General features: G+C 71.3%; 43 protein-coding genes and 1 riboswitch (1 of these 44 running past the window's edge). Of the genes, 19 read left to right on the top strand and 24 right to left on the bottom strand.

Going from position 1 to position 57,671, the window contains the following annotated elements; genetic code table 11:
* The 7 genes from asnB to ACFV6V_RS18040 all read right to left on the bottom strand — a co-directional run.
* Positions 1-1,219 carry the 5' portion of an asparagine synthase (glutamine-hydrolyzing) gene (gene asnB / locus ACFV6V_RS18070; RefSeq protein WP_385565782.1) on the bottom strand. It extends 614 nt beyond the left edge of the window, so the window shows 1,219 of its 1,833 coding nt (coding positions 1-1,219); it begins with the start codon at positions 1,217-1,219; the stop codon falls past the left edge of the window.
* Between the two features lie 56 nt (positions 1,220-1,275).
* Positions 1,276-2,715, bottom strand: a complete 1,440-nt coding sequence (locus tag ACFV6V_RS18065) for an MFS transporter (protein WP_385565780.1) — start codon at positions 2,713-2,715, stop codon at positions 1,276-1,278.
* 113 nt (positions 2,716-2,828) lie between these two features.
* Entirely contained in the window at positions 2,829-3,659 is an 831-nt protein-coding gene (locus ACFV6V_RS18060) for an ABC transporter ATP-binding protein (RefSeq protein ID WP_385565777.1), read from the bottom strand.
* Positions 3,656-4,744, bottom strand: a complete 1,089-nt coding sequence (locus ACFV6V_RS18055; protein ID WP_385565774.1) for a FecCD family ABC transporter permease — start codon at positions 4,742-4,744, stop codon at positions 3,656-3,658. The genes ACFV6V_RS18060 and ACFV6V_RS18055 overlap by 4 nt, the downstream gene beginning before the upstream one ends.
* Before the next feature lie 2 nt (positions 4,745-4,746).
* Positions 4,747-5,811, bottom strand: a complete 1,065-nt coding sequence (locus ACFV6V_RS18050; RefSeq protein WP_385565772.1) for an ABC transporter substrate-binding protein — start codon at positions 5,809-5,811, stop codon at positions 4,747-4,749.
* A gap of 146 nt (positions 5,812-5,957) precedes the next feature.
* The gene (locus ACFV6V_RS18045; protein ID WP_385565769.1) at positions 5,958-6,581 is read right to left on the bottom strand and encodes a sigma-70 family RNA polymerase sigma factor; all 624 of its coding nucleotides are present in this window, start codon (positions 6,579-6,581) and stop codon (positions 5,958-5,960) included.
* 161 nt (positions 6,582-6,742) lie between these two features.
* On the bottom strand, positions 6,743-7,402 hold the full coding sequence (locus ACFV6V_RS18040; RefSeq protein WP_385565767.1) for a hypothetical protein: 660 nt from the start codon (positions 7,400-7,402) through the stop codon (positions 6,743-6,745).
* Between the two features lie 376 nt (positions 7,403-7,778).
* Positions 7,779-7,926: riboswitch (cobalamin riboswitch) on the top strand.
* A gap of 193 nt (positions 7,927-8,119) precedes the next feature.
* Between ACFV6V_RS18040 and metE the strand changes: the two genes are divergently transcribed.
* The 7 genes from metE (at position 8,120) to ACFV6V_RS18005 (ending at position 17,240) form a co-directional block, all read left to right on the top strand.
* On the top strand, positions 8,120-10,432 hold the full coding sequence (gene metE, locus ACFV6V_RS18035; RefSeq protein ID WP_385565764.1) for a 5-methyltetrahydropteroyltriglutamate--homocysteine S-methyltransferase: 2,313 nt from the start codon (positions 8,120-8,122) through the stop codon (positions 10,430-10,432).
* 193 nt (positions 10,433-10,625) lie between these two features.
* Positions 10,626-12,644: an ABC transporter ATP-binding protein gene (locus tag ACFV6V_RS18030; RefSeq protein WP_385565869.1), complete on the top strand. Its 2,019-nt coding sequence runs from the start codon at positions 10,626-10,628 to the stop codon at positions 12,642-12,644.
* A gap of 123 nt (positions 12,645-12,767) precedes the next feature.
* Positions 12,768-14,492 carry a methionine--tRNA ligase gene (gene metG, locus ACFV6V_RS18025; protein ID WP_385565761.1) on the top strand — a complete coding sequence of 575 codons (1,725 nt, stop codon included), beginning with the start codon at positions 12,768-12,770 and terminating at the stop codon, positions 14,490-14,492.
* A gap of 2 nt (positions 14,493-14,494) precedes the next feature.
* Positions 14,495-15,064: a GNAT family N-acetyltransferase gene (locus ACFV6V_RS18020; protein WP_385565866.1), complete on the top strand. Its 570-nt coding sequence runs from the start codon at positions 14,495-14,497 to the stop codon at positions 15,062-15,064.
* Positions 15,065-15,180: 116 nt separating this feature from the next.
* Entirely contained in the window at positions 15,181-15,582 is a 402-nt protein-coding gene (locus ACFV6V_RS18015; RefSeq protein WP_385565759.1) for a hypothetical protein, read from the top strand.
* Positions 15,583-16,004: 422 nt separating this feature from the next.
* Entirely contained in the window at positions 16,005-16,388 is a 384-nt protein-coding gene (locus ACFV6V_RS18010) for a cupin domain-containing protein (RefSeq protein WP_385565756.1), read from the top strand.
* A gap of 219 nt (positions 16,389-16,607) precedes the next feature.
* Positions 16,608-17,240 (top strand): NADPH-dependent FMN reductase, encoded by a 633-nt coding sequence (locus tag ACFV6V_RS18005; protein WP_385565863.1) that lies wholly within the window; start codon positions 16,608-16,610, stop codon positions 17,238-17,240.
* Positions 17,241-17,257: 17 nt separating this feature from the next.
* Here ACFV6V_RS18005 and ACFV6V_RS18000 read toward each other — a convergent pair whose 3' ends face one another.
* Positions 17,258-18,496: an FAD-dependent oxidoreductase gene (locus tag ACFV6V_RS18000; RefSeq protein ID WP_385565753.1), complete on the bottom strand. Its 1,239-nt coding sequence runs from the start codon at positions 18,494-18,496 to the stop codon at positions 17,258-17,260.
* A 187-nt stretch (positions 18,497-18,683) separates the two neighbouring features.
* Here ACFV6V_RS18000 and ACFV6V_RS17995 point away from each other — a divergent pair, with 187 nt between their 5' ends.
* Both ACFV6V_RS17995 and ACFV6V_RS17990 read left to right on the top strand, forming a co-directional pair.
* The gene (locus ACFV6V_RS17995; protein WP_385565751.1) at positions 18,684-19,910 is read left to right on the top strand and encodes a cytochrome P450; all 1,227 of its coding nucleotides are present in this window, start codon (positions 18,684-18,686) and stop codon (positions 19,908-19,910) included.
* Between the two features lie 213 nt (positions 19,911-20,123).
* Positions 20,124-21,068 carry a MerR family transcriptional regulator gene (locus ACFV6V_RS17990; protein WP_385565748.1) on the top strand — a complete coding sequence of 315 codons (945 nt, stop codon included), beginning with the start codon at positions 20,124-20,126 and terminating at the stop codon, positions 21,066-21,068.
* 37 nt (positions 21,069-21,105) lie between these two features.
* On the opposite strand, the gene glgX is transcribed toward ACFV6V_RS17990, so the two are convergent.
* Complete coding sequence (gene glgX / locus ACFV6V_RS17985; protein ID WP_385565745.1) at positions 21,106-23,256, bottom strand: glycogen debranching protein GlgX; 2,151 nt, start codon at positions 23,254-23,256, stop codon at positions 21,106-21,108.
* 298 nt (positions 23,257-23,554) lie between these two features.
* Positions 23,555-24,517, bottom strand: coding sequence for a MurR/RpiR family transcriptional regulator (locus ACFV6V_RS17980; RefSeq protein ID WP_385565743.1), 963 nt, complete (start codon positions 24,515-24,517; stop codon positions 23,555-23,557).
* Positions 24,518-24,773: 256 nt separating this feature from the next.
* Here ACFV6V_RS17980 and ACFV6V_RS17975 point away from each other — a divergent pair, with 256 nt between their 5' ends.
* Positions 24,774-26,855, top strand: a complete 2,082-nt coding sequence (locus ACFV6V_RS17975) for a SpoIIE family protein phosphatase (RefSeq protein WP_385565741.1) — start codon at positions 24,774-24,776, stop codon at positions 26,853-26,855.
* Between the two features lie 124 nt (positions 26,856-26,979).
* Here the strand turns inward: ACFV6V_RS17975 and ACFV6V_RS17970 are convergent, their stop codons facing one another.
* Together ACFV6V_RS17970 and ACFV6V_RS17965 are read right to left on the bottom strand one after the other, a co-directional pair.
* Complete coding sequence (locus tag ACFV6V_RS17970) at positions 26,980-27,435, bottom strand: SPW repeat protein (protein ID WP_385565738.1); 456 nt, start codon at positions 27,433-27,435, stop codon at positions 26,980-26,982.
* A gap of 106 nt (positions 27,436-27,541) precedes the next feature.
* Positions 27,542-28,453 carry a DMT family transporter gene (locus ACFV6V_RS17965; protein ID WP_385565735.1) on the bottom strand — a complete coding sequence of 304 codons (912 nt, stop codon included), beginning with the start codon at positions 28,451-28,453 and terminating at the stop codon, positions 27,542-27,544.
* A 277-nt stretch (positions 28,454-28,730) separates the two neighbouring features.
* On the opposite strand from ACFV6V_RS17965, the gene ACFV6V_RS17960 reads away from it, so the two are divergent.
* Together ACFV6V_RS17960 and ACFV6V_RS17955 are read left to right on the top strand one after the other, a co-directional pair.
* Positions 28,731-30,926, top strand: coding sequence for an FUSC family protein (locus ACFV6V_RS17960; RefSeq protein WP_385565733.1), 2,196 nt, complete (start codon positions 28,731-28,733; stop codon positions 30,924-30,926).
* 188 nt (positions 30,927-31,114) lie between these two features.
* Positions 31,115-32,530, top strand: a complete 1,416-nt coding sequence (locus tag ACFV6V_RS17955) for a PP2C family protein-serine/threonine phosphatase (RefSeq protein WP_385565730.1) — start codon at positions 31,115-31,117, stop codon at positions 32,528-32,530.
* Positions 32,531-32,641: 111 nt separating this feature from the next.
* Here ACFV6V_RS17955 and ACFV6V_RS17950 read toward each other — a convergent pair whose 3' ends face one another.
* A complete protein-coding gene (locus ACFV6V_RS17950; protein ID WP_385565728.1) occupies positions 32,642-34,024 on the bottom strand; it encodes a DUF6777 domain-containing protein in 1,383 nt (460 codons plus the stop codon).
* Between the two features lie 99 nt (positions 34,025-34,123).
* Here ACFV6V_RS17950 and ACFV6V_RS17945 point away from each other — a divergent pair, with 99 nt between their 5' ends.
* Entirely contained in the window at positions 34,124-35,404 is a 1,281-nt protein-coding gene (locus ACFV6V_RS17945) for a streptophobe family protein (protein WP_385565725.1), read from the top strand.
* A gap of 1 nt (position 35,405) precedes the next feature.
* Here the strand turns inward: ACFV6V_RS17945 and ACFV6V_RS17940 are convergent, their stop codons facing one another.
* The 7 genes from ACFV6V_RS17940 to ACFV6V_RS17910 all read right to left on the bottom strand — a co-directional run bounded on the left by ACFV6V_RS17940 (position 35,406) and on the right by ACFV6V_RS17910 (position 45,486).
* Complete coding sequence (locus ACFV6V_RS17940; RefSeq protein WP_385565722.1) at positions 35,406-36,107, bottom strand: hypothetical protein; 702 nt, start codon at positions 36,105-36,107, stop codon at positions 35,406-35,408.
* Between the two features lie 17 nt (positions 36,108-36,124).
* A complete protein-coding gene (locus tag ACFV6V_RS17935; RefSeq protein WP_385565720.1) occupies positions 36,125-38,527 on the bottom strand; it encodes an FHA domain-containing protein in 2,403 nt (800 codons plus the stop codon).
* 84 nt (positions 38,528-38,611) lie between these two features.
* The gene (locus ACFV6V_RS17930; protein WP_385565717.1) at positions 38,612-39,775 is read right to left on the bottom strand and encodes an XdhC family protein; all 1,164 of its coding nucleotides are present in this window, start codon (positions 39,773-39,775) and stop codon (positions 38,612-38,614) included.
* A 49-nt stretch (positions 39,776-39,824) separates the two neighbouring features.
* Positions 39,825-41,288, bottom strand: coding sequence for an NCS2 family permease (locus tag ACFV6V_RS17925; protein ID WP_385565715.1), 1,464 nt, complete (start codon positions 41,286-41,288; stop codon positions 39,825-39,827).
* Positions 41,289-41,549: 261 nt separating this feature from the next.
* A complete protein-coding gene (locus ACFV6V_RS17920) occupies positions 41,550-43,973 on the bottom strand; it encodes a xanthine dehydrogenase family protein molybdopterin-binding subunit (RefSeq protein ID WP_385565712.1) in 2,424 nt (807 codons plus the stop codon).
* Between the two features lie 5 nt (positions 43,974-43,978).
* A complete protein-coding gene (locus tag ACFV6V_RS17915; RefSeq protein ID WP_385565710.1) occupies positions 43,979-44,593 on the bottom strand; it encodes a (2Fe-2S)-binding protein in 615 nt (204 codons plus the stop codon).
* 2 nt (positions 44,594-44,595) lie between these two features.
* Entirely contained in the window at positions 44,596-45,486 is an 891-nt protein-coding gene (locus ACFV6V_RS17910) for an FAD binding domain-containing protein (RefSeq protein WP_385565707.1), read from the bottom strand.
* A 286-nt stretch (positions 45,487-45,772) separates the two neighbouring features.
* Between ACFV6V_RS17910 and ACFV6V_RS17905 the strand changes: the two genes are divergently transcribed.
* Entirely contained in the window at positions 45,773-47,509 is a 1,737-nt protein-coding gene (locus ACFV6V_RS17905; protein ID WP_385565705.1) for a PucR family transcriptional regulator, read from the top strand.
* Positions 47,510-47,712: 203 nt separating this feature from the next.
* Complete coding sequence (locus ACFV6V_RS17900; RefSeq protein ID WP_385565702.1) at positions 47,713-48,486, top strand: hypothetical protein; 774 nt, start codon at positions 47,713-47,715, stop codon at positions 48,484-48,486.
* 314 nt (positions 48,487-48,800) lie between these two features.
* Here ACFV6V_RS17900 and ACFV6V_RS17895 read toward each other — a convergent pair whose 3' ends face one another.
* Positions 48,801-49,661 (bottom strand): GntR family transcriptional regulator, encoded by an 861-nt coding sequence (locus ACFV6V_RS17895; protein WP_385565700.1) that lies wholly within the window; start codon positions 49,659-49,661, stop codon positions 48,801-48,803.
* Positions 49,662-49,766: 105 nt separating this feature from the next.
* Here ACFV6V_RS17895 and ACFV6V_RS17890 point away from each other — a divergent pair, with 105 nt between their 5' ends.
* The gene (locus tag ACFV6V_RS17890) at positions 49,767-50,633 is read left to right on the top strand and encodes a (2Fe-2S)-binding protein (RefSeq protein ID WP_385565697.1); all 867 of its coding nucleotides are present in this window, start codon (positions 49,767-49,769) and stop codon (positions 50,631-50,633) included.
* A gap of 223 nt (positions 50,634-50,856) precedes the next feature.
* Positions 50,857-51,921, top strand: a complete 1,065-nt coding sequence (locus ACFV6V_RS17885) for a DUF2637 domain-containing protein (protein WP_385565694.1) — start codon at positions 50,857-50,859, stop codon at positions 51,919-51,921.
* Between the two features lie 63 nt (positions 51,922-51,984).
* On the opposite strand, the gene ACFV6V_RS17880 is transcribed toward ACFV6V_RS17885, so the two are convergent.
* The 3 genes from ACFV6V_RS17880 to ACFV6V_RS17870 form a co-directional block, all read right to left on the bottom strand.
* Entirely contained in the window at positions 51,985-52,416 is a 432-nt protein-coding gene (locus tag ACFV6V_RS17880) for an ATP-binding protein (protein WP_385565692.1), read from the bottom strand.
* A gap of 140 nt (positions 52,417-52,556) precedes the next feature.
* On the bottom strand, positions 52,557-54,299 hold the full coding sequence (locus ACFV6V_RS17875; RefSeq protein WP_385565691.1) for a pyruvate dehydrogenase: 1,743 nt from the start codon (positions 54,297-54,299) through the stop codon (positions 52,557-52,559).
* Positions 54,300-54,326: 27 nt separating this feature from the next.
* On the bottom strand, positions 54,327-55,703 hold the full coding sequence (locus tag ACFV6V_RS17870; protein ID WP_385565689.1) for a protein phosphatase 2C domain-containing protein: 1,377 nt from the start codon (positions 55,701-55,703) through the stop codon (positions 54,327-54,329).
* A gap of 282 nt (positions 55,704-55,985) precedes the next feature.
* Between ACFV6V_RS17870 and ACFV6V_RS17865 the strand changes: the two genes are divergently transcribed.
* Both ACFV6V_RS17865 and ACFV6V_RS17860 read left to right on the top strand, forming a co-directional pair.
* The gene (locus ACFV6V_RS17865) at positions 55,986-57,011 is read left to right on the top strand and encodes a helix-turn-helix domain-containing protein (RefSeq protein ID WP_385565686.1); all 1,026 of its coding nucleotides are present in this window, start codon (positions 55,986-55,988) and stop codon (positions 57,009-57,011) included.
* A 52-nt stretch (positions 57,012-57,063) separates the two neighbouring features.
* Positions 57,064-57,546, top strand: a complete 483-nt coding sequence (locus ACFV6V_RS17860; protein ID WP_385565684.1) for a DUF456 domain-containing protein — start codon at positions 57,064-57,066, stop codon at positions 57,544-57,546.
* Positions 57,547-57,671 lie beyond the last annotated feature (125 nt).

The following is a 57,671-nucleotide window of genomic DNA, read 5'->3' as shown; positions in this document are numbered from 1 at the left end:
AGGTGGGTGCGGCGAGCGCCTTGGGGTTGTGGAACCAGGGATAACCACCGAACACCTCGTCCGCCGCCTCACCCGACAGCGCGACGGTCGAGTGCCGCCGTATCTCGCCGAACAGCAGATACAGCGAGGTGTCCATGTCGCCCACGCCGATCGGCGAGTCCCGCGCCACCACGACCGCCCTGCGGTGCTCGAGGTCGAGCAGGGCGAGCGGATCGAGGACCACGGTGCTGTGGTCCGTGCCGATGTATGCCCCGGCCTCGGTGGCGTACGGGGTGTCGTGGCCGGTGCGCAGCACGTCGCCGGTGAACTGCTCGGCCTGGTCGCTGTAGTCGACCGCGTAGGACCGGATGCGCTCGCCCGGGCCCTCGCGCCTGCGCAGTTCACCGGCGAGCAGCGCGGTCAGCACCGTGGAGTCGATGCCACCGGAGAGCAGGCTGCACAGCGGGACATCGGCCTCCAACTGGCTGTGCGCCGCCGCTGCGACCAGATGGCGGACCCTGTCGACAGTGGTGTCCCGGTCGTCCTCGCGGGGGTGGGGCCTGGCCGCGAGCTGCCAGTAGCGGCGCTCACGGACACCGTCGCGGTCCAGGACGAGGGTCCCGCCCGGCTCGACCTCCCTGACCCCCGACCACACCGTGGGGCCGGTGTTGAACAGCAGGCTGTACGCCTCCCGCAGTCCGTCCGCGTCGACGCGGGGCCGGATCCCGGGGTGCGCGAAGAGGGCCTTGGGCTCGGACGCGAAGGCCAGGCCGCCGTCGACGGCGGCCCAGAAGAGGGGCTTGACGCCGAGCCGGTCGCGGACCAGGAGCAGGCGCCGGGCACGTACGTCCCAGACGGCGAAGGCGAACATCCCGTCCAGGTGCTCGGCGACGTCTTCACCCCACTGCTGGTAGGCGCGCAGCACCACCTCGGTGTCGCTGCGGGTGCCAAAGGCATGGCCGAGGTTCCTGAGCCGGGCGCGCAGCTCGTGGTGGTTGTAGACCTCGCCGCTGTAACTGAGCACCACAGCCGGGTCATCGGGCTGGTCGGGCATCGGCTGGACCCCGCCGGGCAGGTCGATGACGGCCAGCCTGCGGTGGCCGATCGCCGCGTGTTCGCCGAGCCAGACGCCGCCCGCGTCGGGGCCGCGCGGGGTGAGGGTGGAGGTCATGGCATCGATGACGGGGGCCTGGGTGCGGGGGTCGTGGCGAAAGGACACCCAGCCGGTGATTCCGCACATGGGCAAGCTCCTCGGTCGGTGCGGGACGGTCAGTGGGGGCGGTCGGCGCGAGCCGGTCAGCGCGGGGCGGGAGTGGGCGCGTCGGCAGCGGTCGCGGGCGCCCCGGTGGTACGGCTCGACGCGGGCAGGGCGAGCAGGGGTATGGAGAACGCGGCGGCGATGGCGGCCAGTACGAGTCCGGCCCGGGCACCCTGAGCGGCCCCGGCGAGGCCCCAGACCGCCGTGGCGAGCACCGGGCCGAGGGTGAATCCGAGGCTGCGGGCGAGCTGGACCGTCGAACCGGTGGTCGCGGCCCGCTCCGGTGGCGCCGCGCTCATGACCAGGGCCTGGGTGGGGCCGCCGTTCAGCCCCATGCCCGCACCGGCGAGCGCGAGGCGCCAGGCCACGTCGCCGGGTGACCAACCGCCGTCCAGCGGGACCAGCAGGAAGAGCCCCGTTGCCGTGACCACGGCTCCGCTGACAGCGACCGGTCTGGCACCATACCGGTCGGCCAGGCGTCCGCCGAGCGGTCCGGCGATGCCCATGCCGAGGGGGAAGGCGAGCACGGTCAGACCGGTGGCCGTCGCGCTGACACCGTCGTCACGCTGGAGGTGGAAGGCGATGACGTAGTGCACCGCGGCGAAGCCGGTCGCGAGTGCCAGTACGGCGCCGTGCGCCGATGCCAGTCCTGGCACCCGCAGCACCCCCGCAACGGGCTTGCCGCCCTGACCGCGCAGCCACAGCCACAGCGGCGGTACGGCGGCCACGGCGAGGGCCAGCCACGCGGTGTGACCCGCCGCCAGGGTCAGCGCGACCAGCAGAACCGTTACTCCTGCGGCGGCGAGCGAGGCGTCCAGCAGTGCCCTCGGACGCGGCAGCCGCAGCCTCGCCCCGTCGCCCGGCATCGCCTTCCACGCCACCACCAGCGCCAGCACGCAGAAGGGGATCTTGACGAGGAACACCGCACGCCAGCCCATCGCGTCCAGCAGCAGTCCGCCGACCGCGGGGCCGGTCACCGCGCCGAGCGGCCCCAGTGTCGCGGGCACACTCATCGCCCGGCCCCGCAGCGCGGGCCGTACCGAACCCATGGCCAGCACGGGCATCAGCACGAAGAGCACCGCGCCGAACACCCCCTGCGCCACCCGGGCGGCGATGAGCAGTCCGGCCCAGGGCGCCGCTGCGGCCAGGGCGCTGCACAGAGCGAACCCGGTGATCGCGACCAGCACGGCGGGCCGCCGGCCCGAGCCGTCCAGCCAACGGCCGACAGGCAGCAGCAGCGCCACGACGGGCAGCTGATAGCCGAGCACGACCCACTGGACCGTGGCGGCGGGCACCCGCAGGTCCCCGGAGATCGCGGCCAGCGCCACGTTGACGATGTTCATGTCGAGCATCGCCACGAACGCCAGCAGTCCCGCCACACCCACCAGGATCCAGCGGTCCTGGCCGTGGTCCTGACCGGTGGGTATGCCGTTGGGTATGCCACCGGGCCCTGCCGGGCCCTGGCCGTGGTGCGTCACCCTTCCGCCCCGCCCTTCGTCGCCGGACGGCTGCCGGACGGCAGCCTCGTCCCACATGTCGGCGGCAGGACGCGTTGAGTTCCCGGCCGATGACAAAACCCCGGCCACGCCGCTCATCCGGTGCGCGGCACTCCCACGGTGTGCGCCTCGACCACGGAAGACGCCACACCGTCAACCGGTGCCCTGTGGTCGAAGGCGATCAGCGGATCCCCCGTGAGCGGGTGCTCCACCACGGCCGCCCGGACCCCGAACACCTCCGCCAACAGCTCGGGCGTGATCACCTCACGCGGCGGCCCGGAAGCGACCACCGCCCCCGTATGCAGCACATGCAGCCGGTCGCACACCGACGCGGCGGCGTTGAGGTCGTGCAGGGACACCAGAGTGGTGCGACGCCGCACCCGGAGCAGGGCGAGCAGCTCCACCTGGTGCCGTACGTCCAGATGGTTGGTCGGCTCGTCCAGCACCATGACATCGGGATTCTGGGCGAACGCCCTGGCCAGCAGCACCCGTTGACGCTCACCACCCGACAGGGCCGTGAAGCGGCGGCCGGCCGCCCCGTGCATTCCGACATCCCGAAGCGCCCGTTCGACGAGGTCCCGGTCGGTGGCATCGTCGCCGGCGAACGCCCGCTTGTACGGCGTCCGCCCCATCGCCACCACCTCCCGCACCGTCAGCTCGAAATCGCTGCCTCGCTCCTGCGGCAGCGCCGCCACATGGCGGGCCGCACGGGCCGGGGACAGCTCCCGGATGTCCGTCCCCGCGAGCAGCACACGGCCCGCTACGGGGCGCAGGTGCCGGTAGACGGTGCGCAGGAGCGTGGACTTGCCGCTGCCGTTCGGGCCGACAAGGCCGGTGATCTCCCCCTCGGCGGCGATCAGCCCGGCCCCTGACACCACCGTGCGCCCCGCGTAGGCCACATGCAGGTCCTCGATATCGATCCTCAACTGCCGCTCCCCAGGCGTCGGTCCAGCAGATACAGCAGGGCCGGGGCTCCGATCAGGGAGGTGACCACGCCCACCGGCAGCTCCTGGGTGTCCATGGCCGTGCGGCACACGATGTCCACGACCACCATGAGCAGCGCCCCGAACAGCGCCGAGACCGGCAGCAGCCGGCGGTGGTCACCGCCGATGACCAGCCGGCAGACATGCGGCACCATGAGCGCGACGAAGGCGATCGCACCGGACACGGCGACCAGTACCCCGGTCAGCACACTGGTGACCGTGAACAGCTCCCGGCGCAGCCGGGTGACGTCCACACCGAGCCCGGCCGCCGTCTCGTCCCCCATCAGCAGCGCGTTCAGACCCCGGGCACGCGCCTGGAGCCACAGCAGCGCGACGGGCACGGCGACCGCCGGTACGGCCAGCATCGGCCAACTCGCCCCGCTCAGGCTGCCCATGAGCCAGAAGAGCACGCTGTGGGTCTGCTGCTCGTCGCCCGCCTGGAGCACCAGATAGCTGGTGAAGCCGGACAGGAACTGCCCGATCGCCACACCTGCGAGCACCAGCCGCAGCGGAGCGAAACCACCGCCGCGTCGTGCCACCGCCCACACCAGGGCGAACGTCCCCAGGGCCCCGGCGAACGCGGCACCGGACAGGCCAAGACCCAGCGCACCGCCCGCACCGGCGCCCAGCACGATCGCGGCGACCGCGCCCAAGGATGCTCCGTTGGAGATCCCCAGTAGATACGGGTCGGCGAGTGGGTTGCGTACCAGGGCCTGCACCGCCGTGCCGACCAGGCCGAGACCCGCGCCGATGAGCGCGGCGAGCAGGGCACGGGGCACCCGCAGCTGCCAGACGATCAGGTCACTCGTGCCGGGTCGCGGGGCCTCGCCGGTGAGGTGCCTGCCCACGGCACCCCACACTTCGGCGGGCGGGATGGATGTCGACCCCCAGGAGACCGCCGCCGTCAGCGCCGCCAGCAGTGCGACACCGATGCCGATCGCGAGCACCCGGGCGGGCACGCCGCGGGACTCCCCCGGAGCCGCGGAAACGGCCGCCTTTCTGCGGGACCTGGACAGCGTGTCCAGCACGGCTACCTGACCTTCCCGGGGTGGATGGTCCTGGCGATCTCCTGCACGACGGCGGCGTTCTCCACCCCCGCGATGGTGGTGCGCTCCGAGCCGATACGCAGGAAGCGGCCCTCCTTCACGGCCTTCAGACCGCCGGTGACGGGGTTGCCCTCCAGCCACTTCCGCGCCTCGTCGAAGGCCTTGGCGTTGGCCGCGTCGCTGCCCCGGTTCCGTACCCCGAGCTGGATCCAGTCCGGGTTCTTGGCCACCACGTCCTCCCAGCTCACCTGCTTGAAGTCGCCGTCGCAGTCGGCGAACACGTTGCGGGCCCCGGCCAGGGTGATCACGGCGTGGGCGACCTGGCGGTTGCACACGGCCATCGGCTGCTTGGTGCCCGCGTCGAAGTCGAAGAAGAAGTACGTCGGCCTGGCCGCCTCCGCCGTACCGCCGACCGCCTTCCGTACGCCGTCCACCTTCTCCCGCATGCCGGCGACGAGTTCCTTCGCCTTCGCGCTCGTACCGGTGACGGCCCCGAGTGCGGTGATGTCCTCCTCGACCGCGGCGAGGTCCTTCAGGGGGCCCTTGCTCTGCGCCGCGCACGCCGTGGACTTCAGGAAGACGTGCTTGATCCCGGCCGCCTTGAACTCCTCCGCGGTCGGCGCGTCGCCCATCCCGCCGCCGCCCATGTTGCCCATGGCGGCGAAGGTGTCGATGTACAGGTCGGCTCCGGAACCGAGGAGCTTCTCCTTCGGGATGACGGTCTCGCCGAGCACCGGAACCTCCTGCGCCATGGCGTCCAGCCCGGCCGGAAGAGTTCCCCTGCCGGGCGGGAATCCGGTGCCGGCCACCTTGTCGCCGGCGCCCAGACGGAGCAGCAGTTCCAGACTGGACGCGTTACTGGTGACGATCTTCTTCGGGGTGGCGTCGAAGGTGGTCTCGGCACCCATGCAGTCGGTGACGGTCACCGGCGCCCCGCCGGCGGAGGCGCCCGAGCCCTTGTCCCCCTTTTCGTCGGTTCCCCCGCCACATCCCGCCGCGAGGAGTCCGAGCAGGGCGACCGCCGTACCGCACCACACACGAGAACGCATTCAACTCTCCAGAACTGTTCGGCACAGGGGCAGCACATCGCCCCCGGTCCACAAGTCGGGTCGAGCACGGTGTGAGTTCCCGTACCGGTGTACGGATTCCGGCACGTGCCCGGGACACGCGCCGGAACCCGGCCCGGGCACGGCCTTCAGGCCACCAGCGCGGACGCGGTCACCGGCTCCTCGGCCTGCTCGATCAGCTCCATCAGCGTCGCCCGGGCACGCGCCACGCGGGACCGCACCGTGCCGATCGGACAGCCGCTCAGCTCCGCGGCCTCCGCATAAGGCAGCCCCAGCATCTGGGTGAGCACGAAAGCCTCCCTGCGTTCGGGCGGCAGTGCCGCCAGCAGTTCGAGCAGCGCCACCCCGTCGTCGAAGCCCGGCAGATCGCGGGGCTGGGCGAGTTCGACCGTGAGCTGCCAGTCCGGTACGTCGTGCAGCCGGGGCCTGGCGGCCGCGTACCGATAGCTGTCGATCACCGCGCGCCGGGCGATGGACAGCAGCCAGGCACGGGCCGACGACCGGCCCTCGAAACGGTGCAGACTGCCGAGCGCGCGCAGGAACGTGTCCTGGACGAGGTCGTCGGCCGACTGCGGATCACCGCACAAGTGGGCGACATAGCGCAGTACGTCGCGGTGCAGGGCACGGACGAACCGCTCCACGGCGTCGGCGTCACCGCCGCGGGCGGCGAGCGCCCAGGAGGTGATCGACTCGTCGGCCGGATTCACCTTGTCCGTCGTGTCCCATGAAGCGGGCAGGGCGGAAGAGATCACCTGGTGTCCTTCTCGGGTCGTCCGGAACCAGGACCGGGGTGCACAGCGGGCGCAGCAGAGCCCTGGTGCCGGCGTGTGGGGGCCGGCCGCTCCCCACGCGCTCGCGGGTCTGCGGCCGGTGCCCGAGGGGCACTTGGACCGCCTCGGGATTCCGGCTGTCGTCAGGCGACAGCGGACCCCACGGGCGGCCCTCGGGAGACGATGACGTGGACCAGGGGAAGCAGCCGCGACACAGGCGACGGGCGGCCGCGGCCACGCGGCCGCGGCCGGTGCTGAGGCGCCGGCAGCGCGAGCAGGAGCCGCAACGGCGCGGTCAGCCACCCGGCGACCGCGCGGAGGATCCGGAAGGCGGCTCGCTCTCCATGGGCGAGCCAGAGTCCGGTGAAGAGCGCCGCCAGCAGGTGCGCGGCGAGCATGCCGAGCGACCACGAGTCGCCGGCCATCACGTCCGGGAAGCCCGAGTGGCCCATGTCGTTGTAGCCGGGCCCCATGCCGGCGGACACCATGTGGTGCCCGGGGTGCTCCGGATGCGCGGAGTGATCGATGTGTTCCGCATGCTCAGGGTTCAGGGACTGCACGAGCGAGAATCCCGAGTGCAGCGCCGCCTGTGCGGCGACCACCACGGCCACCACAACGCCGCGTCCCCGCTCCCGGCCCGCCAGGCACCAGCCCAGCCCACCGGTCGCGCCGAGCCCTCCGACCAGCGTCCACCACGGGACGGACTCCCCGGACATCATGACGTGGCCGAGGGCGGCGAGCACCACGCATACGGCCGCGAACACCGCGGCCCGTAGCGTGCGTGAACACCACCCAGCAGTCATGGCGTCTCATCCTCGCATCCTGGGTCGGCGTCCCGGCAGACCGCCTTGCCGCACGCACGTGTCGGCTCCCCACCACCGTGACCGGCCCACACGTCCAACGGTGAGGGAATGCGGCGGAAGTGATGGAGAATCAGCGGTGGGACACCCCTGCCGCACCCTACGATGCGTCTGCCCCGGGCCATGCGCCGGGGCACACAACCGCATTGCATGCGCACCAGGGGGAAGCCGGTGCGAATCCGGCCCTGCCGTGCTCCGCCCCGCCGCCCGGATTCCCGTCGCGCATCCGAATTCCGGACAGAGCGCTCCGCAGCCGCCTGCCGCCCCGTAGGGTGGCCCCTGCAGCTGGTTCGCCCCGCCCTCCAGGCGGGAGGCGTCGTAAGAGGGAACCCGGTGGGAATCCGGGACTGCCCCGCAGCGGTGAGCGGGAACGACCGCCGTCATACGCACTGGACCCGCCAGGGTCTGGGAAGCGACGGCCAGTAGGTGTCCTCCCCATGAGGACGTGCCCGCGAGTCCGAAGACCTGCCCGCTGCCCGCGCGCGAACAGCCCGCACGCGGACATCCGGTGACCTCGTGGGTGGGTCGGCGCATATATCGGACGGCCGGACACCCGCGCGGCACCGCGCGCGGACCCGCACCCGTCCGGTTCTCCGCCCTTCGCACCTGCCCGCGTTCCGTCCCGGGACCTCAGGGAACCATCTCGCGAAGGAGATTTCCGTGACCACCGAATCCGCGGCAGCACGGGCCACCGTGCACGGATACCCGCGCCAGGGACAGCAGCGCGAACTCAAGAAGGCGATCGAGGGCTACTGGAGGGGCCGTGTCACCGCGGACTCCCTCAAGGCCACGGCAGGGGATCTGCGCCGGACGCACTGGCGCCAGCTCGCCGATGCCGGTGTCCATGAGGTCCCGACCGGGGACTTCTCGTACTACGACCACGTGCTCGACACCACCGTCATGGTCGGCGCGATCCCCGAACGCCACCGCGCGGCCGTCGCCGCCGACGCCCTGGACCGCTACTTCGCCATGGCCCGCGGCACCCAGGAGGTGGCGCCGCTGGAGATGACCAAGTGGTTCGACACCAACTACCACTACCTGGTGCCGGAGCTCGGACCCGACACCGTGTTCGCCGCCGACTCGACCAAGCAGGTCGCGGAGCTGAAGGAGGCGCTGGCGCTCGGGCTTTCCGCCCGTCCGGTGCTCGTCGGCCCCGTCACCTACCTGCTGCTCGCCAAGCCCGCACCCGGCGTCGCCGCGGGATTCGACCCGCTCACGCTGCTCGACCGGCTGCTGCCCGTGTACGCCGAGGTGCTCGCCGACCTGCGGGCGGCGGGTGCCGAGTGGGTGCAACTCGACGAGCCCGCCCTCGTCCAGGACCGGACGCCCGCCGAGCTGGGCGCCGCCGAGCGCGCCTGCCGCGCGCTCGGTGTGCTCACCGACCGGCCGAAGCTGCTCGTCGCCGGCTACTTCGACCGACTCGGCGACGCCCTGCCGGTGCTGGCCAAGGCCCCGGTCGAGGGCCTCGCCATCGACTTCACGGAGGCCGCCGCCGCCAACCTCGACGCCCTCGCGGCCGTCGGCGGGCTGCCGGGCAAGCGGCTGGTCGCCGGGGTCGTCAACGGCCGCAACATCTGGGTCAACGACCTGGAGAAGTCCCTGGCCACCCTCGGCACCCTGCTGGGGCTGGCGGACCGGGTCGACGTGGCCGCGTCGTGCTCCCTGCTGCATGTGCCGCTCGACGCGGCCTCCGAACACGACATCGAACCCCAGATCCTGCGCTGGCTGTCCTTCGCCAGGCAGAAGACCGCCGAAGTCGTCACACTCGCCCGGGGCCTGACCCACGGCACCGAGGCGATCGCCCCCAGCCTCGCCGCCAACCGGGCCGACCTGGCTTCCCGAGCCGCCTCCCCGCTCACTCACGACGCCGCCGTCCGGGCTCGTACCAGCACCGTCACGGACTCCGACGCCCGCCGCTCCCAGCCGTACGCCGAGCGGACCACCGCGCAACGTACCCGCCTCGCACTGCCGTTGCTCCCCACCACCACCGTCGGTTCGTTCCCCCAGACGACCGAACTGCGCACCGCGCGCGCCGATCTGAAGGCAGCCAGGATCGGCACGGCCGGATACGAGGAGCGCGTCAGGAACGAGATCCGGGAGGTGGTCGCCTTCCAGGAGAAGACCGGTCTTGACGTGCTGGTGCACGGCGAGGCCGAACGCAACGACATGGTCCAGTACTTCGCCGAGCAGCTCACCGGATATCTCGCCACCCAGCACGGCTGGGTCCAGTCCTACGGCACCCGGTACGTGCGCCCGCCGATCCTCGCCGGTGACATCTCACGCCCCGAACCGATGACGGTGCGCTGGACCGCGTACGCCCAGTCCCTGACCTCACGCCCCGTCAAGGGCATGCTCACCGGCCCGGTGACCATGCTCGCCTGGTCCTTCGTACGCGACGACCAGCCCCTCCCCGACACCGCCCGCCAGGTCGCCCTCGCCCTGCGCGACGAGGTCGCCGACCTGGAAGCCGCCGGAACCCCCGTGATCCAGGTGGACGAACCCGCCCTGCGGGAGACCCTGCCGCTGCGCGCGGCCGATCGCGCCGCGTACCTGGAGTGGGCCACGGAGGCCTTCCGGCTCACCACGTGCGGGGTGCGCCCCGACACGCAGATCCACACCCACATGTGCTACGCCGAGTTCGGGGACATCGTCGAGGCCATCGACGACCTCGACGCCGATGTGATCAGCCTCGAGGCGGCCCGCTCCCATATGCAGGTCGCCCGGGAGCTGGCCGCTCACGGCTACCCGCGCGACGCCGGCCCCGGTGTGTACGACATCCACTCGCCGCGTGTGCCGAGCGCGGCGGAGACCGCGGAGCTGCTGCGCACCGGGCTCGGAGCCATCCCGGCCGAGCGGCTGTGGGTCAACCCCGACTGCGGGCTGAAGACCCGCGGCTGGCCCGAGACCCGCTCCGCGCTGGAGAACATGGTCGCCGCCGCCCGCGCGGTTCGCCGGGAGGTGTCCGCGCCCTGACGGACTGACCGACGGACCGTCCCGGGCCGGGAGGGCTGGAACAGGCCCTCCCGGGACGGGAAACCCGGAAATTCCTCCCTGCACAGGCCGCCGAAGTGGGACATTCGACCCGGCACTGCCCACCTCGGCGCGTCGTCGTACGTGCCGCCGATGAAGGCGAGGCGATGTGAGGGGACTCTTCGGCCGCGTACGCATGACCGAGGCGAAGATCTCGGACGCCGAGCAGGAGTTGTTCGGCGGGCCACTGCGGTACGACACGGGGTGGGCCGAACACGAGCATTCCTGGCTGGACTTGACGATGGTCACGGCGCTCAAGGCCATGCCTCGTCTGGTGCTGGGCACCTTACGCAGGGCCTGGGGCGCTGACCGGGGCTCGTTACTGGGGGTGGGGGTGAGCGAGGTCGGGCAGGGCATCGTGGCGGCGGGGAACCTGCTCGCGGTGAACGTGGTCATGCATGCCCTGCTGGGGTCCGGGGAGCCCGTGGTGCGGCTGCGTGCCGCGCTGCCCGCACTGGTGGTGATCGCAGCTCTGGCGGTGCTCAACGCGGGTCTCGCGGGCTGGTCCACCTCGCGGGCCGGGCGACTTGAGCCGCTGGTGGAGCGGCTGGCGACCACCGAGTATCTCTCGGCGGCCACCGCGGTGGAGCTGGAGGCGATCGACGATCCGGCGTTCCGCCGCCTCATCGACGTCGCGCAGTACGGCGCGGCATCGGCCCGGCGCATGATCGGGGTCTGTGTCGCCGCGCTCAACGGGATCATCGCCCTGATCGCCACCGCCGGAGTCCTCACCGTGCTGCATCCGGCCCTGCTGCCGATGCTGCTGCTGATCGCCGCGCCACGGGGCTGGGGGGCGATGCGGGTGGCACAGGAGCGATACGTGTCCGTGATGACCTGGGTCGAGCACGTACGGGCCAGCCGGCTCATCGGCAATCTGCTCACCGAACGCACCGCCGCCCAGGAGGTCCGCATCCATGCCGTGGGCCCCTTCCTGCTCGACCGGTACCGGAACATGGCCGAGAACGCCGAGAACGAGCAGAAGCGCCTCGCCAACGACAAGGCGCTCACCGAGCTGGTGGCCGCCGCGCTGTCGGGTCTGGCCATGGCCTTCACATACGGCGTGATGGCCTGGCTGATCCTCGCCGGTCATATGGAACTCGCCGTCGCCGGCACGGCGGTGATCGCGGTCAGGTCGGGCTCGGCGAGCCTCGGGGCGCTGGTGATGAACGTCAACCAGATGCACGAGGAGTCGCTGTACGTCCAGGACCACGACCGGTTCCTCAGCGAGGCGGCCCGGCACACCATCCCCCGGGACGGGGCCGACGTGCCGGTCAGGGTCGGCGAGGTGACGCTGGACAAGGTCAGCTACCACTATCCCGACCGGCTCGAACCCGCGCTGGACGAGGTGTCGCTGACCGTACCGATGGGCTCCGTGATCGCGGTGGTCGGCGAGAACGGCTCCGGAAAGAGCACCCTGATGAAGGTGCTCGCCGGGCTGCTGCTGCCCCAGGCAGGCAGTGTCCGCTGGGGTGGCGAGGAGCTGAACGGACTGGACCGGTCCCAGGTGTTCGAGCGGGTCGCCCTGCTCACCCAGGACTTCCAGCGCTGGCCGATGACCGCCGCGATGAACATCCGGATCGGGCGGCCTCACCGGGCCGCTTCCCACGAGGAGCTCGAGCCCTCCGCCGACCACGCCGGGGCCGGCCCGGTCATCGCCAAGCTGCCGCAGGGACTCGCGACCCTGCTGGCCCGGATGTTCCGGGGGGCGTCCGAGATCTCGGGCGGCGAGTGGCAGAAGATCGGGCTGGCCCGTACCCACTGGCGGGCGTCCACCAGCCCGGCCGACAGCATCCTGATCGTGGACGAGCCCACCTCGGCACTGGACCCCGAGGCGGAGATCGAGGCTTTCGACCGCATCCGCCGGCTCGCCGGGCGGCACCGCGCCGTCGTCCTCGTCACTCATCGCATGTCCGGTGTGCGCTACGCGGACAGCATCCACGTCCTCAGTCAGGGGCGCCTGGTCGAGTCCGGCAGCCACGAGGAGCTGATCGCGGCGGACGGTCGCTACGCGGCGATGTTCCACACCCAGGCCGCCCAGTACGCGCCGGTCCCGGCGGCAGGCCCCGCCCCGGTGCCGAATCCGGCCTCAGTCCCCGCCCCGGTCCCGGCTCCGCCGCCGAAGCCGGCCTCCGCCCCTGCCGCCGAACCCTCGTGAGGCCGGGAAACCCGCAGGAAGGACGCACCCCCGGTTCGATACGATGACGGCGGCCCACCCACCCCATCCCGTCACCCAGCGTGACAGGAATGCACACAACATCACGAAATGGAGCATCCGAGGATGGCTCGACACCTGATCACCAGCGCGCTTCCCTATATCAACGGGATCAAGCACCTGGGCAACATGGTCGGGTCGATGCTTCCGGCGGATGTCTACTCCCGCTACCTCCGCCAGCGTGGTCACGACGTCCTCTACATCTGCGCCACCGACGAGCACGGCACCCCGGCCGAGCTCGCCGCCAAGGCGGCAGGGCTCTCCGTCGACGAGTTCTGCGCCCAGGCGCATGACGCGCAGAAGGCCGTGTACGACGGGTTCGAGCTGGCCTTCGACTACTTCGGGCGCAGTTCGTCGCAGCAGAACAGGGAGATCACCCAGCACTTCGCGCGCAAGCTCCACGAGAACGGGTTCATCGAGGAACGTGCGATCCGCCAGGTCTACTCCCCCGTCGACGGGCGCTTCCTGCCCGACCGTTATGTCGAGGGGACCTGCCCGCACTGCGGCTACGACAAGGCGCGCGGCGACCAGTGCGAGAACTGCACCAGGGTCCTGGACCCGACGGACCTGATCGACCCGCGCTCCGCGATCAGCGGCTCCACGGAGCTGGAGGTGCGTGAGACCAAGCATCTCTTCCTGCTCCAGTCCAAGCTCCAGCACGAGGTCGAGGAGTGGGTGGCCCGCCACGAGGCGCAGTGGCCGCAGCTTTCCTCGTCCATCGCCCGCAAGTGGCTGACCGAGGGCCTGCACGACCGCGCGATCACCCGTGACCTGGACTGGGGTGTCCCGGTACCGGCCGACACCTGGCCCGAACTGGCCGCCGAGGGCAAGGTCTTCTACGTCTGGTTCGACGCGCCGATCGAGTACATCGGCGCGACGAGGGAGTGGGCCGACTCCGCGCAGGACGGCGATGTCCGCGACTGGAAGTCATGGTGGTACGAGGCCGACGACACCGTCCGCTACACCCAGTTCATGGCGAAGGACAACGTCCCCTTCCACACGGTGATGTTCCCGGCCACCGAGCTCGGTGTACGCGAGCCGTGGAAGAAGGTCGACGTCGTCAAGGGCTTCAACTGGCTGACGTACTACGGCGGCAAGTTCTCCACTTCCCAGCGGCGCGGTGTCTTCACGGACGCGGCCCTCGAGATCCTCCCCGCCGACTACTGGCGCTACTTCCTGATCGCCAACGCCCCCGAGTCCGACGACTCCTCCTTCACCTGGGAGCACTTCACCGCCACGGTGAACAAGGATCTCGCCGACACCCTCGGCAACTTCGTCAACCGCGTGCTGTCCTTCTCGCGCAAGCGGTTCGGCGAGGAGGTGCCTGCCGGGCACGACGCAGGTGAGGCAGAGGCCAGGCTCGGTGAGGAGATCGCCCGGCTGCTCGCCGAGTACGAGGAGCAGTTGGAGGCCCTCCAGTTCCGCAAGGCCGCCACGGCGCTGCGTGCCCTGTGGTCCGCGGGCAACTCCTACCTGGAGGAGAAGGCCCCCTGGCTGGAGATCAAGACCGACCCGGACGGCGCCGCGCTGACCCTGCGTACGGCGATGAACCTGATCCACCTGTACGCGGTGGTCTCCGAGCCCTTCATCCCTGCCACGGCCGCAGCCATGCGCGGAGCCTTCGCGCTGGAGACCGACACCGCAGCCTGGGTGAGCCCCGAGCAGGCCAGGGCCCTGGCCGGTGTCCCGGCCGGCACGGCGTTCACCGTCCCGCCGGTGCTGTTCGCGAAGATCACTGAGGAGGACCTGGAGTCCTACCGCACGCGCTTCGGCGGCGCCGAGGAGGCGTGACGGTGCACTCCGTGTCCCTGGGCGACGACGGCGCCGAGCTGCGTCCGCTCGAACCGTGGCAGGCCGGGGAGTTCCTGGCCCATGTCGACCGGGGACGGGAGTTCATCGGGCAGCACAACGGCCTTCCGGATGTCGTGAAGGACCTGGAGTCGAGCCGGGCCTTCCTCCAGTCGTATGCGGAGAAGGCCGCGGCCGACACCGGGCGGATCCACGGCATCTGGGCCGACGGCACACTCGTCGGCGCGATCCTGCTGCGCAGCATGGACGTCGAGCAGCGCACCGCCGAGGCAGGCTGCTGGCTGGAGCCGTCGGCGGTGGGCAGGGGCCTGGTGACCCGGGCCGCGCGGATGGTCATCGACTGGGCCGTGGAGACACGGGGGATCCACCGGGTGGAGTGGTGGGTCTCGACGGAGAACGCGCCCAGCATCGCGGTGGCCCGCAGGCTCGGGATGACCAAGGACGGCGTCCTGCGGGAGAGTTACCTGTACCGGGGCCGGCGGCACGACGAGGAGATCTGGTCGGTGCTGGCGCCCGAGTGGCGAGCGGTGAGGTCCGGTCCGGGCGGACTGTGAGGGTCGGCCCGCGGCGTGGGATACCCGAGGTCACCCGGGGCTCTTAGAGCTCCTAACAAAATGATCTTCGATGGGTCGGTTCCAGGTGCTGGGGTGCTGTCGGGCAGCATGGGGCGATGAACTCGGATGAGCCGGTGCCTCGGGAGTTGAAGGTCCTCGATACGGCCTCGCTGGTCAGGCTGGAGGAGCGGGCATGTGAGCTCAGCCTCAACCAGCGGTTGGACCCGGCATGGGTGGAGGCGAATGCGGCGCCCGATGGGACCCACTATCTGTGGCCAGCCCTGTGGAACAGCCTGCCGCATCGACCCGGCATCCCGCGTCAGATTCGGTGCGAACTGCTCGTCACTCTTCATGCGGGAGACCGCGTGATGAGCCTGCTGGACGTCCTGCCTGGTGACTTCGCCCCTCTGCCGAGAGTGACCTCACGGGATGAGGGCATGGAGGTCAGCCGACTCCTCGACGGCTCCCCGAGCGTCAAGGAATGGCTACTGGGCAGGGGCGTCCCGGACCAGCCGTGAGAGACGGCGCCAGCAGATGAGTGCGCATCCCAGGCTCTGGAACGCTTCGTGGTTGTCATCACGTATCTCCCAGCGGATGCGCAGACGGCGAAACCGGTGCAGGTGCGCGACCGCAGTGAGTGATCCGATGGTGATGACCGTGGACGCAGTCAGCGGTCACCTGGAACACGGGCCGCCGGTCGGCTGAGGGGCCCCGCCCGGTGGGACACCCCGTTTCCGCATCATGAGGTACGTCCCTCGGCGCCGGCCGCCCGGTCCGGCGCCCCGTGGCGTCCTGATCGCCGCCACGGGTCCATGCGCTCTTCCGGGGGGCCGCGGCCGGGCTCGCCGTCGGGCTGTTCGGTGGTGTCTGGGTCTGGCGGGCTTGTCCTGCGGCACGATGACGCACGGCAGGCAGGACCGTCCAGGGCAAGGGAGTCACGGTGACGCGCTTTCTCACGTCGGCAGTCGACGAGGTACCGGAAGTCACCGCTCCGGACGGTGCGACGGTGCGACCGCTCTGCGTGCTCCCGGGGGCCGCGAGCTTCGCGCAGTTCGCGCTGGCGCCGGAGCAGGTGTCGCGGGCGGTGTCACACGCCAGCGTCGAGGAGATCTGGTACGTCGTCTCCGGAAGCGGCGAGATGTGGCGCCGGCAGGACGGCCATGAAGAGGTCACCGCGCTGGTCCCGGGTGTCTGTCTGACCGTTCCGCTGGGCACGGCGTTCCAGTTCAGAGGCGGCCAGGAAGGGCTGCGCGTGGTGGCGGCGACCGTGCCACCCTGGCCGGACGACCCAGGCGAGGCCAGGCCCGCGCAGGGGACTTGGTGAAGGAGCCGGCTTCGGCACCGGGGGCGGGGGCGGGCATGGTAGGCCCAGTTCCCCGGGACCGGCCACCTGGCGCCCCAAGGTGATTGGAACGGGGAGACGAGGGAGCCTGGAGTCAGAGAACCAGAAAGGCGTGATCCGACCATGACCGATAACGCCCCCACTCCCCCCACGCCGGACGGCCAGGATTTCCCGTCCACACCACCCGTCGGCCGCGCGGGACTGCGCGTGTTCGTACTGTCCGGATCTTCCCGTACCGGCTCCGTCAACGAGCTGCTGGCCGGGCTGGTCGCCCGGATCATCGGGCAGACCGGCGCCACGGTCGACCTCGCCGGTCTGCGCGAGTTCGGCGTCCCCACATACGACGGTGACGACGAGGAGGCCTCGGGTCCGCCCCCGGGGTCCATGGCGCTGCGCGACCGTATCGAGGCGGCCCACGCCCTCGTCATCTCCTCGCCCGAATACAACGCCTCGGTGCCGGGCACGGTGAAGAACGCCGTGGACTGGGTGTCCCGCTTCCGGCCGCAGCCGTTCAAGGACAAGCAGACGCTGCTGCTCTCGGCATCCCCCTCGATGGTGGGCGGCAATCGGGGGCTGTGGGCCCTGCGGGTGCCGCTCGAGCACCTCGGGGCTCGTGTCTACCCCGGCATGTTCAGTCTCGCCGCCGCCCACCAGGCCTTCACCAGTGACGGCGAGCTGACCGACGGCGGGCTCCAGGAGCGACTGGGGGCCACGGTGGACTCCTTCCTGGATCTGGTCGAGGCCGATGTCCAGTACCCGTGCGTCCAGCACCGCTGGTACGAGTTCCTCGGCGACCGCAGCAGCGCACCCGTCACCGAGCGCGCCGAGGCCTGAGAGCAGCAGCACGCGGCTCAGGCGCGGCGCACCGACGCTGCGGGCGGGCGCTCCCGCAGCGCCCCGTAGGCGAGGAAGTAGGCCGGGACCCTGTTCAGCCAGCGGGAGGTGGTGATCAGCTCCGTCGCGTGCTTGGCCACCGTGGCACCGCCGAAGGGCGGGCGTCCCGCCAGCACCGGTTCGATCACCCGGCCGTGGGCGAGCCGCTGGAGGTCCTGGGTCAGGGCCGTGGTCGGCCAGCGGCGGCGCTGGACTGCCCGCACGTCCCGGAGGCCGACCGCGCCTGCGCGCAGTGGGTCCACGAGATGGCGTGCGGCGGCCACGGCGTCCTCGACGGCAAGGTTGATACCGATGCCGAAGACCGGTGACATCGCGTGCGCCGCGTCACCGATGCAGAGCAGGCCAGGGCGGTGCCAGCGCCGCAGTCGGTCGAGTCGTACGTCGAGCAGCTTCACCTCGTCCCAGGACTTCAGCGTGTCCACGCGGTCGGTGAGCCACGGCACGGCCGCGGTGAACTCGGCCATGAAGCGATCGAGACCCGCGGCGCGACGCGGGGCGTCGGTGCCCTTGGGGATCAGCCCGGCGCACTGCCAGTAGTCACCGCGGTCGATCAGGGCGCACAGGAACCGGTCTCCGACACCGCCCACCAGTCCGTGCGGGTCGTCTTCGCGCCGGGGAAGCCGGAACCACCAGGCGTCCATCGGGCAGGCGAAGCTCCGCAGCCCCAGTTCGGGGAGTGACCGGGCCAGCGAGCCCCGGCCGTCGCAGGCGACGGTGAGCGTGGCGCGCAGTTCTCCGGTGCGGCCGTCCGCGGTGCGGTAGCGCACCCCGGTGATCCGGCCGTTCTCCTGGAGAAACGCGGTGGCCGCGGTGTTCATCCGCAGGGAGAAGGAGGCTTCGCGCCCGGCCTCGTCTGCCAGCAGGTCGAGCAGGTCCCACTGCGGGACCATCGCGATGTAGTTGTACGCGCCCGGTAGCGCGCCGATGTCGCCCACGGTGACCAGCGCACCCTCGGGTCCGAGCGGGAGCTGGACCGTGGACACCCGGCGCTGCGGCAGCCGGGCGAACCGCTCGGCGAGTCCGAGGTCCTCCAGCAGAGCCAGTGTGGACGGGTGCACGGTGTCGCCGCGGAAGTCGCGCAGGAAGTCGCCGTGCTTCTCCAGCACCGTGACCTGCACTCCCGCCCTGGCCAGCAGAAGGGCGAGGACCATCCCGGCGGGTCCGCCGCCCACGACACAGCATGTGGTCCGCTCCATGGCCACCGTCCCGATTCCTGATTCCTGTCGGCTTCTTCTCGGCCGACGCGGTCTTCGTGCGGTCTCTCCGGCGTGCGGCCGGGTATCAGCCCGCACTGGCACATATACCCCCGGAGCCACTTGCCCCTCATGGAACATTCCGGACATTCGGAATATTCTGAAAGTCCATACCCATCAGGAGGCATCGATGAGCCAGCAGCCCGTCCTTCTGCCCTACGCCGATCCCGCCTTCGTCGCCGACCCCTTCCCCCTCTACCGCGAGCTGCGAGAGGACGGCCCGGTGCGCCGCGCCGTCATCGCAGGTGGCGTGGAGGCCTGGCTGGTCACGCGGTACGAGGACGGACTCGCCGCCCTGTCGGATCCGAGGCTGAGCAGTGACGTGCGCGATGCATCCGACCCCCGCCTGATGGAGCAACTGCCTTCCACCGAGCGGGAGTCCATGCTGAGCAATATGCTCCGCAGCGACCCGCCCGATCACACCCGGCTGCGCAGGCTGGTGTCGAAGGCGTTCACCGCGCGCCGGGTGGCCGAGCTACGACCCCGGGTCCAGGAGCTCACCGACCGGCTGATCGACGGCTTCGCCCCGGCCGGCCGTGCCGACCTGGTCGCGGATTTCGCCCTGCCCCTCCCGGTCACGGTGATCAGTGAACTGCTCGGGGTGCCCGTGTCCGACCGGCATGACTTCCAGCGCTGGACCGACGACATGATCCTGCGCAGGGCCGAGATGCCCGATCCGGCCGTGGTGGACGGGGCATGGCAGCAGATGCACGCGTATCTCGCCAAACTCATGGAATCCAAGCGGGCCCGACCCGGAGACGACCTGCTCAGTGCGCTGATCACCGCCCGGGACGAGGAGCAGCGGCTGAACGAGGACGAGCTGATCGCCATGTCGTTCCTGCTGCTGGCCGCCGGGTACATCACCACCGTCAATCTGATCGGCAGTGGGGTCGCCGCGCTCCTCGCCCACCCCGACCAGCTCGCACTGCTGCGGGAGGACCCCGAGCTGCTGCCGGGCGCGATCGAGGAATTCCTGCGCTACGACGGTCCGGTGAACCCCGGCATCGCACGGTTCGCACGCGAGGACGTGGTCATCGGAGGTGTGGGCGTCCCGCGCGGCGCGACCGTGGTGATCGCGTCGGCCATCGCCGACCGTGACCCCGGGCGGTTCCCCGAACCGGACCGCCTGGACATCACCCGGCGCGACAACACCCATCTCGCCTTCGGGCACGGCATCCACTACTGCCTGGGTGCGCCGCTCGCCCGCCTCGAGGGCCAGATCGCCATCGGCACGGTGCTGCGCCGGCTCCCCGGCCTCGCCCTGGCGGTTCCGCCCGGCGAGCTGCGCTGGCGGCCCGGTGGGCTGCGCGGGCCCCAGACCCTGCCGGTCACCTTCCACCCCGATGGACTCAAGTGAAGGCGCATCACACCGCGTAACAGTGGGCAGCAGCAGGGAAGTTCGTGGTGGCGGCTCGGGCAGTCCACTCGCGTGGCGCCCGAGCCACCCCCTCCCCCGTGCACCGGCTGGACCAAGCCCCCGTTTGTCAGCCGGTTTTGCCGGGCCGCGGAGGTGGTGCGGCCTGGCACTCCGTACGCTAAAACCTCCCGTGCACTGGAGGTTCAAGGGGTTGTGAAGCGAATCACATGGTCCATCGGGGAGCTGGCGCGTCACACCGGTCTTTCGGTGAAGACGATCCGGTACTACTCCGACATCGGACTGCTGCCCATGGGCGAGCGCAGCAGCGGCGGCCATCGCCGCTACGCGCCGGAGGCTCTCGAGCAACTGCGACTGGTCCAGCGGCTACGCGCCCTGGACACACCGATCGCCACCGTCGTCGAGGTGGCCACCGGCGAGCGCAGCATCGGTGACCTGGTCACAGATGAACTCAACCTGGTGCAACGGAGGTTGACGGAGCTGCGCTGGCGCGAGGCCACGTTGAAGGCACTTGACGACTGCTCAGGATCAGAGCGACTGCGACGCCTTGAGGTGCTGGCCCGCGTACAGCAGCTGCCGGAGGCCCATGACCATCTCATCCGCTCCTGGGAGCGGACGATCCCGTCGTCCATACCCACCCGGCTGGTCGACACCATCACCGCGCAGGCCGTGCCGGATCCGCCCGCCGACCCGACCGCGGAGGCCGTGCTCGCCTACGCCGAGCTGCACTCACTGACCGCGCACCCGCAGTTCCCGCTGTACTGGGAGTGCCCGAACGTGCACGACAAGGCCTCGCTGTACGCGGAGTTGCTCGACGCGTCCGATCTGGCCGACTCGCTGGTCGCCGAGGGGGTGCCGCCCCAGGCCGGTGCGGCGCTCGACCACTTCTCGGGCGCCTGCGCGCGTTCCCGGTACGAGGAGGACACACCGGGCTTCCGGGCCTTCATGGGAGCTCAACTGCACAGCACGATCCCGCTGTTCCAGCGCTACTGGCAGCATGTCGCCACACTGTCCGGGAATGCGGGGCCCAACCTGGGGCTCACACACTGCTGGCTGGTCGAGGCGCTCGCCGCTTCGCCTGGGGCCCTTTCCGGTCAGACCGCGACGGCGGCAGGCACCGAGCCGGACGCGGCACCCTAGGCTCCGTCCGAGCCTGAGGTGCCGCGGTACGGGAGGGTTACGCGCCCGGGTCGGCGACGCCGGGCCGGCGAACGGCTCCGGACCTGGTACGCAGCAGGATGAGTGTGCTGCGCGCCTCGACCGTGACCCGGGCGCCGGCCTTGATCTCCGTCTCGTCGGTGTCGTCGGCCGGCGCCCCGGTGTCCACCTCGACGGACCAGCTCTCGCCGTGCGTGTGGTCCGGTACCCGGAAGCCGACCGGCTCGTGATGGCTGTTGAGCAGGATGAGGAAGGTGTCGTCGGTCACCGGCTCGCCGAAGGCGTCCGGTTCCGTGATGGCGTCGCCGTTGAGGAACACCCCCACGGCACGGGAGTCCGGCCGCGCCCAGTCCTCCTCCCGCATCTCCTCGCCGTCCGGGCGCAGCCACAGCAGGTCGGCGATGCCGTTGCCGTCGTTCCCACCGTGGAAATAGCGCCGTCGACGCAGGACGGGATGGGCGGCTCGCAGCCGCAACAGGCGCTGGGTGAAGCGCAGCAGTTCCCGCCGCTCCCCGTCCAGCTCCCAGTCGACCCAGGACAGCGGGCTGTCCTGGCAGTAGGCGTTGTTGTTGCCCTGCTGGCTGCGGCCCAGCTCATCGCCGTGGGCCAGCATCGGCACACCCTGGGAGACCAGCAGGGTGGTCAGCAGATTGCGCTGCTGTCGTGCCCGCAGTTCGCGTACGGACACGTCGTCGGTGGGGCCCTCGGCGCCGCAGTTCCATGAACGGTTGTGGCTTTCGCCGTCGTTGCCGCCCTCGCCGTTGGCTTCGTTGTGCTTCTCGTCGTACGAGACCAGGTCGCGCAGCGTGAAACCGTCGTGCGCGGTGACGAAGTTGACGCTCGCCCGGGGTCTGCGGCGTCCGTCCTGGTAGAGGTCTGCCGAGCCCGTGAGCCGGGAGGCGAACTCGGCGAGGGACGACGGCTCGCCACGCCAGAAGTCCCTGACCGCGTCACGGTAGCGCCCGTTCCATTCCGACCACAGAGGCGGGAAGTTGCCCACCTGGTAGCCGCCCTCGCCGAGGTCCCACGGCTCGGCGATCAGCTTCACCCTGCTGATCACCGGGTCCTGCTGGACCAGGTCGAAGAAGGCGGAGAGCCGGTCGACCTCGTGGAACTGGCGGGCGAGGGTGGCCGCGAGATCGAAGCGGAAGCCGTCCACGTGCATCTCGGTGACCCAGTAGCGCAACGAGTCCATGATGAGCTGCAGGACGTTGGGGTGCCGCATCAGCAGGCTGTTGCCGGTGCCGGTGGTGTCGTAGTAGTGGCGGCGGTCGCCGTCCACCAGCCGGTAGTAGGCGGTGTTGTCGATGCCCTTGAAGGACAGCGTCGGACCCCGGTCGTTGCCTTCGGCGGTGTGGTTGTAGACGACGTCGAGGATGACCTCGATTCCGGCCTCGTGGAGGGCTTTGACCATGCTCTTGAACTCGGTCACCTGCTGACCACGGCTGCCGGTGGAGGCGTAGGCGTTGTGCGGGGCGAAGAAGCCGATGGTGTTGTAGCCCCAGTAGTTGGACAGTGCGCGCTGCCGCAGGTGCCCGTCCTGGACGAACTGGTGCACGGGCATCAGCTCGATCGCCGTCACGCCCAGGCCGGTGAGGTGCTCGATGACCGCCGGGTGCCCGATTCCCGCGTAGGTACCGCGGATGGCTTCGGGCAGTTCGGGGTGGGTCCGGGTGAGGCCCTTGACGTGGGCCTCGTAGATGACGGACTCGTGGTAGGGACGGCTGGGCGGGCGGTCGTTGCCCCAGTCGAAGAAGGCATTCGTGACCACGGACAGCGGCGTGTGGCCGAGGTTGTCGCTGTTGTCGGGCTCGTCGGGGCGGTCGTGCCGGTGGCCGGACAGCGAGGGATGCCCGTCGATCTGGCCGTCGACGGCCTTGGCGTAGGGGTCGAGGAGGAGCTTGGCGGGGTTGCAGCGGTGGCCGTCGGCGGGCCGGAAGGGCCCGTACACCCGGAAGCCGTAGCGCCGGCCCGGCTCCACGCGCGGCAGGTAGGCGTGCCAGACGAAGCCGTCGACTTCGGTCAGTGCGACACGTTCCTCTTCGGCGCCGTCGTCATCGATCAGACAGAGCTCGACCTTCTCGGCCACTTCCGAGAACAGGGCGAAATTGGTGCCGGTGCCGTCATAGGTGGCGCCGAGGGGACAGGGACGACCGGGGCGAGTCTTCACCTCGGTGACCGTAGCCCGTTTCCCGCCGGGGGCGGCTCACCGCCTCAGCGTGTCATCGAGGGGATACCGCGAGCTGTACGGCCCGGCGGCCCGGCCCAGGGGTTGACCGGGGCCACCGGGTCGGGGCACTCCGAGGGGAGCGGAGTACCCGAAACAGAACACCATGGGTCCGACGAGGAGGAGTGCCGTCCGGGTGCCAAGGACAGTAAATAAATATACTGCCAAGTAAGCAAGCGTATGAAAAATTTCATGCTGCTGGGTGGCTGAAAACACCCATGCCCCGGCACGTCCCGACCGGTCAGTACTCGAGGAAGAAGTCGTGCTGCTCCGCGGCCTGCTCGTACTGCTCAAGCCGCGTTTGCGTGCGCTCGGGGTCGGCGTCCGCCATGGCCTGGAGCACGGCAGCGGACAGCACACCCGGCGCCGCGTACGAATCGAAAACAAGGCGTGATCCAGTTGCCGCGGTGAGGGTCACATCGGCCTCGTCGACCAGCGGCCCCAGCGTGAGATCGGTGATCAGGGCGACACGCAACCCCGTCCGGCGGGCCGCCCGCACCGCCGCCAGGGTCTCCTTCGCGTGCCTCGGCATGGCGAAGGCGAGCACCCAGGTGCCGCCCGCCTCCCGGGACTGGAGCAGCGCGTCGTAGGCCACGCTGCCGCCACGCGAGACCAGGCGCACATCAGGATGGATGCGTCTGGCGGCGTACGCGAAGTACTCGGCGAGAGAGACCGAGATACGCAGCCCCAGGATCGTCAAGGGCACCGATTGGGCCAGTGCGCGACCCAGGGCCAGCACCTGGTCGGTGTCGGCGAGGACGCGGCGCAGGCTCTCCAGATTGGCGATCTCGGCGTCCACTGCCGCCTGGAGCTCATTGCTGCGGTGTTCCTCGCCCGTGTCCTGGGCACCGGCCACGGCACTCAGGGCGATCGGCTGGAGGGCCTCGCGGAGCGCGGGATAGCCGCTGAAGCCCAGCGAGGACGCGAAGCGGGTGACCGAGGGCTGGCTCACGCCCACGCGCTCCGCCAGATCCGTGATGGACAGGAAAGCGGCCTCGGTCAGATGGTCGGTGATGTACTGCGCGATACGACGCTGCCCCGGAGACAGGCGGTGACCGCCGAACAGCGCACGGACCTTGTCCGCCGGCGAGAGGTCCGCGTCCGGGGTCTGCCGTCCCGGTGTGATCGCGGAGGCCTGTGCCCGCGCCTGCTGCTGCCCTGATGGCACCGTGTGCCTCCTTCTTGTCCCATTCGTGCTCAACATAGCGCTCCCGGCCCTGGCCTGGGGCGGGCGACCGAAGGTGATCGCGGCGCAGGCGATGGGTCACGAGGGGCGTTCCGATGGGCACATGGGGCGATCAGTGTGTATGCGGAGGCCGATCAGGGGAATTCTCCCAGGATCACGGCCCTGTCCCGATCCGCCCGCGGGGGGTGCGTGTCCATGGTCGCGGGGGGAATATGGAACGCGCGCGGCCAGGGGACGGTCGAGGACGCCGTGACGGCGGGAGGAGCTGCTTGGCATGGGTGGCACGGAGGCGTACTCCGACGGCCCGGCTCCGGTCGGCCAGGTGGAGTTCGGCCCTGCCCCGCCCGGGGGCCTGCTGGACGTGCTGCGGATGGCGGCGATCGTGCTCGACGCCGAAGGCCGGGTCGCCCTGTGGAGCCCGCAGGCCGAGCAGCTGCTGGGCTACGCCCCGGAGGAGGCACTGGGCCAGTACGCCGCCCGGCTGCTGGTCTCCGACGAGCACGTGGACCTCGTGGTGCATCTGTTCGCCCAGGTCATGGGCAGTGGCGAGAGCTGGGCGGGGGTCTTCCCGATACGGCACAAGGACGGCGGCATCCGCTACCTGGAGATGCGCAACATGCGCCTCCAGGACGTGCACGGCGGCTATTACGCCCTCGGCCTGGCCACCGAGCAGTCGACCCTGCGCCGTGTCGAACGGGACCTCGCGCTGTCCGTGCGGCTGGTGGACCAGTCCCCCATCGGGCTCGCCGTGCTGGACGCCGACCTGCGCTATGTCGCCGCCAACACCGCGCTGGAGCGGATCAACGGCATCCCCGCCGCCGAGCAGATCGGCCGCCCGGCCGGCGAGACCCTGCCGTTCCGGGACGACGGCACCATCGAGATCTCGATGCGCAAGGTCCTGGACACCGGTACGCCGGTGCTGGACCGGCAGGTCGTCGGGCGTACGCCGGCCGAGCCCGGCACCGAGCGGGCCTGGTCGATCTCCCTGTACCGGCTGGAGGACCCCGGAGGGCGGATTCTCGGCCTGGCCGCTTCGGTCGTGGACGTCACGGACCGGCACCACGCCGCCAAGGTCGCCGAGCGGGCCAGACGGCGGCTGACGATGGTGGCCGACGCCGCGGTGCGCGTCGGTACCACGCTGGACCTCCGGCAGACGGCTCGGGAACTGGCCGATATCGCGGTCCCGGAGCTCGCCGACATAGCGGCCGTGGATGTCCTGGACTCAGCCGTCGAAGGCCGCCGTGAGGAGATTCCGGCAGGTGGCCGGGCGGTGATACGCGCACTCGCCGTCACCGCGGCGGAACCCACCCCCGCGCTCCAGGCGGCCGACCAGCCCGGCGAGCTGGCCCGGTACGACGCCGCCCGCCTGGTGACGAGGTGTGTGCGGACGGGCACCCCGGTGGTCATCCCCCACGTGGGCGAGGACGACCTGATCAGCATCGCGCGCGATGCCGAGGCGGCCGTGCTGCTCGCCGAGGCGGGAGTGCACTCGTACCTGGCGGTGCCGTTGATCGCCCGAGGTGAGGTGCTCGGGGCGCTCGACCTCAAGAGGTTCCGCAACCAGGTGCCCTTCGACTCGGACGATGTCCTGCTCGCCTCCGAGCTGGCCGCCCGGGCGGCCGTGTGCATCGACAACGCACGCTGGTACCAGCAGCAGCGCAACACCGCGCTGACGCTCCAGCGCAGTCTGCTGCCCCAGCAGCCGCCACCGGTGACCGGGCTGGAGGTCGCCTCGCGCTACCAGCCCGCCGGTGCCGCGGGCGAGGTCGGCGGCGATTGGTACGACATCCTGCCGCTCAGCGGTGACCGGACCGCGCTGGTGGTGGGGGATGTGATGGGCAGCGGGATCAACGCCGCCACCGCGATGGGCCAGTTGCGCACGGCCACCCGCACCCTGGCCGCCCTCGATCTCGACCCGGCGCAGGTGCTGCGGCATCTCGACGACATCACCATCGGGCTCGGGTCGTACATCGCCACCTGTCTCTACGCGCTCCACGACCCGCACCAGGGGCACTGCACCATCGCGACCGCGGGGCACCTGCCCCCGGTGCTGGTCCGGCCCGAAGGCCCGCCGCAGCTGCTCGAACTGCCCACCGGCGCACCGCTGGGCGTGGGCGGGGTCCCGTTCCGCGCCGTCACCGTGGATGTCGCCCCGGGAGACCGGCTCGTGCTCTACACGGACGGGCTGGTGGAGACCCGCGACGAGGACATCGACGTCCGGCTCGAGGTGCTGCTCGGGCTGCTCGACGGGCCACGCATGGGCCTTGAGGAGACCTGCGACCGGCTGCTCGAGTCGCTGCGCGCCGGGACCGGCCAGGACGACGTGGCGCTGCTGATCGCACACGTGCGGGAGTGACGGGGCCGACCGGAGGACCGGTGTGACGGGCTCTTGGACCGCGGGCCAGGGGACGGACCGCGGCCCAAGAGGTCTTGTGTCAGCGCTGTTCAGCCGGAGCTGAGCCAGCGGGAGGGACGCTGCGTCAGCGCATCGATCCCAGACCGGAGCGGCGGGCGCCGGTCGCCCCGCCGCCGCTCATGGCGGCCATGGCCAGGCCGAGGCAGAGTGCCAGGACGCCGACGATGACGTTGTTGACGATCGTGCGCGTGGTGGCGACGCCTCCGGCGACGACCCACGGGCTGATGATCGTCCATGCCCCGATCACGATGGCGCACCAGGCCATGGCGTGCGTCCGCTCGTAGGCCGTGCCGACACCGCTCATGCACAGGACATAGGCGACGCCGGTGATCAGGTTGGTGACGGCCAGCGTGGTAAGGCCGTTGAAGCCCGCTATCCACGGCGATGCGGCGAGATACAGGCCGGTCAGCAGGGCCAGTGTCTCTATCGCCTGGGCGCGAGGAGTGGAGGTCGCGCGTTCGAAGCGGGCGCGCATCTCGGCAAGGTCGGGGTGTTGCTCGATGCTCGGATGGGTGGTCATGGGGGCTGCCTCCTTTGGAAGCCTGGCGTGACCCTTTCACCGCAATGAAACGCTTTTTGTGCTGATTTGGTCAACTTTGGCGACCGACGGATTCCGTAAGCGGCGCTCACGGCGGTGGCTGTGCGGCCGGTGCGGGTACCCCGCCGGTGTCGTCAGGGGCCACCAGGGACTGGGTGAGCGGGATCCGCGCGAGCGTGACGGCCCCCAGCCCGATCAGCGCGAAACCGAGCAGCTGCGGCAGCAGCCACCAGCCGGAGCGGACATGCTCCTCGTAGACCACGACACCGAGGGCCAGGCTCACCATCGCGTCGCCAAGGGTGATCGCGGGCTGGGAGGCGACCAACGGGCCCGCCTGCATGGCGTTCTGGAGCAGGAAGAGCGCCCCGGCCCCGGCCGCCGCGAAGCCGTATGTCTGCCAGGCGGTGAAGAACGCCACGGCCCCCTGGTCGTCCAGGATGTGGGTGGCCTCCTTCATCAGGGCCGCGGTCAGGGCGAAGGAGATGGCGGTGGCGGTCCCCAGACAGGCCGCCCGCACCCGGCCCTCCGGGCGTCGTAGCGCCACCGCGGAGAGCACGACCACCGCCCCCACGCACCCGATGAGGGCGGGCAGCCAGCGGTCCAGCGGTACATGGGTGCGGTTGCCCGTGGGCGCGAGTGCGGCAAGGGCCACGCCCAGGCCCACCACGACACAGACCACGGCGATCCAGCCGCCGCGGGCGAGATGGCGGCGCATCAGCAGCGAGGCCACGATCAGTGTGAGCGGCAGTTCGAGCACGAAGAGGGGCTGGACCACCGTCAGCGGCCCGGTGTTGAGGGCCAGCGCCTGGCAGACGCCCGCGACGATGACGGCGATGATCCCGGCAAGCCACACGGGCCGCCGCAGCAGATCGAGCATCAGCCCCGCGCGGAAGCCCTGGGAGCTCGGCACACTCGTCGCGGCCTTGCGCTGGAGCACGGTGGCGATGGCGTTGCTGAGCGCCGCGGCGAGCGCGAACACCACCGGGACGAGCAAGTACACCGTACGACCTCCTGACCGCCTGCCTCAGCCCCCGGAGCCCGACCCTGCTGCACCATGGTCGCCCCGGCCCCCGCTCCCCGCGATCCGGGCTCGCCCGGCCGCGTGCACTCCGGCCGCGTGACGGTCCTGCCGGGCTGCGGGGGCGATGGCCCCGTCCCACAATGGGATCCGTCCCGGTCACGGCGCCCGGGACGGCGCCGTCGGCTGAGAGGAACGTGCGCATGCGCGCTGAGTCGTCATCGGCCGCGAGGACGGAGGCCTTCGGCGAGGCCCCGCGGTGACCGGCAAGAGCAAGGCGGAGCGGACCGAGATCGTGCACCGCGCGATCCGGGTCACCGTCGCCACCAGCATCGGCTTCTACATCTTCCTGTACGCGCTCCGCCAGCCCGAGATGGCGCTGTACGCGCTCTTCGCGCCCATCGCCCTCGGCGGCCTCTCCCCCATCCCGGGATCCGGGCACCAGCGATCCGTCGCGATGCTCAAGGCCCTGCCCGTGGCGCTGCTGCTGGTCACCTTGGGCACGCTGCTGGCGGTACGGACCTGGGCCGCGGTGCTGGGGATGCTGGTCGTCGGCTTCTGCCTGGCCTTCTCGGCGGTGGCGGGCCCGCTCCCGGCCGGTGCCGCCCCGGGACTCCAGCTCTTCTACATCCTGGCCTGTTTCCCGCCCTACGCCCCGGACACGCTTCTGCTCCGGCTGGTCGGTCTGACCGTGGGCGTGCTGCTGCTCGCCGCCTTCGAGATCTTCCTGCTCCCCGCGCCCGCGCCGCCCAGTTACCGGACCCGGCTGGCGGACGCGCTCGACCTCGCGGCCGCCGCCGCCCGCGAGCCGGGGTCCGTACCGCCCGAGCGGCTCCGCGCGACGGGCCAGGAACTGCGGTTGTCCAAGCTGCCGCCAGCCGAGCGGCCCGTCGGGCCCTGGCGCAGGGACCGGGGCATGTCCCAAGGCGGCAACGCGGTACGCCGCCTGCTCGACCAGCTCGCCCGGTACGAGGAAACGAGCCTCACTCCGGTATCGGGGCCGGGGCGGGACCCGACCCCATGTGCACAGGGCAGCGGTCAGTCCGCGAGCGCCAGGGAGCTCGCGCGCACCTCCTGCGACACGCTGCTCGGCCGGGTCGCCGGGCTCTGCGCCACGACCGCGACGGCCCTGCGCGAGAACCGTCCACCCGCGCTGCCCAGCGTGCTCGAGGACGCCATGACCGACTTCCAGTCGCTGCGGATCGGACAGGCGATCGGTCCACCCGACGGCGTACCGCCCGTGCCCCTGCTGCGGCGGCAGGCCCTGGTACTGGGGATTGCGGAGTCGGCGCGGATCGTGGAAACCGCCATCCGGGTGGGGCTCGAGGGGCACCGGACTGGTCCGATCCCGCCGCAGGAGCTGTTCTGGTACGCGGACATGAGCGCCCCGCGCCTGTGGGCGAGGCGGCTGCTCGGGAACATGAACCTGCACTCGGTGATGTTCCAGAACGCGGTGCGCATCGCCCTCGGCCTCGGCGCCGCACGGCTGGTGGCGGGATCACTCGATCTGGCGCACGGGTTCTGGGTGCTGCTCGCCGTGCTGACGCTGGGGCGGACCACCGCGGGGGAGACCTGGTCCGCGGTCCGCCAGGCGCTCGCCGGGAACCTCGTGGGCGCGGTGGCGGCCGGGGCACTGCTCGTGGGCTTCGGCCAGCACTCCCCTGTGTACGCGGCGGCGCTCGTGCCCGGGATGCTCGCCGCCTTCGCGCTGGGGCCGCTGCTCGGGATCGCCTGGGCACAGGCACTCTTCACCCTGGTCGTGGCGTGTGCGTTCGCCCAGATCGCCCCCGCCTCCTGGCAGCTCGCCGAGGAACGGGTCATCGACATCCTCACGGGCAGTGCGGTCGGACTCCTGTGCGGGCTGATCGCCTGGCCCGCCGGTGCCAGACGTGAGGTGCGCCGGACCATGGCCGCCCTGCTGCGGTCCTTCCACCCCCTGGTCACGGGCACCGTCGAGGTGCTCCTGGCCGGCCCGCCCGGCTCGAAGGCGCCGCCTTCGACGCTGCCCGCCCTGCACCGGCTGCGGCTCGCGGAGACCGCGTACGCCCAGTTCCGCAGCGAGCCACCCCAGTCCTCGGGGCCCTACGCCGACTGGCACGGCGTGCTGATCGCCACGGAACACGTGCTCCTCGGCGCCCTGTGGCTGCCCAGGATCGATCTGCCGGTGGTGAAGGTCCCGTACGAGGCGGCGAGCTGGGCGCGGGACACCGCGGCCCGGTTGAGCGAGACCTGCGACCATCTCGCCGAGCTCGCCGCCGACGACAACGCCCTGCCGCGCACCACGGACACCACCCGGGTCCCCGCGCCGACGGACGGCCGTCCGCTGCCCATGCTCATCGACCTCGAGGTCTGGCTGAACGGCCTCCTGGCGCAGCTCTCCCGTATCGAGCCCACCGTCGAGGCCTCCATGCGTCCCCGGCGGGGCCACGGCGAAGAGGGCCGTATTGCGGTCTGATCAAACGTGTCGACGCCGGTGGCCGGCCGTAGGACCATCGCTCGGTCCGGGTGAGATCATGGACACCCGTTCGAGGCTCGTTTGGCGCCCAGGAACGGGCTGAACAGCGTGTTTCCGTCAGGTGGTGCGAGCGGTGAAGCCGTGGAGCAAGCTGGGGTCACCGCCCCGCGAGGGGAGGAGGTGATCGTGTGGCAGCCGATCGCGGTGACTGGCTCCAGAGCCGTCGCGGGCGCCGCACGTCCGAGGCCGAGGACCCCGGAACCCGGGGTCACGATGACGCGGCCGGGACCTCCCCACGCGGGCTGCACGAAGAGCTGAGGCTGACGCGGACCCGCCTCGCGGCAGCCGATGACGCCGTCGACCGGATCGGGACCTCGCTCGACGAATCGGTCACCTGCCGGGAGTTGGCGGAATTCCTGAGCCCCAGGCTCGCGGACGCGGCAGCGGTGGACGTCTTTCCTGCCCCGGCCCGCCGGCGCGCGCTGCGCGGACCGGCCGTCCCGGCCAGGATGCACAGGGCAGCGGTCGCGGGGCCCAAGGACCTGTTCGGGGCGGATGACCGCTTCTCCGGCGCGGTCGCCGCGCGCGCCGTCGCCTCCGGTCTGCCCACCACCGAGCGCGCGGCCGATGACGACACCGCTGTGCTGGCGGTGCCGCTCGTCGTACCAGGCGGCACCGGAAGCACCGCCAGCGCGGTCGACGCGGGCGATGCCAAAGGCGCGAAAGGCCAGGTCATGGGAGTTGCGCTGCTGGCCCGTCCACACACCGGATTCAGCCGGAACGACGTCCTCATAGCCCGCCACGCCGTACGGCTCGCGGCCGTCGGCATCGCGCACGCCAGGCAGTTCGCGGCGGAGCAGGACACCACGGTCGAGTTGCAGCGCGCGCTGCTGACCGAGCCGGGCAAGCCGCACCCCAACCTCGAGCTCGCGACCCGCTACCTACCGGTCGGCACCAGCAATCTGGTGGGCGGCGACTGGTTCGAGACAGTGCGCCTCCACTACGGGCGGACGCTGCTCGTCATGGGAGACGTGATGGGCCACGGCGTCGAGGCGGCCGTGGAGATGAACACGTACCGCGCGATGCTGCGCGATGTCGCCGCCGCCGATCTGCCGCCGCACCGGGTGCTGCGCCAGCTCGACCTCGCCATCGCCGACACCAGCGCCCGTCCCGCGACCTGTCTACTGGCCCGGGTCGACCCGGCGCGGGGGCTCGCCAGCTTCTCCAGCGCGGGGCATCTCCCGCCCGTGGTGTTCACCGACGCGGGGACCGCCGAGGTGATCGACGTACCCGTCGGGCCGCCGCTCGGTACCGGCCTCGGAGGCTATGAGCTGGTCACCCGCTCGCTCACGGCCGACGACACGCTGCTGCTGTACACGGACGGGCTGGTCGAACGGCGTGGCGAGGACATCGACGAGTCCCTGGCCCGACTGACCCGGGTGCGCGTACCCTGCCGTACTCCCGTGCAGGACATGGCCGACGCGGTGGTCAGGGAGCTGGGCGCGGACGACGCCGAGGACGATGTGGCACTGCTGGCAGCCCGTATCCGCCCGCGCCGTCCCGCTCCTGGCGAGGAGCGGCCGGCAGCGGAGCCGCCCGGGTAGCGCCTCCCGCTCAGGCCCTGTCCTCCCGCTCAGGCCCTGTCCGGGCTGAGGAGCCCGGCCGTACTCCGCACGCGGCTGTGCGAGCCGGCCGGCGAGCGAGCGCCCGGGCGATCAGCCTTCCGCGGGGGCGGAGCTGGAGTCGGGCGCGGGACGGGACTCCGGGGTGGCCGGCTGGTCGGGGGCATCGGGCAGCCCGGGCGGTGGTTCGACCGGGGGCGTGCTGTCGGGCGGAGTGTCCGTCTGCCCGGTGACGCCGGCCGAGGGGCTCCCTGTCGAGGGCCCGTCAGGCGGCGGGCTCCCCTCGGCGGGGCTCTCGGCCGGGGGCGAGGTGGAAGGGCAGCCCGCCGTACCGGCCCCCGGTGCGCAGCTCGCGGTGGACGCGGTCGCCCCCGGGCTGGTGGCGCGGTCTGGTGGCGTCGAGCCGTCGGGGCTGCTGGACACACCGCTCTCCGGCGCTGACGGGACCTCAGTCGGGGTCGTGGGGTCCTTGGGCGGCGCCACGGGCTTGTCGTGGGTACCCGTGTCGGCGCGGTCACGGGAGAAGTACGCGTGGTCCCCGAAGTCGAGGACGACGAAGGCGTCCACGGTTCGGGGCGCGGGCTGGACGATCACCACACGGGACTGGTCGAAACCGCTCCAGGTCTTGCCCGTGCGCTTCACCGCGCGCTGGACCTCGACCGGCGGCGTCAGCGGATTGCCGCAGGCGCACCGCACCCGTGGCACCCCTCGGTCGTCGACGAGGACGGCCGTGCCGGCTTGCAGTACGGCCTGGTAAGAGGTCGCCTTGCCGTCCTGGTAGCCGTGGTTGGTGACCCGGGTGTCCAGTCTCAGCCGCAGTGAGGTCATCGAGCGGAGGTAGTCCTCGACGGCGGTCGGCTGAATGCCCAGGGTCGAGGCGAAGGCCCGGTTCTTCTCGGGCTGGATGGCGAGGAACCTGACCTGTTTCCCGGTGTCGCAGCTCGCGGTGTTGCGGCTGCCGCCGTAGAGGCCCGGGGTCGCCCCGTCCACTCCCCGTACGAAGGTCCCGGACGGCGACCGCGTGGCCGTCGCCGCGGTGGGCAGGGCGGCGGGCGGTGCGTTGACGGTGCCGTTCGCCGTGGAGGCGGTGAACGGGTCGGGTCCGGTCTCGTTCGCGGGCTGCATGAAGATCTCGCCCGAGGCGACCGTGGGGCCACCCGGGCGGGTGAGCATGATGGCCAGCACGGCGGCGGCGACGATCGCCGCGGTGACCGCGGCGATCTTCGGAATGGACCGGTACCAGGGCTCGCCCGCACCCTTCCCCTCCCCCGCGCCGCCCCCGGAACCGCGACCGCCGCCACCGACCCCACCGCTCGGTGGGCCTTCGCCTGCGCCTCCACCGGACGGGCGGGGGCCGCCTCCGCTCGGCGGCCCGGCCGGGGGGCCCGACGGCGACGGCCGTGGCTCCGAGTCCCGGCCGGAGAGGGGGCCGGTGGGAGGCCCTTCGGGTCGGCCCGGCGTCGGCTGATCGCTCACCCCCCAATTGTGTGCCCCGGCTCCGCACCGCCTGCAAGCCGTACGCGATCGGCCCCTTCCGGCGCGCGCCCCCACCGCACCGCTGCTTACCGTGGCTCCGTGAGCCAGCACGCAGCCTCCCGGAGCGGCCTCGGTCATGCCGTCCGGGACTGGGGCGACGCGCTGGCCGCCGTCATGGCGGGCCTGGTCGCCATGATCATCGTGGCCGCACTCGGGCTGTGGGCGGCAGGCGGCACCGGACTTCCCGGGAACCCGTTCCCCCGTACCGTCGCCGCGATCGTCGTCATGGCGGCGGGCGGCACCGTGAACCTCGCGGGGGACGCGGGGGCGATCGCCGAAACCAAGGCCGAGCTGACTGTGGTGCCCCTTTCAGTGAGTCTCGTGGGCGCCCTGGTGACGGCCTGGCTCTTCCTGCGACCGCTGCGGCACCGCGCGGTCGCGGGCACCGGCGAGCTGCTGCTCCGCTTCGTCCGGCTGGCCGTCTTCTGGTTGCTGGGGCTCGCCGGGCTGGCCGCGCTGGCGCACCAGACCTTCGAGGTCTCGCTGGGCGACTCCCTGCTCAGTGACATCGGGGACCTGCTCGACACCACGCCCGAGGTCGGCTTCGCCGCCGACGTGGGGCCCACGTTGCTGTACGGCCTGCTGTGGCTGATCGGGGTGATCGCGATGGCACTGCTGGTGTCACGGCGGGCCCCGCTGCCCGCCCGGCTCGTGCGCTTCCAGGAGTCGGTGCGCCCCGCGGCGTTCGCGATGCTGACGCTGCTGCTCGCCTATGCGGCCGTCGGTCTGTGCGCCGGGCTGGTCGTCGCCGCGACCCAGGGGCATGCGGGCCGGACGTTCGCGGTGATCCTGCTCGGCCTGCCGAACCTGGCGTGGCTGGCGCTCACACTCGGTCTGGGCGCCTCCTGGGACGGCACGGTCAAGGGGCCGTTCGGGCTACCGGTGCCACCGGTACTGGACGAGGTGCTGCGTACACCGGGCGGTTCGACGCTCAACCTGTCCACGCTGTCCCAACGGGACGGGCGCGCATGGTGGCTGCTCGTGGCCGCCGTGGTGCTGGTGCTCGCCGCAGCGTTTGTGATGGCCGCACGATCGCCGGCCCGGGTACGACCCTGGGAGCACGCCGTCCACATGGGTGTCGCGCTGGCCCTGACCGTGCTGGTGGTCTGCCTGCTCGTCCGGGTCTCCGCGCAATACGGCCTGTCGGTCATCGGGGTCGGCGACATCGGGAGCCTGGGCGGGGAGGTGTCACTGCGACCGCGGCTGTGGGGCGCGCTGGGTCTCGCGCTGGTCTGGGGGCTCGCGACAGGGCTGATCGGGGCGCTGCTGGCGGGTCCCGTACGCCGTCGCGGCGACATGCCGGGCGACCGCACGCCGTAGCTCACCCCCGGTCGCGGTCGCCGTTGCTGTTGCTGTTGCCGTTGCCGTTGCCGTTGCCGTTGCCGGGCATGGTGCCCTCATGGCTGACGATCTGCGTGGGCGGACGGGCCGACCGCCCGTCGTCCGCGGCGTCCGGTCGGGATCCGGGACCGCTCGGCACCGCACCCCGGCCGGCAGCACCCGGCCCCGGCGGGAACCCCTCCGTCACGAACACCGTCAGCTGGTCACCGTCGCAGTACACCCAGCGCTCGTGCTCCGCCTCGTACAACCACATCGACTCCCCGTCCACGACCATCCCCACCCGCATGCCCTGGGTGGCCCTGCGGAAGGCCTCCCCGTCCGTGCGCTGCTCCGCCAGGTCGTCCACCGCCCTCCGGTAGCGCCCCAGCAACTCCTCGGCGCGGTCGAGCAGCGGCCGTGGGTCCGCCGTCCGGGCGAGCGGCTGACCGGCCGGTGGCGGGGACTGCGGTACGGGGACGAGCAACCGCCCGTCGACCCAGGTGGACCAGCCGTTGGCGCACAGCACACGGCCCCAGTCACCGCGCCGGTCGAGGAGTTCCACCGGGAGGAAGGGGTCGAGCGGTGCGCTGGGCCGGGCGGCGTCCGGACTCTCCCAGGTGGGCAGTCCGTCACCGGGTACGACATGCGTCGGCCGGAAGCCCGGCACGGCGGCGAATTCGGTCATCTCAGGCAGATCCACCATGTCGCATCCTCCGCCGTCTACTTCCGCATGACCTCGGGTTCATGGCGCCTGAGCAGTCGGGCGACCACGAACCAGAGGAAGACGCAGTACACCGCCATCACGGCCATGTTCTGCGCCCAGAGGGCGGCGGAGTGCTCGAAGAGCGGATCGTCGGTGTCGGGGCCTGGCACGATGCGGGCGATGTCCACGGTGTCCGACATCGCCGCGAAGGCCCAGCGAGCCGGGACCAGCCAGGCGATCTGCTCCATGCCCAGCACTCCGTCCAGATCCAGCAGTGCCCCGCAGAACACGATCTGGAGCATGGTGAGGAGAACCAGCAGCGGCATGGTGACCTCCTCCTTGGGCACGAGAGCGGAGATCACCAGGCCCATCATCATCGAGGTGAACGACAGGAGTGCGACGGCCAGCGTGATCTCGATCAGCGGAGGCATCAGCACCCCCATGCCGTCGGGGGTGCTCAGATCGACGCCGAGCAGGCCTACGAGGGTGAGCACCACGGCCTGGGCGACGGTGATCACGCCCAGCACCACGACCTTGGACATCAGATACGCGGACCTGGACAGCCCGACGGCCCGCTCCCGCTGGTAGATGACCCGTTCCTTGACCAATTCGCGTACCGCGTTCGCCGCGCCGGTCAGGACCCCGCCCACGCACAGCACGAGCAGGGCGTCGAGCGCGGTCTCCTGGGTGAACTTGCTGCCGGCCAGGCCCCGCGCCATCGCACCCATGCCGAACGGCAGCGCGATCATGATGATCAGGAAGGTGCGGTCGGCACTCAGCACGGCGGCGTAGCGGCGTACGAGCGTGCGCAGCTGGGCGAACCAGCTCTGCGACTTGGGCGGTGGCGCCACGTCCACCGACTGCCGGTCCGTGTCCTGCGCCCGCGGCGGGGCTCCCGCGCCGAGGTGACCGATGTGCTGGTGGAAGTACGGGGACGCGCGGTACTGGCCCGCCCAGTCGCGGCCCCGGTCGTTCTCGAACGCCTCGAAGGCCACCGGCCAGTCGTCGAAGCCGAAGAACGACAGGGCGTCCTCGGGTGCTCCGAAGAAGGCGATCCGCCCGCCCGGTGCGAGCACCAGCAGCCGGTCGCACACATCCAGGCTGAGCACGCTGTGCGTGACGACGATGACCGTGCGGCCGTCGTCGGCGAGCCCGCGCAGCATATGCATGACCGAGCGGTCCATCCCGGGGTCGAGACCCGAGGTCGGTTCGTCCAGGAACAGCAGCGAGGGCTTGGTGAGCAGTTCGAGTGCGACGCTGACGCGTTTGCGCTGCCCACCCGAGAGGGTGTGGATGGGCTGGTCGGCGCGCTGCTCCAGGCCGAGTTCCTGGATGACCTCCTCGACCCTGGCCTCGCGCTCCGCCTCCGCCGTGTCCTCGGGGAATCGCAGCTCGGCGGCGTAGGACAGGGCCCGGCGCACGGTGAGTTGGAGGTGCAGGATGTCGTCCTGCGGTACGAGCCCGATGCGGCGGCGCAGCTCGGCGTAGTCCCGGTAGAGGTCACGGCCGTCGTAGAGGACCGTGCCGTGGTTGGCGGGGCGCAGGCCGGTGAGCGCGTTGAGCAGGGTGGATTTCCCCGCTCCGCTCGGCCCGACCACGCCGAGCAGGCACTTCTCGCCGACGGGGAAGGAGACATGGTCCAGCAGCACCTTCGTGCCGCCCTTGCCGTCGTCGACCGAGACGGCGAGGTCCTGGACGTCGAGCGAGACCTCACCGGAGTCCACGAACTCCTGGAGCTCGTCGCCGACGAGGCAGAAGGTGGAGTGGCCGATGCCGACGATGTCCGCCGCGGTGACGGCGGCACGGGTGATTCGCTGGCCGTTGAGGTACGTGCCGTTGTGACTGCCGATGTCCGCGATCTCGTAGCTGCCGTCGGGCAGGGCACGCAGCTCGGCATGCCGACGCGAGACGATCAGGTCGTCGATGACCAGGTCGTTCTCCGGTGAGCGGCCGATCCTGACGGTGCGGGTGGGCAGTGGGCGTACGGTGGTCGGCTGCCGGAAGGTACCGGTGACGGCGGGGTGCGGGATCGGTGTCGGCGCCGGCACGGCAAAGGGACCCGTCGGGGCGGCCTGCGCAGGCTCCGGTGGGGCGGCGGGTGCGGTGCCGACGAGGACGGCACGCGGACCGTCCTGCGCGCTGCCGAACCGAATGACGCTCCCGGGGCCCACGCCCCACTCCCGGATGCGACGGCCCTCGGTGTAGGTGCCGTTGGTGCTGTTCTCGTCCTCCAGCGTCCAGTGGTCCGCCTCGGTCCTCAGCACCGCGTGGTGCCAGGAGACCCGGGCGTCGTCGATCACGACGTCACTCAGCGGGTCCCGCCCGACGTGGTAGACCCGGTCCGGGCTCATCAGCGTCGAGCCCCCGTCGGTTTCGATGACCAGCTCGGGCGCTGTGGGCGCTGCGGGCCGCTCAGCCATGCCCCCGATTTTAGCTATGTGTCCATTTGTGCGCCTTTTCTGGGACCCGACTGAGCGGCTTCTGGGCCCGGCTGAGCGGCCGGGTCAGGCCACCGAGCCCATGGCCGCGACCAGCCCGACGCGGGTACGCGGGGCGTCGTGGTGGATCGCGGTGTGTGCGCCCGTCAGTGAGATGCCACTTCCACCGCGGCGGTCCGCGACGATCTCCGCGGCGATCGACAGGGCCGTCTCCTCGGGGGTACGGGCGCCGAGGTCGAGGCCGATCGGGGAGCGCAGCCGGGCGAGGGCGGGCTCGGCGACCCCGGCTTCGCGGAGCCGCCGGTTGCGGTCCTCGTGGGTGCGGCGCGAGCCCATCGCGCCGATGTACGCCACCGGGAGCGTCAGTGCCAGTTCGAGCAGCGGCACGTCGAACTTGGCGTCATGCGTCAGCACGCACAGCACCGTACGGCCGTCGACTTCGGTCGATGCCAGATAGCGGTGCGGCCAGGCCGCGATGATCTCGTCCGCCTCCAGGAAGCGCTGCCGGGTCGCGAAGACGGGTCGGGCGTCGCACACGGTCACGTGGTAGCCGAGGAACTTCCCCACCCGCACCAACGCGGACGCGAAGTCGATCGCGCCGAAGACGATCATGCGGGGCGGCGGCACGCTGGACTCGACCAGCAGGGTCAGCGGCTGTCCGCAGCGGGCGCCGTCCGCGCCGATGACGGCGGTGCCGGTGCGCCCCGCGTCCAGGAGTGCGCGGGCCTCGCAGGCCGCGGTGCGGTCCAGTTCGGGGTGGCCGCCGAGGCCGCCTTCATACGAACCGTCCGGGTGGACCAGCAGGGCCCGCCCCAACAGGTCGGCAGGTCCGTCGGTGATCCGCGCGAGGGCGGCCGCCTGCCCGCGCGCCGACATGGACAGCGCGTCCGCGAAGACCCCGCGGGCGGCCGTGTCGGTACGCCGGACCGGGGTCACAAGGATGTCGATGATCCCGCCGCAGGTCAGGCCCACGGCGAAGGCGTCGTCGTCGCTGTAGCCGAAGCGCTCGAGTACGGTCACGCCGTCCTCGAGCGCCTGTCGGCACAGCTCGTAGACCGCGCCCTCCACGCACCCCCCGGAGACCGACCCGATCGCCGTGCCCTCGCTGTCGACGGCGAGTGCGGCACCCGGCTGCCGGGGCGCGCTGCCGCCGACCGCCACCACGGTGGCTACGGCGAAGTCACGTCCCTGCACGACCCACCGGTGCAGCTCTTCGGCGATGTCCAGCATGTCGGTCTCCTCGGGGTCTGGTTGCGTGCATGGCCGGCGCGGCGCGGGGTCAGTGGACCCCGAACCAGCCCTCGATAGGGCTGAGGGCGAAGAAGACCACGAAGATCGCGGTCAGGCCCCACATGAAGGCGCCCACTTCGCGCCCCTTGCCCTGGGCGACCTTGATGGCGACGTAGGAGATGACACCGGCGGCGACACCCGGCGTGATGCTGTAGGTGAACGGCATCAGCACCACCGTGAGGAAGACCGGGATGGCGACCGAGGGGTCGTTCCAGTCCACGTGCCGGGCGTTCTGCATCATCATCGCGCCGATGACCACCAGGGCCGCGGAGGCTACCTGGGGCGGCACGATCGCCGTGAGCGGGGTGAAGAAGAGGCAGGCGGCGAAGAAGAGGCCCGTGACGACCGACGCGAGACCGGTTCTCGCGCCCTCGCCGACGCCCGTGGCGGACTCCACGAAGACGGTCTGTCCCGAGCCGCCCGCGACACCGCCGATGGCGCCGCCGGCGCCGTCGACGAACAGGGCTTTCGACAGTCCGGGCATCCGGCCCTTGTCGTCGGCCAGCTTGGCCTGCGTACCGACACCGATGATGGTGGCCATGGCGTCGAAGAAGCCCGCCAGCACCAGCGTGAAGACGATGAAGCCGACCGTCATCGCGCCGACGTCGCCCCAGCCGCCGAACTCGACCTGGCCGAAGAGTGAGAAGTCGGGCATGGAGACGGCGCTGCCGCTCAGCTCGGGCGGGGACATGTTCCACGCCTTGGCATCGAGCCCTGCGACGTTGTGGACGACCACCGCGACGACGGTGCCGACGACGATGCCGATGAGGATCGCGCCAGGTATGCGGCGGGCCTGGAGCATGAAGATCAGCAGCAGGGTGACGCAGAAGATCAGTACGGGCCAGCCGGCGAGCTCACCGGTGCTGCCGAGCTGGACGGGTGGACCGTACTCGGCGCCGTGGCCGACGAAGCCGGCCTTGACCAGGCCGATCAGGGCGATGAACAGACCGATACCCATGGTGATGCCGTGTTTCAGCGGAAGCGGGATCGCGTTCATCACCAGCTCACGCAGACCGGTGACGACCAGGAGGCAGATCACCAGGCCGTACACCACGCACATGGCCATGGCCTGCGGCCAGGTCATCTGCGGCACCACCTGCGAAGCGACGACCCCGGAGACGCTGAGGCCGGCCGCGAGGGCGAGCGGGACCTTGCCGATGAAGCCCATCAGCAGGGTGGACGCGGCTGCCGCGAACGCGGTCGCGGTGATGAGACCGGGCTGGCTGAGGACGTTGCCCGCCGCGTCCTTGCCGTTCAGGATCAGGGGGTTGAGCAGGAGGATGTACGCCATCGCCATGAAGGTGGTGATGCCACCGCGCACTTCGCGCGCGACGGTGGATCCTCGTTCGGAGATGTGAAAGTACCGGTCAAGCCAGGACCGCCCGGCGGGGACGGGCGAGCCGGGGCCCGCATCCTCCGCGGTGATCTTCGGCTCCACAGACGACTGGGTCATGGTTGCCTACTCCCAAGGTTCATAGGGGCACCCGCGCACGGCGTGGAAGCCGTGGGGAACTGCGGGATTTGGGATCTTGCGCTGGCTGCACGACCCGGGAGACGGCCCGAGACGAACGAACGACACTGCTCAACCACTGGGCGGGGGTGACCGCGGGGCTGCCGTACCGCGAGCGGTGCGGTACGGGGTCCTCCGGACGGCGCGGGCGCGTGGACTGTGGCGTACCGGGGCACGCGCCGTCCGGAGGGTGCTGGCGGGCTGTCAGGTACCGGTGAGGTGCTCTGGCCGCACCGGTGTCCTGTTCAGCTCGAGTCCTGTCGCGTTCCGGATCGCCGCGAGGACGGCCGGGGTGGACGACAGGGTGGGGGCTTCGCCGATGCCGCGCAGCCCGTACGGAGCGTGCTCGTCGGCGAGTTCGAGCACGTCGACGGGGATGGTCGGCGTGTCGAGGATCGTGGGGATGAGGTAGTCCGTGAAGGAGGGGTTGCGCACCTTCGCGGTCTTCGGGTCGACGATGATCTCCTCCATCACCGCCATGCCCAGGCCCTGGGTGGTGCCACCCTGGATCTGGCCGACGACGGAGAGCGGGTTGAGCGCCTTGCCCACATCCTGGGCGCAGGCCAGTTCGACGACCTTGACGAGACCGAGCTCGGTGTCGACCTCCACCACCGCGCGGTGGGCGGCGAAGGAGTACTGGACATGGCCGTTGCCCTGGCCGGTGCGCAGGTCGAAGGCCTCGGTGGGGCGGTGCCGCCATTCGAGCTCCACCTCGACGGCCTCGTCCTCCAGCACGTCCACCAGGTCGGCGAGCACCTCGCCGCCGTCGGTGACGACCTTGCCGCCTTCGAGCAGCAGCTCGGCGGTGGCCCAGGCGGGGTGGTACGAACCGAACTTGCGGCGTCCGATCGCCAGGACCTGTTCACGCACGGCCTCGCAGGAGTTCCTGACCGCGCCTCCGGTGACATAGGTCTGGCGGGAGGCGGAGGTGGAGCCCGCGGAGCCGACCTGGGTGTCGGCGGGATGGATCGTCACCTGGGTGACGCCCAGCTCGGTGCGGGCGATCTGGGCGTGCACGGTGACACCGCCCTGGCCCACTTCCGCCATCGCGGTGTGCACGGTCGCGACGGGTGATCCACCCACGACCTCCATGCGCACCCTGGCGGTGGAGTAGTCGTCGAATCCCTCGGAGAACCCGACGTTCTTGATGCCGACGGCGTAGCCGACCCCGCGTACGACGCCTTCGCCGTGGGTGGTGTTGGACAGTCCGCCGGGCAGCGCGCGCACATCGGCGCCTTCGGTGGTGACCCACTGCTGCTCGGGTGGCAGCGGCATGGCCTTGACACGGCGCAGCAGCTCGGCGACCGGGGCCGGGGAGTCGACCGGCTGCCCGGTCGGCAGGAGCGTGCCCTGCTCCATGGCGTTGATCTGCCGGAACTCGACCGGGTCCATGCCCAGTTCGGCCGCGACCTTGTCCATCTGGGCCTCGTAGGCGAAGCAGGCCTGGACCGCGCCGAAGCCGCGCATGGCGCCGCAGGGCGGGTTGTTGGTGTAGAGCGCGATCGCCTCGATGTCGACGTCGTCCACGACGTACGGGCCGACGGAGAGGGACGAGGCGTTGCCGACGACCGCCGGGGAGGCGGACGCATAGGCGCCGCCGTCCAGGACGATCCGGCACTTCATGTGCGTGAGCTTGCCGTCCCGGGTGGCGCCGTGCTCGTAATACAGCTTCGCCGGGTGGCGGTGGACATGGCCGAAGAAGGACTCGAACCGGTTGTAGACGATCTTCACCGGCTTGCCGGTGCGCAGCGCCAGCAGGCAGGCGTGGATCTGCATCGACAGGTCCTCGCGGCCACCGAAGGCGCCGCCGACGCCGGAGAGCGTCATGCGGACCTTCTCCTCGGGCAGGCCGAGTACGGGGGCGATCTGGCGGAGGTCCGAGTGCAGCCACTGGGTGGCGACGTACAGGTCGACCCCGCCGTCCTCGGCGGGCACGGCGAGACCGGACTCGGGGCCGAGGAAGGCCTGGTCCTGCATGCCGAAGACGTACTCGCCCTTGACGATCACATCCGCGCGCCTGGCGGCCTCGTCGGCGTCCCCGCGGACGATGGGCTGGCGGTGGACGATGTTGGGGTGGGCGACGTGCCCCGCGTGGTGGTCGTCGCGGCCCGGGTGCAGCAGGGGCGCGTCGGGCGCGGTAGCGGAGGCCTCGTCGGTGACGACCGGCAGCTCGCGGTACTCGACCTTGATCTTCGCGGCGGCACGGCGTGCGGTCTCCGGGTGGTCGGCGGCGACCAGGGCGACCGGCTCACCGTGGTGGCGCACCACGCCGTTGGCGAGGACGGGGGTGTCCTGGATCTCCAGACCGTAGTTCCTCACCTCGGTCGGCAGATCGTCATAGGTGAGTACGGCGTACACACCGGCCTGGGCGAGTGCTTCGGAGGTGTCGATGGACACGATCTCGGCGTGGGAGACGGTGGAGCGCAGGATCTGGCCCCACAGCATGTCCTCGTGCCACATGTCGGACGAGTACGCGAACTCACCGGTGACCTTGAGGGTGCCGTCGGGGCGCAGCGTGGACTCGCCGATGCCGCCCTTGGTCGGGGAACCCTGGGTGACCTTGGTGGGAGCGCCGGCCGGGGTGGTGGCGGCCCGCGGGCTCGCGGGGACTCGGGGATTCAGCGCCATGGTGATCAGACCGCCTCTCCCTGACGGGCGGCCGCGAGTCGGACCGCGTCGAGGATCTTCTCGTAGCCGGTGCAGCGGCAGAGATTGCCGGACAGTGCCTCGCGGATGTCCGCGTCGGACGGAGATGCGTTGCGCTCCAGCAGCTCGTCGGCCGCGACCAGCAGGCCCGGGGTGCAGAATCCGCACTGCACGGCTCCGGCGTCGATGAACGCCTGCTGGATCGGGGCGAGCTCGGTGCCCTCGCCGGTCTGCGAGTCGGTGCCGCGGGCGCTCCAGCGCTGCGCGTCCTGGAGGGACGTACCGGCAGCGTCGCACTCGGTGGACGTGCCGGCGTCGCCGCAGGCGCCCGTGGCACAGGATGCGGTGCGCTGCTGGGCGAAGTCCGCGAGGCCCTCGACGGTGACGACCTCGCGGCCCTCGACCTGTCCGGCGGCCACCAGGCAGGCGCAGACCGGCACGCCGTCGAGGCGGACCGTACAGGAGCCGCATTCGCCCTGTTCACAGGCGTTCTTGGAGCCGGGGAGACCGAGCCTCTCACGCAGTACGTAGAGGAGACTCTCGCCTTCCCAGACATCGTCGGCTTCCTGACGGCGGCCGTTGACCGTGAAATTGACGCGCATGATCAGGCAGCTCCTTCCAGCGTGCGGCCGGTGCCGCGGTACTGCTCCCAGGTCCAGCCGAGGGTGCGGCGGGCCATGATGCCGACCGCGTGGCGGCGGTACCTGGCGGTGCCGCGGACGTCGTCGATCGGGTTGCACGCGGCCGATGCGAGCTCGGCGAACTGCTTGGCGATCGAGGGGGTGATGATCCTGCCGCTGTCCCAGAAGCCGCCGTCCTCCAGCGCGGCGTTCAGGAACTCCTCGGCGGCCTTGGCACGCACCGGGGTGGGCGCGGCCGAGCCGATGCCGGTGCGCACGGTGCGGGTTGCGGGGTGCAGGGCGATACCGAAGGCGCACACCGCGATGACCATCGCGTTGCGGGTGCCGACCTTGGAGTACTGCTGCGGCCCTTCGGCCTTCTTGATGTGGATCGCCCTGATCAGCTCGTCCGGCGCGAGGGCGTTGCGCTTCACACCGGTGTAGAACTCGTCGATCGGGATGCGCCGGACGCCGCGTACCGACTCCACCTCGACCTCGGCGCCCGCGGCCAGCAGGGCGGGGTGGGCGTCCCCGGCCGGCGAGGCGGTGCCGAGGTTGCCTCCGACACCGCCACGGTTGCGGATCTGAGGGGAGGCCACGGTGTGCGAGGCGAGCGCGAGACCCGGGAGCTCGGCCCGGAGGTGCTGCATGATCCGGGAGTACGGCACGGAGGCACCGAGACGGACGGACTCCTCGGCCACTTCCCAGTCGGACAACTCGGCGATGCGGCCCAGGTCCATGAGGTACTCGGGGCGCCGGTGGTCGAAGTTGATCTCGACCATGACATCGGTGCCACCCGCGATCGGCACGGCCGTGGGGTGCTCGGCCTTGGCGGCGAGCGCCTCCTCCCAGCTACTGGGACGAAGGAAGTCCATGAGTGGCTCTCTTCTTCGTGATTCGGTCGTTCTCAGGGACTGGGTGACGGCCGGCCCCGGGTGGAGTGTCTGGTTCCTGTAAAGGCGGTGCCGCACCAGTACACAAGCACCGTCCTCGGCGGGTGCAGTCACCGAAACCATGAAGGAGTTGGCTGGTGGGCACCCAGGTCTTGTAGATTCGAACGAAAGGTGGGCCCCGGTAACCTCCCCGCTTTCCTCCTGAAACCGGGGGCGCTGCCCCCGGATCACTCCAACGGCTACAACGAGACAGATCGGCGGCGACGAGATGCGGCTGCGCGCACTGCTGGAGACCGACGCGCTGGGACTGCGGCTGCTCGGCGGCGACGACGAGCTGGACCGTGGTGTGCGCGGCGTGATGACGACCGACCTGCGGGACCCGAGCCGCTATCTGTCTGGCGGTGAACTGGTCCTCACGGGGCTCGCCTGGCGCCGCTCACCCGAGGATTCCGAGTCTTTTGTCCGTATTCTCGCAACTTCGGGGGTCGCGGGGCTCGCGGCGGGCGAGGCGGAGCTGGGCGCTGTCCCGGACGACCTGGTCGAGGCCTGCCTACGGCACAAGATGCCACTCTTCGCCGTCCATGAGTCCGTTGCCTTCGCGACGATCACCGAGCATGTCGTACGACAGGTATCGGGCGAGCGCGCCGGAGACCTGGCCGCCGTGGTGGACCGGCACCGCCGGATGATGACCTCAGGCCCGGCAGGCGGCGGCCCCGAAGTGGTGCTCGACCTGCTCGGCACCGACCTCGACCTGCACGCTTGGGTTCTCTCCCCCACCGGACGGCAGGTCGCGGGCGCGGGCGAGCCCCTGTCCCAGGAGGTGAGCGCCACCCTCGCCGGTGAGCACCTGGCCGCCAGCCGGAGTGGACGGCGCGCCCCCTATCGCGCGACGGTTGAAGGATCAATCTATTCGCTCTTCCCGATCCGCAACACCGGACGGACCCCGGGTGCCACCTCGCGCGAGGTGCGGGACGTCCGGGAGTCGGTGCTGTCCGACTGGCTGCTCGCCGTCGAAGCCGACGCATCGGACTGGCCCGCTGCCCGGCTCGATCTGCTCCAGGGCGTCACCCAGCTGATCGCCGTGGAACGGGACCGTCGCGAGGCGGCCCGCACCGTACGCCGCCGCCTCGCCCAGGAGGTCCTGGAACTCGTCCAGTCCGGCGCGGCACCGCCCGAGATCGCCGCCCGACTGCGGGTCGCCGCGCCCGTGCTGCTGCCTGGGCTCGGCACCGCCCCGCACTGGCAGGTCGTGGTCGCACGGGTGGACTGGGACGAGACCGGGGGCACCCCCGTCGAGTCGGGTCCGGTGGCCCAGTCGCTGCTCGAGGAGATCCTGGTCGACCCGGCGACCACGGGCCCGGACTCGGCCGACCGTATCGCCGTCGCACACGTCGGCGACGAAGCCATCGCCCTGGTGCCGCTCCCCGCGGTGGCCGCGACGGACGCGTCCGACGAGTCGGCCGGCGATCTGCTCGAAGGCCCCGCCTCCGACGTCGGCACCAGCAGCGCGGGCCTCCACGCGGACGCCCTGCTCGCCGCCGTCCACGCCCCCCTGTCCGCCGGCCTCGACGGCGACGGCCGCCTCACCCTCGGCGTCAGCGCCGCCGTCCACTCCGCCGAGGGCCTCCGCGGCGCCCTGGAGGAAGCCCGCCACGCCCGCCGCGTCGCCGCCGCCCGCCCCGGTCGCGTCTGCGCGGCCGGCCACCACGAGCTGGCCTCCCATGTCCTGCTGCTCCCCTTCGTCCCCGACGACGTCCGCCGTGCCTTCACCGCCCGGCTGCTCGACCCGCTGCGCGACTACGACGAGCGCCACCGCGCGGAGCTCATCCCCACCCTGGAGGCGTTCCTGGACTGCGACGGCTCCTGGACGCGGTGTGCCACACGGCTGCATCTGCACGTGAACACGCTCCGGTACCGGGTGGGCAGGATCGAGCAGTTGACGGGGCGTGACCTTTCCCGGCTCGAGGACAAGCTGGACTTCTTCCTGGCACTGCGGATGAGCTGAGCCGGGCGGGCGAGGGGACGAGCGCTCCCGGTGGGCGCAGTCTGCGGTGTCGCGACGCTTCTGTGATCTTGATCGACCGGAACCGAGCGATTGTGAACTGATTCACCAGAGGGCTTGGCCAGGCATACCTATCCATGCTGAGATTCGGTCTGTCCCAACAGCACAATGGCGCGCTAGGGGAGGACAATGTGGCGTATACCGCCATGTCTGGTTCCGGATCCACCGCAGGTGACGAGCCGCTCCAGACCGCGGTATGGCGGCTGCGCTCGCGCGGCTGCTGGTCCGACGCGGCGGCCCTGCTGGCGCCCCACCCCTCATCCCCCGCGCTCACCCTCCAGCGCACCGCGCTGCTGGTGGAGCGCTGCTTGTTCACCGGGACGGGCTGGGAAGACGCCGAGGACGCGCTGCGTACGGCCGAGGCGGCGGCGGCCAGTGATGACGAGCGGGGTGCCGCGGCCTGCGAGCGTGGTCAACTCGCCTATTCCTCAACGGTGCTGGGCGTACGCGATCGGGCGGACGAAGCCAGTGCGGCCCTCGGCAGAGCGGCGGCGCTGCTCGCGCCGGATGCTCCCGGGCGGGCTCTGCTGGACTTCCGGCGGGGCCTCGTCGCCGAACACCTCGCCGACTCACCGCAGTCCGCTCGCGCCGCCTATCACCGCGCACATGCGGGGGCTGTCACCCAGAACGACACGCTGCTGCTCTCCTTCACCTGGCGCCATCTCGCCGCGCTGGCATTGCGTGACGGTGAACTGGCCGAGGCCCGGGAGGGGTTCAGGGAGTCCCTCCGGATCCGGGAGGAGCTGGGCTACCTCGTCGGTACGGCCCCTGCACTGACCGCGCTCGCCGACACCGAACCGGAGCCCGAGGCAGGGCGGCTGCGGGCCGAGGCAAGGCGGCTGTTCCGACTGCTGGGGGGCGTACCGACCTGGCTCGCCGACCAGTTGTCGCCGCCGACGCAGCCGGCTCCGGCGGCCTGAACACGCCGACAGCCGCTTCCTCGCGGCAGTCGGCGTGGGTATGCCTGCGCAACCCGCGCCGGTACCCGGCGAGTTCGTGGTCCGCGTTGCCCGGACCCACACCATGCGGTCACCGGGGCCGGGGAACCGCTCCATGACCCGGGCCGATCGGGGGGCGGGCGATATCCCCGGTGAGCACGATCAGATCCGCGGCGGCCATCGGGCTCCGCCGGCGCGGCGTCGACGGCGGGGCACACCATGGACGTCGGACGGCACGGCTGACCGGTCGGGCCTGACGCCTGGTGTTCGACAGCCGTGCCTCGCCGGTCCGCTGCTCAGAGGTCGGCGCCCGCGAAGTGCTCGTGCACCAGTGCGCTCACCACGGTCAGGTCCTGGGCGATCAACGCGTCGAGCAGCGCGGTGTGCTCGGCGGCATCGGCGATCAGCAGGGCGCGACGCGGAGGTTGTGCGGGCTCGTGGCTGGTGCGGGGGGTCGGCAGCGGCCACTGGGACCGGCGGTGCAGCTCGTCGGCGATGCCGACGAGCTGGCCGTTCCCGGCGAAGGCGAGGATCGCGCGGTGGAAGGCACGGTCCGACTCCGCGTAGACCGCCCGGTCGCCGGTGGCGGCGGCCCGGGTGGTGGCCTCGGCGAGCGGGCGCAGCTCGCTCCAGCGAGCGGCGGGGAGGGTGCGGGCGAGCCGCAGGACCACGGGGACCTCGAGCAGGGCACGGACCTCGGCGAGCTCGGCCAGCTCGCGGGCGTCGTGCTCGATGACCCTGAAGCCCCGATTGGGGACGACCTCGACGGCGCCTTCGGTGGCCAGCTGCTGCATGGCCTCGCGCACCGGGGTGGCGGAGACCCCGAAGCGCTCGGCGAGCACGGGGGCGGAGTAGACCTCGCCCGGCGTCATCTCGCCGCTGACCAGCGCCGCGCGCAGGGCCTGGAGCACCTGGCCGCGGACGGAGTGACGGCGCACGGCCGTGACGGGGGGACGCGGCCCCGGGACGTGCCCGACGGGAGCGACCCCCGCGCCTGGCGCCGGGGGCTCGCTGTGCGTGTGCTCGCCGCGCACGGCCTCCGCGGCCGCGCGGGGGAACCCGAGGGGACGCGCCGCGGACGTACCGCGCGCTCTGCCCTGCTCCACTGGGGTCCTCCTCCGGCGTCGGCGTCGTGCGAGCCCGGCACATACCCACATACGCTGACACCGGGGACTTGGTGCCCTCAGTGTAAAGGGGCAAACACGGATCGGATCGGATAAGGTTAGGCTTACCTACTAACGATCGCGATTTGGTGGTCTGCCATGACCGTCCCCGGAACCGTCATCCCCGGCTCGCAGCTCGCACCTCCGACGGCCGACGCCGTCTCGCCCGTCACGGACGCGTACGGCCGGCTGACCGAGGTGTTCCCCGGCCTGAGGATCAAGGAACTGGCGGACGGCGAACCGACCCCACGGGACGGTGGCTGGGTCATGGCGGCCGACCTCGCAGCGGGCGGTCCCGCCCTGGACGCGTTCCTCGCCTGGGACAACGCCCAGGTGCTCCGCGACTACGGCTGCCAGGCACGCCCCGACGTGATCGCCAGCTTCGGGCTCCACCGGTACGCCTGGCCCGCCTGCCTGCTGATCACGGTGCCCTGGTTTCTGCACCGCCGGGTGCCGCGGGTGCACGTCGAGGACGTGGCCCTCCAGCGCAGCCTGGGGCGGATGACCGTCCGGGTGCGCGACTTCGCCTGCCTGCCCGGCGATCCGGCCGCCGCCCTGCCGGGAGCCCGGGTGGTCCCGGACGAGGAGGCGCTGCGCACCGAGGTACGGGACGCGGTGGCCGGACATCTCGCACCCGTGCTCGAAGGCTTCGGCCCACGGATGCGGCGGGGCAGGCGGGCCCTGTGGGGCATGGCCACCGACGAGGTCACCGAAGGGCTCTGGCACATCGCCCATCTGCTGGGCGAGGAGCGGCGGGCGATCGCAGAGCTCGAGGCCCTGCTGCCGGGCACCACGAAGCCCTACGTCGGGACGGCGGGCTTCCGTGAGCTCACCGACCCCGACGGCACGCCGCTGCCCACCCGCGACCGCGCGAGCTGCTGCCTCTTCTACACCCTCCGCCCCGACGACACCTGCGTCACGTGTCCCCGCACCAGCGACACGGACACGCTCCGCAGGGCTGCATAGGACTGCAGAGGCGAGTCCGAGGCAGGCTCGCCAACTCGAACGCACGCTCGCGAAAACAGAGAGCCGTTCGAAAAGTACGCCCCCATTTGTCAGCTATTCGGCTGCGCTATCGCCTCGTTGGCCTTCTCTTGCCACGAAACCCACTGCCCGCCACGGGACTTCGGCCAATATGGCGGCCGAAAGGCCCTACCGCGATGCAGTAGCAAGGATGCAAGGGACCCCGATGAGACTGACCGACATATCGCTGAACTGGCTGCTTCCGGGCGGCGTGCTGCTCGCAGGTGCCGTGGCGGCGGTGGCGGTGCTCGCACGCGCCAAGCGTGCCGGCGAAGGCTCCGCGGCCGAGGACTCCTGGGAGCGCAGTGAGGAGCGCCGGCGCCGCAAGGAAGCGATCTACGGGACCGCTTCCTATGTGCTCCTCTTCTGCTGCGCGGCGGTCGCCGCGGCGCTCTCCTTCCACGGACTCGTCGGCTTCGGCCGGCAGAATCTCAACCTCACCGGAGGCTGGGAGTACCTGGTGCCGTTCGGCCTCGACGGTGCCGCCATGTTCTGCTCGGTGCTGGCCGTGCGCGAAGCCAGCCACGGCGATGCCGCCCTCGGCTCCCGGCTGCTGGTGTGGATGTTCGCGGGCGCCGCCGCCTGGTTCAACTGGGTCCACGCCCCACGCGGCCTCGACCACGCGGGTGCACCGCAGTTCTTCGCGGGCATGTCACTGTCGGCCGCGGTGCTCTTCGACCGCGCGCTGAAGCAGACACGCCGGGCCGCACTGCGCGAACAGGGCCTGGTGCCACGTCCGTTGCCGCAGATCAGGGCCGTACGCTGGATGCGGGCACCCCGTGAGACCTTCGGCGCCTGGTCGCTGATGCTTCTCGAAGGCGTACGCACGCTGGACGAGGCCGTCGACGAGGTGCGAGAGGACCGCCGGGAGAAGGAGCAGAACCGGCTGCGCCGGCGCGAGCAGGACAAGCTGGAGCGGGCCAGGCTGCGGGCGCTCAACCGGCAGCACCGCGCATGGAACCGCGCCCGTGGCGGTCGGCAGGTGGATGTCACCGCGATGGGCGGCTCGGCGAGCTCCCCACCGGCGGCCGTGGGATCATCAGCGGAGCCTGCCCTATCCGAGACGGGACAACTGCCCTCTCGCTCCCGGCCCTCCCTCCAGGCCGTGCGGACCGCTGAGGCCCGCACCCCCGTCACGGTCGATCTGACCGCCGAGGACGACACCCAGACGCTGCCGCGGCTGGACTCGCTGGAGCGCAAACTCCAGGACCTCGAGCGGCAGTTCGGCTGATACGACACCCACACCCGGCCCGGGGGGGGGGGGGCCCCCCCCCCCCGCCCGGGCCGAGCGACGTCACTTCCGTCCCCCGTCCAGCTCGAACCACACCACCTTGCCCAGGGCATGCGCCCGCACTCCCCAGGCGTCCGCGAGGTTCTGCACCAGCAGGAGTCCCCTGCCGTGTGTACTGTCATCGCCCACGGCCGGGACCGGCAGATGCGGATCGTCGGCTCCCGAGGTGAAGTCACGCACCTCGACCCGCAGCCGGGCGGGCGCCACGGTCGCCGTCACCACCGCGCCGTCGTCGGTGTGCACCAGAGCATTGGTCACCAGCTCGCTGACCAGCAGCTCCGCCACTTCGGCCGAGCCCGACCCGCCTCCCCAGTCGCCGCGCCCCAGCAGGTCCCGCAGCGCACGTCTCACCTCGGGCACGGCCCGCAGATCCGACCGCCCAACTCTTCGACGCAACTGCCCCGGCTCGGACCTTCCCTGACGCTTTGTCATCATCCCCCACAGCACGTCGGAACGGTCCCTTCGTCTCATCCTGTTCGCAGCCCGAACAGGCACCCTGGAATGCATGCCCCGCCCCCGCGCTGCCGACGCATGCGTATTTCACGGCGTGTGAGGGAACATGCACCCTCCGCTTGTCAAGGGCGCGGCATGTTCCGGAGGTTGGAACGGGCCATCTGGACCATCCTGCCGACGCCGCCGTCCAGCACGATCTTGCTGGCGGAGAGTGCGAAGCCGGTGACCATCTCGGCACTGATCCTCGGGGGAATGGACAGCGCGTTGGGATCGGTGACGATGTCCACCAGGGCGGGTCCCTTGTGCGCGAAGGCGTCCCTCAGCGCTCCCGCGAGCTGTTTCGGCTTCTCCACCCGCACACCGTGGGCGCCCACCGCTCGGGCGATCGCCGCGAAGTCGGGGTTGCGGTAGGTCGTCCCGTACGAGGGCAGCCCCGCCACCAGCATCTCCAACTCGACCATGCTCAGGGAGGAGTTGTTGAAGAGTACGACCTTCACCGGCAGGTCGTACTGGACCAGGGTGAGGAAGTCCCCCATCAGCATGGAGAATCCGCCGTCGCCGGACATCGACACGACCTGTCGGTCACGGTCGATGAACTGCGTGCCGATGGCCTGGGGCAGCGCGTTGGCCATGGAGCCATGGCTGAAGGAGCCGATGATGCGGCGGCGCCCGTTGGGCGTGAGGTAGCGGGCGGCCCATACGTTGCACATGCCGGTGTCCACGGTGAACACCGCGTCATCGGCGGCGAGTTCATCCAGCACGGAGGTGACGTACTCGGGATGGATCGGCACGTGCTTGTCGACCTTGCGGGTGTACGCCTTGATCACGCCTTCGAGTGCGTCGGCGTGCTTCCTCAGCATCTTGTCGAGAAAGCGGCGGTCCGTCTTGGCGCGCACCCGCGGGGTGAGGCAGCGCAGCGTCTCGCGCACATCGCCCCAGACGGCGAGGTCGAGCCTGGAGCGGCGGCCGAGGTGCTCGGGCTGCACATCTACCTGAGCGATCCTGACGTCGTCCGGGAGGAAGGCGTTGTACGGGAAGTCCGTGCCGAGCAGGATCAGCAGATCGCACTCATGAGTGGCCTCGTACGCGGCCCCGTAGCCCAGCAGCCCGCTCATACCGACGTCGTAGGGATTCTCGTACTGAATCCACTCCTTCCCGCGAAGCGCGTGACCGACGGGTGACTTGATGCGCTCCGCGAACTGCATGACCTCGGCGTGGGCGCCGGCCGTTCCCCTGCCGCAGAAGAGGGTGACGCGGTCGGCTTCGTCGATCATGCGGGCGAGTGCGTCGATCTCCGCGTCGCCGGGGCGGACCGTGGGGCGGGTGGTGACCAGCGCCTGCGCGACGGGCGTGTCCGGGGCCGGCTCGGATGCGACATCGCCGGGGAGTGCGACGACGCTGACTCCGCTGCGGCCGATGGCGTGCTGGATCGCCGTCTGGAGGATCCGCGGCATCTGCTTCGGGCTGGAGATCAGCTCGCTGTAGTGGCTGCACTCGCGGAACAGCTGATCGGGGTGGGTCTCCTGGAAGTAGCCGAGGCCGATCTCGGATGACGGGATGTGGGAGGCGAGGGCGAGCACCGGGGCGCTGGACCGGTGGGCGTCATAGAGACCATTGATGAGGTGCAGGTTTCCGGGGCCGCAGGAGCCCGCGCAGGCGGCGAGCCGCCCGGTGATCTGTGCCTCGGCTCCCGCGGCGAAGGCGGCGGTCTCCTCGTGGCGGACCTGGATCCAGTCGATACCGGGATTGCGCCGGATGGCGTCGACGACAGGGTTGAGGCTGTCGCCGACGACTCCGTACAGCCGTTGCACACCGGCCCGGACAAGGGTGTCGACGAACTGCTCTGCGACGTTCTGCTTGGCCATGGGTCCATCTATCCACGGCCCGTACGCTCACGCCTCCCAGACAGCGCAGGCCGTACGGTCGTCGGCGTAACCCTTCACCCTCAGCTGGGTGTCCGCGAGGTAGCCGGCGAGGCCGGGGGGCTCGGGTGCGGTCCAGCGCTCGGCAAGCCGATCGGAGAAGGCTGGTTCGCCGCGCAGCGGATCGGCGAGGCCCGCGCTGCACAGCAGCAGGGTGTCCCCCGGACGGGCCACGGATGCGCGGAAGCGGAACGGCTCGGCGGGCGGCGGCACGGGGTCGTCGATATGCGGCGCCGCGTGTGTGGGGACGCCGAGGTCCATCGTGAGCCGGTCGCCGTCGGGTGTTTCCGCTGGCGGGGACGGCGGCGAGGGCGGGGACTGTCCCGGGGACGGTGAGCCGTATCCGACGACGGGCTCACCACGCACGGCGGCCTCCGGCACGCGCGGGTCGAGGTCCTGCCAGGCACCGTCCCGAAGCCGGAACAGCCCGCCCTCGCCGACTCCGAAGAACACCCGGGTGCGGCAGGCCGGGTCGGCGGACAGCAGCAGACAACGCAGACCGGCGGTGTACTCCTCCGGTGCCACGCCGAGTTCGGTGGCACGGGCGCGGAGTTTACCCAGGGAGCGGTCGGTGAGCCGGTGCAGTCCTGACTTGAGGTCACCCCGGCGACCGGTTCGTATGTCGTCGGCGAGCCGGACATGGCTGCGACCCACGGCCGACCCGATCCAGCGGGTGAGATCCGCTGCGGCGAGATGGGTCCGCTCACCGGCACGTGCGCCGCTGGCCACGACCACCAGCACGAGAGCCCCTTCGCCGCCGCCGAATCGGGCGGTGAGCAGGACGTCGCGTCGCGGTTCGCCGCGGAAGCGCGCGGAGTCGCCGCGTATGGATGCGGCCCGCAGGGTGAACGTGCCGTACGAAGCGCCGTCGAGCACGGTGTCCGCCACGAGGGCGTCGAGTTCCTGGGGGTCGGCGGGTGGCAGAGCGGTGGGCTCGGCGTCGTAGGTGGGCGGGCGGTCACCCACATGGCCGAGCCCGGGGCGTGGTGCCGGGATGCTGCGGGGGTCGGGGACGGCCCCGGTCCCTGCCGTGGCGGCGGGTTGCCGTTCCGGCGGCGGGGTGCTGGACGGTCCTTCGGCAGGGGACTCCCAGGGAGCCCGGGCACCGGGCAGCAGCGAGTCCCACCAGGCGCCCGGACGCGTACGGGAAGGCAGGGCGGACGCGGACGCCGGTAATGACGACGACACAGGTCCGGGTTCGCAGCCGAACGTGTCCACCGCGGACTCGAATCGGTCATCGACCGTGTCCCCCGCCGTGGGCCCGGGGCCGGTGTCCGGAGCGGACGCGTCATACAGCCGGTGCCACCAGTCATCATCGGTGGCGGGCCTCTCCCCCTGCTCGCTCATGGCCCCCATTGTCCACCGAGGGGACCGGTCAAGGGTGTGCCAACGGGAGAATTTGTCGGAATAGCCGTAGGAACTGGTATACGAAGAGACACGTCAGGCCACCCCGTGTCACAGCCATGCACCGGCGCTGGGCGCTGATCTGATCCCGCGTCTGATGTGATGGGCGGTGGGCCGGTCCGGGTCCTGGGGATGATGTACGCGGCGGGTTCGCGCCGTGGCCGGTTGCCGCCAGGACGGCCCCGCCCGCAACAGGGGAATGAACAGGTCCGGGGAGGGGTCTGGGTGCTGGGAGCGATAGGTCTCGACGCGAGGCAGGAGTCGGCGTATCGCACGCTGGTGGCGCTCGGCGCCGCGGAAGTCACCGATCTGGCGCACCGGCTGGCGCTGCCCGAATTGGACACCGAGAGCACCCTGCGCCGACTGGAGCGGCAGGGTCTGGCGGCGCAGTCGTCCGCCGGTACCGGCCGCTGGGTCGCGGCTCCGCCCGCGGCGGCCCTGGGGGCGCTGCTCACCCGGCAGCGCCTCGAGCTCGAACAGGCGGCGCTCGCGGCGGACCTGCTCGCCAAGGCGTATCGCACGGAGGCGGCGGAGCCCGCCGTGCACGACCTGATCGAGGTGGTGACGGGCGCGAGCGCGGTGGCACACCGCTTTCTGCAACTCCAGCTCGGAGCCACCGCCGAGGTGTGCGCGCTGGTCACCGGAAGCCCGGTTGCCGTGGCGGGGCTGGACAACGAGGCGGAGCAGCGCGCCGCGCGGCGCGGTGTCGCGTACCGGGTGGTGATCGAGCGCGATGTGCTGTCCCGCCCGTCGGGGCTGACCGAGCTGACGGCTGCGCTCGGCCGTGAGGAGCAGGTGCGGGTCGTGGACCGGGTGCCGACCAAACTCGTGATCGTGGACCGCGTGCTGGCGATGGTGCCGCTCGCGGAGCGGGGTGCCGAGCCGGCGGCGCTCGTGGTGCATACGAGCGGGCTTCTTGAGTCGCTGCTGGGCCTGTTCGAGACGGTGTGGCGGGAGGCTCTGCCGCTGCGGCTCGGTCTGCACGCCGAGGTGACGGAGGGCCAGGCACCGGGCCCTGACACCGTGGACCTGGAGATCCTTTCGCTGCTGCTTGCGGGGATGACGGACACGAGCGTGGCGAAGCAGCTGGACCTGGGGCTTCGGACGGTGCAGCGGCGGGTGAGTGGGCTGATGGAGCTGGCACGGGTGACGACCCGTCTGCAACTGGGGTGGCACGCGTACGAGAAGGGCTGGGTCAGCCGCGACCCGGAGCCGGGAACGGAAGCGGGACAGGCGGCTGACGCGGATTGAGACCGCCCACGCACGACCTGCGATGGCGGTGCCGGTCCGGCACCCTTGGCTGATGGAGGCATGGCAGCTCGTCCTGGTCGGCATGGTGATGCTGCTCGGCCTGTTCGGGGTGCTGGTGCCGGGGATTCCTGGTAGCTGGCTGGTCTGGTCCGGGGTGCTGTGGTGGTCGGCACAGGAGCGGATGGCGTCGGCCTGGTGGCTGCTGGTGGGCTCCACGGCGCTGCTGCTGCTCACCCAGATGGTGGTCTGGCAACTGGGCCCGCGCCGGATGAGGTATGTGGGCGTCACCCCTCGGATGGCGGTGTTCGCGGGCACGGGGGCGCTGGTCGGTTTCGTCGTGGTCCCGGTCGTCGGCGCGGTGGCGGGCTTTGTCGGCGGGGTCTACGGCTCCGAGCGGCTGCGGCTCGGCGGCCACGGCGAGGCGCTGACCTCGACGCGTACGGTGATGCGCACGGCGGGGGCGAGCGTGCTGGTGGAGCTGCTCGCCTGTCTGCTGATCGTCGCCGCCTGGGTGTGGGTGGTGCTCGCGGGCTGAGCCCCGTGGTCGGGGCCGTGGTGGGGGCGGGGGGGGCCCCCCCCCCCCCCCCCGCCCCGCACCCCGGGGGGGCCCCCCAGGGGCGGAATGGGGGGGGGGAGAAAAAAAAAAAAAAAAAAGCCCCC

The sequence above is a fragment of the Streptomyces sp. NPDC059828 genome, from assembly GCF_042731955.1.
Taxonomy (GTDB): domain Bacteria; phylum Actinomycetota; class Actinomycetes; order Streptomycetales; family Streptomycetaceae; genus Streptomyces.
The sequence above is the reverse complement of the archived record's forward strand: the minus strand, read 5'-3'. Positions and strand labels throughout refer to the sequence as shown.

Bases quoted from the DNA above. Each gene is read 5' to 3' on its own strand.
- ACFV6V_RS17870 (WP_385565689.1), bottom strand. From the start codon at position 55,703: ATGAGCGAGCAGGGGGAGAGGCCCGCCACCGATGATGACTGGTGGCAC.
- metG (WP_385565761.1), top strand. From the start codon at position 12,768: ATGGCTCGACACCTGATCACCAGCGCGCTTCCCTATATCAACGGGATC.
- ACFV6V_RS18040 (WP_385565767.1), bottom strand. From the start codon at position 7,402: ATGACTGCTGGGTGGTGTTCACGCACGCTACGGGCCGCGGTGTTCGCG.
- ACFV6V_RS17925 (WP_385565715.1), bottom strand. From the start codon at position 41,288: ATGACCCAGTCGTCTGTGGAGCCGAAGATCACCGCGGAGGATGCGGGC.
- ACFV6V_RS17900 (WP_385565702.1), top strand. From the start codon at position 47,713: ATGTCTGGTTCCGGATCCACCGCAGGTGACGAGCCGCTCCAGACCGCG.
- ACFV6V_RS17885 (WP_385565694.1), top strand. From the start codon at position 50,857: ATGAGACTGACCGACATATCGCTGAACTGGCTGCTTCCGGGCGGCGTG.
- ACFV6V_RS17995 (WP_385565751.1), top strand. From the start codon at position 18,684: ATGAGCCAGCAGCCCGTCCTTCTGCCCTACGCCGATCCCGCCTTCGTC.
- ACFV6V_RS17970 (WP_385565738.1), bottom strand. From the start codon at position 27,435: ATGACCACCCATCCGAGCATCGAGCAACACCCCGACCTTGCCGAGATG.
- ACFV6V_RS18000 (WP_385565753.1), bottom strand. From the start codon at position 18,496: ATGGAGCGGACCACATGCTGTGTCGTGGGCGGCGGACCCGCCGGGATG.
- ACFV6V_RS18030 (WP_385565869.1), top strand. From the start codon at position 10,626: ATGACCGAGGCGAAGATCTCGGACGCCGAGCAGGAGTTGTTCGGCGGG.
- ACFV6V_RS17895 (WP_385565700.1), bottom strand. From the start codon at position 49,661: ATGTGGGTATGTGCCGGGCTCGCACGACGCCGACGCCGGAGGAGGACC.
- ACFV6V_RS18050 (WP_385565772.1), bottom strand. From the start codon at position 5,811: ATGCGTTCTCGTGTGTGGTGCGGTACGGCGGTCGCCCTGCTCGGACTC.
- ACFV6V_RS17875 (WP_385565691.1), bottom strand. From the start codon at position 54,299: ATGGCCAAGCAGAACGTCGCAGAGCAGTTCGTCGACACCCTTGTCCGG.
- ACFV6V_RS17915 (WP_385565710.1), bottom strand. From the start codon at position 44,593: ATGCGCGTCAATTTCACGGTCAACGGCCGCCGTCAGGAAGCCGACGAT.
- ACFV6V_RS17890 (WP_385565697.1), top strand. From the start codon at position 49,767: ATGACCGTCCCCGGAACCGTCATCCCCGGCTCGCAGCTCGCACCTCCG.
- ACFV6V_RS17935 (WP_385565720.1), bottom strand. From the start codon at position 38,527: ATGGCTGAGCGGCCCGCAGCGCCCACAGCGCCCGAGCTGGTCATCGAA.
- ACFV6V_RS17930 (WP_385565717.1), bottom strand. From the start codon at position 39,775: ATGCTGGACATCGCCGAAGAGCTGCACCGGTGGGTCGTGCAGGGACGT.
- ACFV6V_RS17905 (WP_385565705.1), top strand. From the start codon at position 45,773: ATGCGGCTGCGCGCACTGCTGGAGACCGACGCGCTGGGACTGCGGCTG.
- ACFV6V_RS17975 (WP_385565741.1), top strand. From the start codon at position 24,774: ATGGGTGGCACGGAGGCGTACTCCGACGGCCCGGCTCCGGTCGGCCAG.
- ACFV6V_RS18015 (WP_385565759.1), top strand. From the start codon at position 15,181: ATGAACTCGGATGAGCCGGTGCCTCGGGAGTTGAAGGTCCTCGATACG.
- ACFV6V_RS17880 (WP_385565692.1), bottom strand. From the start codon at position 52,416: ATGATGACAAAGCGTCAGGGAAGGTCCGAGCCGGGGCAGTTGCGTCGA.
- ACFV6V_RS17940 (WP_385565722.1), bottom strand. From the start codon at position 36,107: ATGGTGGATCTGCCTGAGATGACCGAATTCGCCGCCGTGCCGGGCTTC.
- ACFV6V_RS17910 (WP_385565707.1), bottom strand. From the start codon at position 45,486: ATGGACTTCCTTCGTCCCAGTAGCTGGGAGGAGGCGCTCGCCGCCAAG.
- ACFV6V_RS17920 (WP_385565712.1), bottom strand. From the start codon at position 43,973: ATGGCGCTGAATCCCCGAGTCCCCGCGAGCCCGCGGGCCGCCACCACC.
- ACFV6V_RS17980 (WP_385565743.1), bottom strand. From the start codon at position 24,517: ATGTTGAGCACGAATGGGACAAGAAGGAGGCACACGGTGCCATCAGGG.
- ACFV6V_RS17860 (WP_385565684.1), top strand. From the start codon at position 57,064: ATGGAGGCATGGCAGCTCGTCCTGGTCGGCATGGTGATGCTGCTCGGC.